Here is a 57,113-nt window from a genome sequence, read left to right as displayed (position 1 = left end):
GATGGCGTTGATGGCCTGCCGGGAAACCCGGCACCGGTCGGCCAGGTCGGCCTGGCTCCAGCGGCGGGCCGCACGCAGTTCGCGTAGTCGGTTCTTCATGCGCGCCGTCACCGGTGCAGGCGGGTGCGCAGATCCGCGATCAGCAGCCAGATCGCCACGCCGCCGATGAGGATCAACTGCGCGAGCTGGTGGAGCTGGACGATGCCCGCGGCATCGAGCAGGGTGGCCACCTGCAGCCCCACGAGGACCGCGGCGAACGCGACGGCCATGCTCTCCAGCTGAACCCTGCGCAGGTACTCGTCCGCGCGCCGGAACGCCCGCAGCAGCACCCAGGCGATCGCGAGGGTGAACACGGTGGTGGTCGCGATCCACCAGGCCTTCTGGGCGGTGCTCTGATCGGGGTTGCTGCCCAGTGCCAGGGCCACCACCCCCAAAGTGGACACGGGTATGCCGTCGATGAGCACAGCGCGGCGGGCCGCGCGCGTCACCTGATCCTGTTGCATCTCTTTTGCCATGCCATGAATGTAAAGCGTACCTTCCATTAGGTCAAGCGACCCTGACTCAACGGAAGGCACGCCTTACATCTCGGCGACTTGGAACCACACCGTTCTGTCGGCGTCGTCGTGGTGGGAGCCCCAGGCGGTGGCGATCGTGTTGACCAGCCACAGGCCCCGGCCGCCGTCGCTGTCCGCCTCGGCCATCCGCGCCACGGGCGCACTGGTGGCCGAACCGGCGTCGGTCACCTCCACGTGGACCGTCCGCGAGGCCACGGCGACGCGCACCGTGACCCGCCCGCCCACCGCGCTCCCGGAGTCGGAGTGGGCCACCGCGTTGGTCACCACCTCACTGAGCAGGAGCAGGACGTCGTCCAGGGCCGTCGCGGCGACCGTCGCGGTCAGCAGCCCACGCACCCACCCCCGGGCGGCCGGCACGGAGGCGATGTCGCCGGGAAACTCCCCGCACCACGCCTCCGCCCCCGGCACCTCACCCCCATGCCGGACCACCTGCTCGTCCGACCTCACGAGCCCACCCCCGACCAGCCCACGCCGGCCCTGCGGACGGCCCCGGCCCACACGCATTTCCCACGTGCGCCCCCTACCGCCGGGCCATCGCTCGTGGCTTTCGGGGACGCGTGGGTGGAGTGAGCGGAGTCACCCCTTCGGTCACTGATCACTCGTCTTGTCCTTCGCTCGCAGGCGCCGATTCGCTTTGCCTTCCGCCCTGCCGGATAAACAAGGCGTGTGCTTAGATTGCCTGCGCGACCAGCGATTGAATGGCCGGATCAGCGCCCCAGAAGATGACCGGCGATGACAGTCACCGGTATAGGCAGACCTCGGACCGGCATTTGCCATCCGAGGCAAATAGCCCGATTTTCTCCATTTCGGGAGGACCGCGATGAGCGTCGAGCAATTCCCGGACCCCGGGTCTCCTCGAATGGTCTTCGGAGCCGAGATGCGTCGTCTACGTGAGACCGCGCAACTGTCTCAGGCCGCCGTGGCCACCCGCCTCGGATGCACACAAACCCAGGTGAGCCGCCTGGAGGCCGCCACGAGGACGCCGTCCAAATCCGACGCGGAGCGGCTGGACCGGCTCTTCGGCGAGGGCGGCACCTACTTCGCGGCGCTGCGCCGTCGCATCGTCGCCCGCCCCAGTGGCCCGATCTGGTTCGAGGGCTGGGCCGAGGAGATCGAGCCCACCGCCCTCGTCCTGCGCTCCTGGGACCCGCTACTGATCCCCGGACTCCTCCAAACGGAGGCCTACGCCCGGCAGCTCTTCAGCAGAGGTCCGAGATCCGTCGCCGAGGACGTGGAAAGGCGGGTCGAAGCCCGCATGCGGCGCCGGAGGGTACTGGACAGGGAAGACCCTCCCCTGGTCCTCGTCCTCTTCGATGCCGGTGTGCTACGCCGCAAGGTCGGCGGGCCGGAGGTGATGCACGAGCAACTCGGCTATCTGCTCGAAGTCGCCGAACGGCCTTGTGTGACCATTCAAGTCGTCGACCCGGACTGTCTGGCAGGACTGGCCGGAGCCTTCATGATCGCGGAGCTTCCTAACGGCCAGCCAGACGTGATTCATGCGGACTCTCCGGTCCAGGGACAGATAACAAGCCAACACGAATTCGTCGTTTCCATCCGAAACCGATATGAAGCCGTAAGGGCGTGGGCCTATCCTGAGCACGTATCCCTGCGAATGATCGAGGAAGTGAGACGGGAATGGACTTGAGTGCCGCCGCGTGGCGGAAGTCGTCGCGTTCCTCCGACAACGGCGGGCAGTGCGTCGAGGTCGCCGACAATCTGCCCGGCGTGGTCGCGGTGCGCGACAGCAAGGTTCCCGACGGCCCCGAACTCCTCGTCGGTCCCTCCGGGTGGCGGGCCTTCGTCGGCGGCGTCAAGGCAAGAAGCTTCACCACTCTGACCTGACGCATCGCAGGGGCTCTCGCGACACCCCTGGAGGCGGGTGGGTCAGGTGGACGTCCGCTCGGGGACGGGCTCGCCGGGTTCCGGCAGGTCGGTCTCCGGGTCCTGGGGCGGGTCGGTGAGCTGTTCGCGGAGGTAGTTCCACACCACGGCGATCAGGGCGGCGACCGGTACGGCGAGCAGGCTGCCCACGATGCCCGCCAGGCTGCCGCCCAGCGTCACCGCCAGCAGGACCACCGCCGCGTGCAGGCCGAGACCACGGCTCTGCACCATGGGCTGGAACACGTTCCCCTCGAGCTGCTGCACGACGACGATGATGGCGAGCACGATCAGCGCGTCCGTCCAACCGTTGGACACCAGCGCGATGAGGACCGCCACGAAACCGGCGAACAGGGCGCCGACGATGGGGATGAACGCCGAGACGAAGGTCAGGACGGCCAGGGGAAGAACCAGCGGCACGCCCACGATCCACAGGCCGAGACCGATGAAGACGGCGTCGAGCAGGCCCACGAAGGCCTGGGAGCGTACGAACGAGCCGAGGGTGTCCCAACTGCGGGCGGCCACGATCGGCACGTCCGTGGCGAGGCGGCCGGGTAGCTGGCGGGCCAGCCAGGGCAGGAACCGCGGGCCGTCCTTGAGGAAGAAGAACATGAGGAAGAGCGCCAGGACCGTGGTCACCAGGCCGTTGACCACGGTGCCCACGCCGGTGAGGGTGGCGGTGACGATGCTGCCGACGCTGGACTGGACGCGCTTGACCGCGCTGTCGAACGCGGTGCTGACCTGGTCCGCGCCGATGTTCAGCGGCGGCCCGGCGGCCCAGTCGCGCAGCTTCTGAATGCCGTCGCCCACGCCGGTGGACAGCTCGCCGGACTGGGACGCCACCGGGACGGCGATCAGCACCACGGTCCCGGCGGCGACCAGGAGGAAGAGCACGGTCACCGCCGACGCGGCCAATGCGGGTGGCCAGCCGTGCCGGCGCAGGAAACGGGCCAGGGGCCAGGTCAGTGTGGTGAGCAGCAGGGCGATCACGAGCGGCCATAGGACGGACCACATCCGGCCGAGAATCCACAGAGCCACCGCCGTCATCAGCACGACGAGCAGCATCTCCAGGGAGATGCGCGCCGAGGTGCGCAGCGCGGTGCGCGTCTTGGTGGCATTGAGCGTGGCAGGCACAAGGACACCCTAGACATTGCCCATGCCTTACGCGGACAGGGCGACCTTCGAGCGGACGGTCTTGACCGTTGGGATGGGGGGACGGACACTCTGGCCGGCGCGGGACCGGAGTGTTCTCCGGGGTCGCCGCCGGCCTGTCTCCGAACCAAGGCGAAGGGTGGGCGTTGAGCCCCACGTCATCCGTGCCCCCACCGGATGTTCGCGCCGCCGTGATGCGTCATGCCGCCGGGCCGCGGTCTCCGCCGGCGGCGCTCGCCGTACTCGCCCCCATGAAGCTTTCAACGCGAGCTTCGAACGCTGGCCCCTCATCGCCCGGCGGAGCGTGTCCCACGGCGCTCTCGCCGGCAGGAGTAGGAGAGACCGTGCGACACACACAGGTGAAGGCGGCGCTGGCCGCGCTGGCGGTGGCGGCCACGCTGCTGCCGACGGCCGCCAACGCGGCGAGCCCTTCCGAGACGACGGCCGCAGGCAGTCCGACGACGGCCGCAGGCAGTGCGGCGGCGGCCGTTCTGGCGACATCCGCGGGCAGGCATGCGGCGGCCGTGCTGGCCAGGGCGCACACCGCCGGCCGGGTACAGGTCGCCGGCGACGCCGTGCGGTACAGCTGGCCGGGCGTCTACTTCGAGGGCCGCTTCGTCGGCACCGGAGTCGGGATCGCCCTGAACGACACCGTGAACGACTACGACGTCCAGATCGACGGCGCCACCGTCGCCACGCTGGTGACCCCCGGCCGCACCACGTACTGGGTCAAAAATCTGCGCTACGGCGTGCATGACGTGCGGCTCGTCAAGCGCACCGAGAGCCAGTCGGGCATCGGCGAGTTCGGCGGTTTCGTCGCCGCCCCCGGCGGCGTCGTCCTGCCCAGGCCCCCGGATCGCCGTCGGCAGATCGAGTTCATCGGCGACTCCTACACCGCCGGCTACGGCAACCTCTCCCCCACCCGCGAATGCCCCGCTCCTGGGCAGCTCGACAGGAACACCAACGCCGACCTGAGCTTCGGCGCCCTCACCGCGCGCGGTCTCGGCGCCGACTACCAGCTCAACGCCTTCTCCGGGCGCGGGATGGTGCGCAACTACAACGGCATCGAGCCGGGCACCGACTACCGCACCTACTACGACCGTGCCTTGATCAGCGTGCCCGGCGACGTCTGGAGGAATCCGGGCACCTGGCACCCGCAGCTCATCGTGGTCGGGCTCGGCATCAACGACTTCTCCACCGCCATCAACCCCGGCGAGTCGTGGACGCCGGAATCCCTGGTCGCCGCCTACAAGACCGCCTACCAGGGCTTCATCGACAAGCTGCGCGCCCGCTACGGCAAGCGCGCGGTCATCGTGGTCAGCGCCACCTACGTGTACAACACGACGGCGCTCGCCGACGCGGCGCGACAGGTCGTGCAGGACCGCAACGGGCAGGGCGACGACCGGGTCGTCTACTGGTACTACGACAACGCCGACCTGGACTACGGCGGCTGCGACTGGCACCCGTCGGCCCACGACCACCAGATCATCTCGCAGCGGCTGAACGACTTCATCGCCGCCCTTCACCTGCGCTGGTAGGGGGCGCGGAGCGCAGAGCACGACACGCGCCGGGCGGCCGGGCCGTCCGGCGCGTGCCCGTGCGCCGCGTCTTGTCGCGTCGTCAGGACGAGACCTCACGGACGGAACGAACCGAGCAGGAGGCGAGAACGGGGTGATCGCCGGGCGAGAATGGGCCTGTGGTGTCCCCCGCGCCGTCGCCCGTTCGTCGTGCAAGGGGAGAGCCCCTGACTTCGGAGGTCGCGATGCAGTACGCGCTGATGATCTACACCCCGCCCGGCTACGTGGAGTCGCTGTCGGAGGCGGAGATGGACGCGGTGTACGCGGACTACTTGGCACTGGCCGATGACGACCGGTGCATCGAGCACGCGCAGTTGCAACCGGCCGAGACGGCGACCAGTGTTCGGGTGGCCGACGGCCGGACGCTGATGACCGACGGCCCGTTCGCCGACACCAAGGAGGTGCTCGGCGGCTTCTGCCTGGTCGAGGCGGCCGATCTGGACGAGGTGCTGGAGATGGCGGCCCGCGTCCCGGCCGCCCGGATGGGCGGCGCGGTGGAGATCAGGCCGGTGGTGCGGCGCTGACCGTGCTGGAGCAGGTCTTCCGGGACGAGTGGGGGCGGGTGCTGGCCTCGCTGGTCGGGTTCCTCGGCGACTTCGACAGGGCCGAGGAGGCCGCGCAGGAGGCGTTCGCGATCGCGGCGGAGCGCTGGCCCGCGTCCGGCGTGCCGGACAACCCGGGCGCGTGGCTGACGACGACGGCCCGCAACCGGGCGATCGACCGGATCCGCCGGGAGCACACCCTGGCCGAGAAGATCCACCTGCTGCCGGCAGCCGAGGCCGTCATGATGGACGAGGTCGACGACACCGTGATCAAGGACGAGCGACTGGAGCTGATCTTCACCTGCTGTCACCCGGCGCTGCCGCTGGAGGGGCAGGTGGCGCTCACGCTGCGGGCCCTGGGCGGCCTTTCGACCGCCGAGATCGCCCGCGCGTTCCTGGTCACCGAGGAGACCATGAAGCGGCGCCTGTCGCGCGCCAAGACCAAGATCAAGGCGACCGGGATCCCGTTCGCCGTTCCCGGCGCGCACCTGCTGCCCGACCGCCTCGACGCGGTGCTGGCCGTGGTCTACCTGATCTACAACGAGGGCTACAGCGGCCGGGTCGACCTCGGCGGCGAGGCCATCCGCCTCGGACGAGTGCTCACCGCGCTCATGCCGGACGAGCCGGAGGCGCACGGCCTGCTCGCGCTGATGCTGATCCACCATGCCCGGCGACGGGCCCGGTTCTCCGGCGAGGACCTCGTGCTGCTCGACGATCAGGACAGGTCGCTGTGGGACGCGCGCCAGATCGCGGCGGGACGGGTGGTGCTCGACCGCGCGCTCGCGCTGGGCGGGCGAGGCGCCTACGTCGTGCAGGCCGTGATCGCCTCGCTGCAGGCGCGGGAGCGCATCGACTGGCGGCGGGTCGCCCGGATGTACCGGCGGCTGGCCGACCTCACCGGCTCCCCGGTGGTCGAGCTCAACCGCGCCGCGGCGCTCGCCCAGGCCGGCGACCCCGCCGCGGCGCTGGCCGCCGTCGACCGCCTGGACCTGGACGGCTACCTCTACTTCCACTCGACCCGCGGCGAGCTGCTGCGGCGTCTCGGCCGTGAGGACGAGGCCCGGGCGGCGTACCGCCGAGCGCTCGACCTGGCCACCTCGACCCCCGAGCGGCGGTTCCTCACCGGGCGGCTCGAACAACTCTGACCCGGCCTGTCCCCCGGGTGGGTGGTCGTTCGTCGCCCGAGTATGAGCGACGTTCGTCCGAACCAGAGGAGAAACGACATGTCAGCGACCCGGCCGACCCATGACCTGGGGGTCTTCGCCCGCCTTCATGAGGCCGTCAACAGCGGCGACGCGGAACTCGTCTTCAAGACGATCGACGAGGTCGTCGACCCCGATGTGGTGGTCCGCACCCCGCTGCCGATCGACGCGACGGGGGCGCAGGCACTGAAGGAGGTGTTCGGCAGGCTCCTGCGGGCCTTTCCCGACCTGCACATCGCGGTCGAGGACGTGATCGCCGAAGGAGACAAGATCGTCTACCGGAACACCGTCACCGGCACCCACCAGGGCGAGCACCTGGGCATCCCGCCCACCGGCAGGTCCATCTCCTACAACGAGATCTTCATCTTCCGGCACGCGAACGGCCGCATCACCGAGACCTGGGGCGTCGTCGACGTCCTGTCCCAGATGCGCCAGCTCGGGATCATCTCCGGCGCCTTCTCGTAACCGGGACTCGCGCCCGCGCGGCGAAGGACGCGGGGGCACCGCCGTACCCGGGCGCCGGCGCACCGCACCACGTCCCACCCACCGCCACGGCGCCCCGGGCGCGACCACGTACAGAGCGGAGGCGAAGGAACCCGGGCGGCGAGCGGGGGCGGCCGCCCGGCGCCCGGCAGATCCGTGCCTGCGCCTCCTCACCGAGGCAGCCGGGCGTCACCACCGAGGCAGTCGGGCGTCACCGAAGACGGGCCGAAATCGGCCTGTGGGGTCTTCTCAGTTCGGACGGGGGCTGACGCCCGCCATGGCCAGGCCGAGCAGGCGGTGTGCCTCGGCGGCGGGGTCGGTGTGGTGTTCGGTGGCCAGGGCGATGCCGGTGATCAGGGTGAGCAGGTCGGTGATGGTCACGCCCGGGGCCAGCGCGCCGTCGTTCGCGGCGCGGCGTACCAGTGGGTCACCCGCCTCGGTGAGCTGCGCCGAGGCGCAGTGCTCGTGCGCCACGTCCGGACCGGCCGCCTGGTCGCGGGTCAGCGCGATGGCCAGCCCCCGGATGGTGGCGGCGTCCGCGGTGACGGCGTTCAGCCATTCCAGCAGCGCACCCCGGGTGTCGGGCCCGGTGGTGAGGTCCCGGGCGCGGGCGCAGAGCATGCCGACCCGTTCGCGGAAGACCGCCTCCAGCAGCGCGTGGCGGTTGGGGAAGTGCCGGCGCAGGGTGGCGGATCCGACTCCCGCCGTACGGGCGATCTGCTCCAGGGACGCGTCGGGGCCGTGCGCGGCGATCGCCTCCTCGGCCACGGCGAGCAGGCGCGCGTAGTTGCGCCGGGCATCCGCACGCAGGGCGGGCATGGTCTCTCCTCAGGTTGCTAAGTGGCGGGGCCCGCCGTATTCTACCGAAGCCTTAAACGGCGGGGTCCGCCGTTTATCCATCATGACAGGAGATCCATGTCCATCGAATCCGCACCCGTCCTGGTCACCGGCGCCACCGGACAGCAAGGCGGCGCGACGGCCCGCGCCCTGCTCGCCTCCGGCGTCCCCGTCCGGGCGCTGGTCCGCGACCCCGCCTCCGGCGGGGCCAGGGCGATCGAATCGCTGGGCGCCGAGTTGGTCACCGGCGACCTCTTCGATCGCGAGTCCGTGACCAGGGCGGCGAAAGGCGCCCGGGCCGTCTTCTCGGTGCAGACGCCCGTGACCGAGAAAGGCCTGGACTTCGACGGCGAGCTGACTCAGGCCGGCAACCTGGTCGAAGGCGCCCTGGCCGCAGGTGTGCGGCAGTTCGTGCACACGTCCGTCTCCGGTGCCGGACAACGCGCCGGCGTTCCCGGATGGGCCGAAGGCCGCTGGGCATCGATGGAGCCGGTCATGGCCGCCAAGGCCGGCGCTCAGGACCTGGTGCGCGCGGCGGGCTTCCCGTGCTGGTCGATCATCAAGCCGGGCTTCTTCATGGAGAACTTCCTTCCCTCCACGGCGTACCTGTTGCCCCGCGGTGTCGAGGGAGGACTGGTGACCGTGCTGAAGCCCGGCACCCGGCTCTCCCTCGTCGCGGTGCGCGACATCGGCGCGGCGGCCGCCGCGGCGTTCACCGCACCGGAGCGGTTCCACCAGGTCGAGCTGGAACTGGCGGGCGACTACCTGACGATGACGCAGATCGCCGAGGTCCTCTCCCGCGCGCTCGGCACCGAGATCGCCGCGCCCGACATGACCACGCAGGAGGCGATCGCCGCCGGTATGCCGCCGGCAGGCGTCAGGTCGCACGAATTCATCGACGTGGCCGGCCAGCCGGCCCGCCCGGAATTCGCGCGGGCCTATGCCATCCCGCTCACGACCTTCGAGGACTGGGCACACGAGCACCTTCGGCCCGCCGCCTGACGCCTGCCAGGGTCGGCAGGCTCAGCCGTGGAGGTAGTCGACCAGGTGGGCCTTTTCGGTCTCCAGCTCCTCGATGGCGCTCTTGACGACGTCGCCGATGCTCACGATGCCGGCCAGGAGGCCCTGGCTGACCACGGGGAGGTGGCGGATGCGGTGGTCGGTCATGGTCTTGCGCAGGTCTTCGACGTCGGCGTCCGGCTCACAGGTGCGCACGGGAGTCGTCATGATCGACGACACCGGCTCCTCCAGCACGCCGGGGCCGCGCTGGTGGAGCCCGCGCACCACGTCGCGCTCGGAGACGATGCCGACGATCGTCTCGCCGTCCTCCGACACCACGACGGCGCCGATGTTGTGGCTGGCCAGGGCTGCGAGCAGCTGGGTGACCGTCGCCTGCGGCCGCACGGTCGCCACCGTGCTTCCTTTACTTCGCAGGATCGCGCTGATGAGCATCGACACCACCTCGTCACGGTAAGGAGAGGCCAGGGAGAGTATCAGTGACTTCCCCACCTCGTGCCAACGTTAAGCGTGAGGACGGGCAAAGCCGGTCCGGCGTCCCGGGGGCGGCATGAGTACCATGCCACGCACCACTTCTCTCCAGGGGACCGCGAGATGAGCGATCGACTGAACACCGGCAGCCACGACCTGCCCATATCCGACGCACTGGCCGATTTCATGACCGGCGGCTGGGCCGACACGAGCCGCCCGGACCTGGCGGCGCTGCCGCTCGCGTCCTACACCGCCAAGCGCCGGGCCGCCCTGGTCCAGCGGTTCCCCGGCGAGCGGCTGGTCATCCCGTCCGGGACGCTGAAGGTCCGCAGCAACGATTCCGACCACCGCTTCCGCCCCCACAGCGCCTTCGCGTACCTGACCGGCGGGCAGGAGCCCGACGATGTGCTGGTCATCGCGCCCTCGGGGGCGGCGACGCTGTTCACCCGCCCCCGGTCGCCCCGCTCGGCGGAGGGCGCGGCGGGGCAGGAGTTCTACCGCGACCGCAAGTACGGCGAGTTCTGGGTCGGCGCCCGGCCCACCCTGGCCGAGGCCGAGGCGCTGTACCAGATCGAGTGCGCGCCGATCGACCGCCTGCCCGAGGCCCTCACCGGCACGGCCCGGGTCCTGCGCGAGGTGGACGCCTCCGTCGACGCGCGGGTGGCGCCACACGAGGGGGACGAGGAGCTGACCGCGTTCCTGTCGGAGATGCGGCTGATCAAGGACGACTGGGAGGTCGCCCAGCTGCAGCACGCCGTGGACGCCACGGGCCGTGGTTTCCAGGACGTGGTGCGCGCGCTGCCGCAGGCCCTCGCCCACCCGCGCGGCGAACGGTACGTCGAAGGCGTCTTCGGGCTGCGGGCCCGGCTGGAGGGCAACGCGACCGGATACGACAGCATCGTCGCCTCCGGCGCGCACGCCTGCGTCCTGCACTGGATCCGCAACGACGGCGCCCTGAACCGCGACGAGCTGCTGCTGCTCGACGCCGGCGTCGAGTCCGACGACCTCTACACCGCCGACGTCACCCGCACGCTGCCGCTGTCAGGGCGGTTCAGCCCCGTCCAGCGGCAGGTCTACGAGCTGGTGTACGAGGCCCAGAGCGCGGCCATCGCCGTCCTGCGGCCGGGGGCCCGCTTCCGTGACTTCCACGCCGCCGCGATGCGCGTCATCGCCGAAGGGCTGCGTGAGTGGGGGGTGCTGGACTCGGCCGACGGTGACCTGCACCGCCGCTACACGTTGTGCAGCAGCGGGCACATGCTCGGCCTGGACGTCCACGACTGCGCCAGGGCCCGCTCGTCGGTCTACCTGGACGGCGTGCTGGAGGCCGGTCAGGTGCTCACCGTCGAGCCCGGCCTCTACCTGCAGCCGGACGACCTCACCCTGCCGCCGGAGCTGCGCGGCATCGGCGTGCGCATCGAGGACGACCTGCTGATCACCGAGGACGGCGCCCGGCTGATGTCCTCGGCCCTCCCCCGCCACCCCGACGAGGTCGAGTCCTGGATGGGAGCCCTGCTCGGCTGACCCCGGACGCTCGACAGGCCCGCTCCGCGTCGTCAACGACGGCCGGCAGGCCCGCTCGGCGTCATTCCGGACGGCCGGGCGGGCCGGGTCGGGTCTGCGCCCCCCGGCGTGATCGCCGGGCCGTTAGGGTGGGCGAGTGCGCGATTCGATCGTGATGGCCGGGCGTGCGGACGCCGTGCTGGCCGCTGTGGGCGGCACGCTGACCGACACCGAGCGCGAGCGGGCGTCCCGCTTCGTCCGCGAACGTGACCGGGACGACTTCGTGGCCGCCCACCTGCTGGTCAGGCAGTGCGCCGCCACCCTCCTCGGACGGCCCGCCGAGGAGCTGACCCTGATCCAGTACTGCGACAAGCACGGCCCCGGCCACGGCCGCCCGTCCATCGCCGAGGTGCCCGAGCTGGGCGTCAGCCTGTCGCACACGGCCGGGTACGTGTGCGCGGTCGCGGGGCCGGGCCGGGTCGGCGTGGACGCCGAGCACGTGCCGCGGGGCGACGTGGACCGCGGCCTGGTCGAGTTCACCCTGTCCCCCGCCGAGTTCGCCCTGATCGGTCACGACAAGCGGCGGGTGATCCGCCAGTGGGTGCGCAAGGAAGCCCTCGTCAAGCGAGGCGAGCTGACGATCGACGACTTCCCGCTGACCGACCTTTCCGACATGGACGGCGAGGTCGATCCGTCGGGTTCGTCCGGCTGGCGCGGGCGCCGGCTACTGGAGTGGACGGCCGGCGCCGTCATCGGCTGCGCCGTCACCGACCACCCGGCCGAGCTGCGCCGGATCGACGGCTGAGGGCACCGGCGGCCGCGCCGCGCGGCGCGGGGCGTCGGGCCCCGGCGTGGGGTCGAGGAAGACGTGCGTGACACCCCGAAAACGATCTCTCAGCCGGTGCTCGATGTCGTCGGAGACCTGCTCCAGCCGGTCGCCGGTGCACTCGTCGACGAAATCGATCTTCGCGGCGACCAGCACGTCGTCCGGGCCGAGCATCATGGTCAGCAGTTCGACGACCTCGTTGACCTCGGCCCGTCCGGTGATCTCCTCGAGGATCGCGCGCTGGACGCGCGGGGGGGCCGCCTGGCCGATCAGCAGCGAGGCGTTCGCCTTGATCAGGTACAGCGCGACGCCGAGCAGCAGCAGGCCGATCACGATCGAGGCCAGTCCGTCCCACACCGCCGACCCGGTGAGCTGGAAGCCCAGCAGGCCGAGGGCGGCCACGCCGATGCCGACCAGCGCCGCGGAGTCCTCGAACACGACCGCCTTGACCGCCGTGTCGGTGGTGTGCACCACGTACCGCTGCGGGCTCACGTTCAGCCGGTCGGCCTCCCTCCGCACCTGGTGGACGGCGCGGAAGAACGAGACGCCCTCCAGCACGAACGCGATCACCAGCACGATGTAGGACACCTTGAGGTCGCCCAGGTCCTCGCCGTCCCTGATCGTCTGCACGCCGTGGGTGATCGAGAACCCGGCGCCGATCAGCAGCGTCGCGCCCGCCGCCATCAACGCCCAGAAGAACCCGGCCTTGCCGTGCCCGAAGGGATGCCGGGAGTCGGCCGGGTGCCCGCTGCGCCGGACCGCGACCAGCAGCAGCACCTCGGTCACCGTGTCGGCGGCCGAGTGCGCGGCCTCCGACAGCATGGCCGACGAGCCGCTGATCAGGCCGGCCACCATCTTGGCCACCGCGATCGCGAGGTTGATGCCCGCGGCCACCGCGACCGTGAGGAAACTCTCCTGGCCGGAATCCGGCTCCGTCACCTTCTCGCTCATCTCGCCGCTCCTTCCCCCCGTCTGGGCCGGGATACATCGTTCCAGTCGGAAAATTTCCTAAATAAGGGACGATCCGGGGATCCGACCGAGGTCAACCGCCTCATGAACGCTCCCGGAGAGATAGATTCACAACCATGAGCACGGCGGAATCCGACGACCTGGACACCAATTGGCTGAGCGGCGGGGAGCAGCGAGCGTGGCGCGCCCACCTGGCGGCCCACAAGCTTCTCGAGCATCGGCTCGACCGCGAGCTTCAGGCGTCCGGACTGTCGCTGAACGACTACGAGATCCTGGTGAACCTGTCAGAGAGCCCGGGTCATCGCATGCGCATGAGCGACCTGGCCGAGGCCACCATCCAATCTCGCAGCCGCCTGTCCCACCAGATCGCGCGCATGGAGGCCGCCTCCCTGGTCAGCAGGGAGAGCTGCCCGGACGACCGGCGGGGAACCTTCGCGGTGCTCACCGAGCAGGGGTGGGAGACGATGCAGCGGGTGGCGCCCATGCACGTCGCCAACGTCCGCTACCACTTCATCGACCGCCTCACGCCTGAGCTGGTGCAGGCGCTGGAGGTCGCCTACACCCCCGTGGTCAAGCACCTGCTGCGCCTGCGCGCCGAAGAACGCGCCTAGCTTCTCAGGGGCCGTCCTGTCCGGCCTGGCCGGGCGGGTGCGGGTCGTCCGACCCCAAACCGATACCTGGGAAAGTCGTGGATGCGCCGCCCGCGGTGGCTAGCATCCCGGCTGTGTCGAATAGGTCGCTCGCTTCCCGGTCCCGCCTCGCCGCATCCCCCGGCGACGGTCCCTCCCGGCTCGCCCCCGCGCGCACGGGCCCCTCGCCGCGTACCGCCTCCCGCGACGGCGCACCGCCGCCGCGGCGGGCGCCGGTGCTGGTGACGTGGCTGATCGCCTCGCTGTTGCTGGCCCTCGCCTGCACCTCCGCCTGCACGTCCTCGCCGGGCGGCGACGCGCTGCCGGCCGGACGCGACCTGCTCGACAAGGCCGCGGCGGCGATGCGCGAGGTCAAGACCGTCGCCTTCACGATCACGACCGAGGGCAAGCCGCCGGTCCCCGTCAAGAACGCCGACGGCTCCCTGACCCGTGAGGGCGACGCCAAGGGCACCCTGCAGATCGACGTCCTGGGCAACCTGCAGGAGCTCAACTTCGTCCTGACCGGCGACACCGTCTACTTCAAGGGCCCCACCGGCGGCTACCAGACGATGACCCGCAAGCAGTTGGCCGGCATCTACGACCCCTCGGCCATCCTCAACCCCGACACCGGGGTGGCCCGGTTGCTGTCCACCGCCACCGACCCCAAGACCGAGGCCGCCGAGAAGGTCGGCGGCGTTGACGCCTACCGGGTGGCGGTGACGCTGTCGCAGCAGGTCATCATCACGCTGGTGCCGGGGGTCAACCAGGGTGTCACGGGGCAGGTGTGGGTGGCCAAGGACACCGGCCGCCTGCTCAAGGCGAGCCTGCCGCTCGGCAGCGGCGCCAACGCCGGCACGGTCCTGGTCGCCCTCGACGACTACGACGCCCCGGTGACCATCGCCACCCCGAGCGCCAGATCCACCCCGAGCACGAGCCCATGAGCCACCCTGAGCGCGAGCCCATGAGCCACGCCGAGCGCGAGCCCTTGAGTCATTCCGCCGAACCGGTCCCCGCTTTCTCTCCGGCGCCCCGCGCGGAGCCCGGCTCGGCGGCCGCGCCCGCCGGCCCGGTCGCGGTCCGGCGGGTGGCCCTGGGCGTCGGCGGAACGGCCGTCCTGCTGGCCGCGCTGGACGCCTACGTCGTGGTGACCGTCCTGATCGACGTCGCCCGCGACCTCGGCGTGCCCGTCAACCACCTCGAACGGGCCACCCCGATCGTCACCGGCTTCCTGCTCGGCTATGTGGCCGCCATGCCGCTGCTCGGCCAGCTCTCCGACCGGTACGGGCGACGGCCGCTGATCCACGCCTGCCTGGCCGGGTTCGCGGCCGGCTCCGCGGTCACCGCGCTCGCCGCGTCGGTCCCGCTGCTCACGGCCGGCCGCACGCTCCAGGGCATCGCGGGCGGCGCGCTGCTGCCGATCACGATGGCGCTCGTCGGCGACCTGTGGGACGAGCACGCCCGACCGGTCGCCCTGGGGGCCGTGGGCGCGGCGCAGGAGCTGGGCAGCGTCCTGGGCCCCCTGTACGGGGCGGGGGTGGCCGCGCTGGTGGGCTGGCGGGGCATCTTCTGGGTCAACATCCCGCTCGCCCTGATCGCGGCGGTGGCCGTCCACCGGGCGGTGCCGCCGCCCGCGCCGCGCGGCGGGCCCCGGACGCGCGTCGACGTGGTGGGCGGGCTGCTGCTGGCCCTCGCGCTGGGCCTGCTCGTGGCCGGGCTGTACAACCCCGAGCCCGACAGGGCGGTCCTGCCCTCCTGGGGCGTGCCGGCGATCGCGGCGGGCGTGGTCGCCGTCGCGGGGTTCGTCGCGTGGGAGCTGCGCGCGCCGGTTCGGCTGCTGGACATGGCCGGCGTGCGGCGCGCCCCGTTCTGGGCGTCGCTTGGGGTCAGCTTCCTCACCGGGGCGGCGCTGCTGGTCACCCTGGTGGACGTGCAGCTCGCCGCCCAGACCCTGCTGGGCGAGGACACCGTCGGGGGTGCGCTGGTGCTCTCGCGGTTCCTGGTCGCCCTCGCGCTCGCCGCGCTGGCGGGCGGGGTGCTGGCCCGCCGGTTCGGCGAGCGGGCGGTCGCCGTGGCAGGGCTGGTCGTGGCCGCCGCCGGGTACTTCCTGATCTCCCGCTGGCCGCTGGACCCCGCGGCCGCCTCCTACCCGTTCGGCCTGTCGCGCGTGGACGTCGACCTGGCCGTGGCGGGCCTGGGGCTGGGCACGGTGATCGCGCCGGTGTCCTCGGCCGTGCTGCGGGCGACCCCCGCCGGACGCCACGGGGTCGCCTCGGCGGCGGTCGTGGTGACCCGCATGATGGGCATGCTGCTGGGCGTCGCCGCGCTGTCGGCCTGGGGGTTCCACCGCTTCCAGTCGCTGACGGCCCATCTGGACACGCCGCTGCCGTTCGGCGTGGAATCCGCGGAGTACGCCCGGCGGCTGGCCGAGTACAGCGCGAAGGTCGTCCAGGCGCTGCACACGGAGTACACCGAGATCTTCCTGCTGACCGCCGCCCTGTGCGCGGTGGGCGCCGTGACGGCCCTCGCCCTCCCCCGCCGCCGGCCGTGAGCCGGGCCGGCGGGGAGAGGCGAGCGGCTACTTCTTCTTGGCGGCGCCGCGCTTGTCGCGGATGCGCATGCTGACCTCCACCGGGGAGCCGGCGAAGCCGAACTCCTCGCGGATGCGGCGCTCGATGAAGCGGCGGTAGGTCTCCTCCAGGAAGCCCGAGGTGAACAGCACGAACTTCGGCGGCTCGGTCGACGCCTGCGTGGCGAACAGGATCTTGGGCTGCTTGCCGCCGCGCACCGGCGGCGGGGTGGCCGCGACCAGGTCCGACAGGAAGGTGTTGAGCCGGGCCGTCGGCACGCGCGTGCTCCAGGACTCAAGCGCCCGCTCGATCGCCGGGACCAGCCGGTCGACGTGCCGCCCGGTCTTGGCGGAGATGTTGACCCGCAGCGCCCACGGGACGCGGACGAGCTGGCGGTCGATCTCCTTCTCCAGGTAGTGGCGGCGGTCCTCGTCGACCAGGTCCCACTTGTTGAACGCGACGACCATGCAGCGGCCCGACTCGATGACCATGCTGATGATGCGCAGGTCCTGCTCGGTGAGCACCTCGGAGGCGTCGATGAGCACGACGGCGACCTCCGACCGCTCCAGGGCGGCCTTGGTGCGCATGCCCGCGTAGAAGTCGGCGCCCTGCAGCTCGCGCTCGCGGCGCCTGATGCCCGCGGTGTCGACGAAGCGCCAGGTCTTGCCGCCCAGCTCGACCAGCTCGTCGACCGGGTCGCGGGTGGTGCCCGCCATCGGGTCGACCAGCACCCGCTCCTCGCCGGCCAGCTTGTTCAGCAGCGAGGACTTGCCGACGTTCGGCTTGCCGACCAGCGCGACCCTGCGGGGCCCGCGCTCGGCGCCGAACCGCTGCGGCGGGGCCTCGGGCATGATCTGCAGCAGGACGTCCAGCAGGTCGCCGCTGGAACGGCCGTGCAGGGCCGACACCGGCTGCGGCTCGCCGAGGCCGAGCGACCACAGGGCCGTCGCCTCCAGCTCCATGCGCTGGTCGTCCACCTTGTTGGCGGCCAGCACGAGCGGCTTGCCCGAACGGCGCAGCACCGCGGCGACGGTCTCGTCGGCGTCGGTCACCCCGACCGTGGCGTCCACCACGAACAGGATCACATCGGCCAGCTCGACCGCGATCTGCGCCTGCTCGGCGATGCGCAGCGCCATGCCGGTGGCGTCGGGATCCCACCCGCCGGTGTCCACCAGGGTGAAGCGGCGGCCCCGCCAGGTGCCCTCGTAGGTCACCCGGTCGCGGGTCACGCCGGGCACGTCCTCCACGACCGCCTCGCGGCGGCCGATGATGCGGTTGACCAGCGTGGATTTGCCCACGTTCGGACGCCCCACGACGGCGACCACCGGCAGTGGGCCGGCGTCCGGCTCGGCCTCGGCGGGCGCGCCGTCCTGCTCGAATTCCGCGAGGTCGGCCTCGATCCAGCCGGCCTCGTCGTCGTACTCCCCCGTCACGTCACGTCCGTTTCCATCGGGGCCCATCCTTGCCTCGGCGGCCGGCGGGCGCGGCGCCCCGGAGGGCGTCCCGCTCGCGCGTCACCGGATCAGGTGCGCTCTTTCACAAGTCTGAGGACCTCGGAGACGACCTCTTCGAGGTTGAGCTCCGTGGTGTCCAGCTCGACCGCGTCCGCCGCCATCACCAGAGGGTCGGCCTTGCGGGTCGAGTCAAGGGTGTCACGCCGCGCCATCGCGGCCCGCTGGGCCTCCACGGTGGTGCCGGTCAGCTCGGCGGTGCGGCGCCGGGCGCGGGCCTCGGGGCTCGCGGTCAGGTAGATCTTGACGGGCGCGCCGGGGGCCACCACGGTGCCGATGTCGCGTCCCTCGACCACGATGTCGCCCTCGCCGATGATGGCGCGCTGCTCGGCGACCAGCCGGGCGCGCACCTCGGGCACCGCGCTGACCGCGGACACCGCCGCGGTGACCTCGCCGGTGCGGATCTCGGCGGAGACGTCGCGGCCGTCCGCCGTGACGCCCGGGGCGTCCGGGTCGGTGGCGATGACGAGCACCGGCTCGCCGGCCCGGCCGGCGACCGCGGCCGCGTCGGCCACCTCGACGCCGTGCTCGAGCATCCACCAGGTGATCGCGCGGTACATCGCCCCGGTGTCGAGATAGCGCAGCCCGAGCGCGCGCGCCACCCCGCGCGACGCACTCGACTTGCCCGACCCCGAAGGGCCGTCCATGGCGACGACCAGTGCGGTCACGGCATCTCCCTCTGCGTCCCGATTGAGTTGTCCGCAATGAGGGTACCGGGAATCCTCCACCACCCGGGCATCGTCGGCCCAAGCCCCTGACGGGACTAGGGCACGTGCCACCCGTGCGAGCGCAGGGCCTCGGCGAGCACCTCGGCGGACTCGGGCTGGACCGACAGTTCGGCGGCGCCCAGAGGCAGCCCGGGGGCGTGCTCCAGGCGGACGTCCTCGATGTTGACCCCGGCGTCCTGGGCCACCTGGAACAGGCGCGCCAGCTCGCCGGGCCGGTCGCCGACGAGCACCTGCACCACGGCGTACGCCCGCGCGGGCCCGCCGTGCTTGCCGGGGATGCGGCTCCGGCCGGCGTTTCCGCGCCGCAGCAGCTCGGTGACCCGCGCGATGGCCCCGTCGTCGTCCACCGAGACCGCGCGCAGGGCCGCCGCCGCTGCGGCCAGGTCGGTGGCGACGGCCTCCAGGACCTCCGCCACCGGGCGGGCGTTGCCCGACAGGATGACCGTCCACAGGTCCGGATCGCCGCCCGCGACCCGGGTGACGTCCCGCACTCCCGGCCCGGCCAGGCCGAGCGCGGTGTCCGAGGCGCCGACCAGCCGCGCGGCGACGGCGGAGGCGGCCACGTGCGGGGCGTGCGATATGAGCGCGACGGCCTCGTCGTGCGCCACCGGGTCGACCTTGACGGCGTTGCCGCCGCACAGCTCGATGAGCGACAGCACGGCCGCGACGGCGCGCGGCGAGGTCTCGCGCCCGGGGCAGTACGCCCAGGGACGGCCGAGGAACACATCGGCCCGGGCCGCGCCGGGCCCGGACCGCTCGCGGCCGGCCAGCGGGTGGCCGGCCACGTAGGCGCTCATGTCACAGCCGAGCCGGCGCGCCTGCTCGATGGGCAGCGCCTTGACGCTGGCCACGTCGGTGTAGAAGCGGGCGGCCTCGGTCTTCTGCAGGTCGAGCAGCCAGTCGGCCACGAACTGGGGCGGCACGGCGATCACGGCCAGGTCGACGCGGTCGCCGCCCGGCTCCCACTCGTCCCCGGCGCCGAGCTCGCACGCCACGCGCACCGCACCGGGGCTCTGGTCGGTGAGCTTGACGGTGACGCCGTGCTCGCGCAGGGCCAGGGCGACCGACGTGCCGATCAGCCCGGTGCCGACGACCAGGACGCTCTCGATGCCGCGCGGCCGCTCGTTCACTGGGCGATGTCCACTCTCAGCGCGGCGGCGCCGCGCAGGTAGACGTGCTGGATCTGCTGGCGGGGGCGGTCGGTGGCCACGTGGGCCATCAGCCGGACGACCCGGGGCAGCGCCCCGGGCACGTCGATCTCGCTGGCGCAGATCAGCGGCACGTCGTGGAAGCCGAGCTTGCGGGCGGCGAGCGCGGGGAACTCCGCGGTGAGGTCGGGAGTGGCCGTGAAGATCACGCTGATCACCTCGTCGGTGGTCAGCCTGTTGCGCTCCATGACCTCGCTGACCAGCTCGGTCACTCCCTCGAGGATCGCCTCCCGATCGTTGGAATCGATCTGGACGGCGCCCCGGATGGCCCGCACCATGGCTTTCCCCTCTCGCAGGGCGTCCGGTCGTGCTCCGCTTCCCGCCAGGCTACATTCCCACGGTGGCGTAGAGTTCGCCGACCTCCACGAGGGTGAGCGCGCGCAGGGTGCCCGGCTTGAGCCGGCCGAGCTTGACCGGCCCGAACTCGATGCGGGCCAGGTCGATCACGTTGTGACCGGCGAGGTCCAGCATGCGCCGCACGACGTGCTTGCGCCCCTCGTGCAGGACGACCTCGACCAGGGCCTGCTGACCGTGCTCCTGCACGATCTTGAACTCGTCGGCCTTGACCAGGCCGTCCTCCAGCTCGACGCCCGACTTCAGCCGGCGGCCCAGGTCGCGCGGAATGGGCCCGGGCACCTTGGCCCAGTACTTCTTCTGCACGCCGAAGCTCGGGTGGGTCAGCCGGTGGGCCAGCTCGCCGTCGTTGGTGAGGATGATCAGGCCCTCGGTCTCGGTGTCCAGGCGCCCGACGTGGAACAGCCGCTCGGTGCGGTCGGCCACGTAGTCGGCCAGCGACGGACGGCCCTCGGGGTCGGACATGGTGCTGACGACGCCGATCGGCTTGTTGATCGCGAAGTAGACCAGGTCGGGGGCGGTGGGGATGCGCTTGCCGTCGACGTGGATGACCTGCTTGGCCGGGTCGACGCGGGCGCCGAAGCGCCGCACGACCTGGCCGTCCACGGTGACCCGTCCCTCGCCGATCATCTCCTCGCAGGTGCGCCGCGCCGCGACGCCGGCCTGGGCGAGGACCTTCTGCAGCCGGATGCCGTCGGGCACCTCGGTGGTGTCGCGCTCGTCGGTGTAGCCGGCGGGGAAGAAGTCGGGGTCGCGCAGCGGCTGGCGGGCGGTCTTGAACGCGCCGCCGCGCTCGGGACGGGCGGCCTGCCCGCGCCCGGCCGGGGCGCCGGAGCGCGTCGCCTTGCCGCGCGCAGCGGAAGCGCTGTCGCGGCCTGCCCCGCCGCGGCCCGCGGGCGCGGCGCCACGGCCGAAGCGGTCCTGCGCCCGGCCGCCCTCGGGGCGGCCGTAGCGGCCACGGGTGCCGGCGGACGAGCCGCCGAGCGAGCCGCCGATGGTCTGCACCTCGTCGCGCCGGCCCTCACGCCGGTCGTCGCGCCGGTCGTCGCGCCCGTACCGGCCGCCGGAGCCGCCGGCGAAGCGGCCCTCGTCGCGGACGGGCCGGTCGCGGCCGGTCTCGTCCCTGCCGTAGCGCTCGCGGGATCCACCGCGCCCGACGCGCGGAGCCGCGCGGTCGTCGTCGCGGAAGGAACCCCGGCGGTCGTCGCCGAAGGAACCGCGCCGCTCGTCACTGCGGAAGGGGGGACGGCGATCATCGCCGCGCGGGGCACCGCCCCGGTCCCCACCGAAGGAACCCCGGCGGTCATCACCACGGGACGGACCGCCCCGGTCGTCACGGAACGAGCCCCGGCGGTCGTCGCCGAAGGAGCCGCGCCGCTCGTCACTGCGGAACGGGGGACGGCGATCATCGCCGCGGGACGAACCGCCCCGGTCGCCACCGAAGGAACCCCGGCGGTCGTCACCGGAAGAGCCACGCCGCTCGTCACTCCGGAACGGGGGACGGCGATCATCGCCGCGCGAGGCACCGCCCCGGTCCCCACCGAAGGAACCCCGGCGGTCATCACCACGGGACGGACCGCCCCGGTCGCCACGGAAGGAGCCCCGGCGGTCATCACCACGGGACGGACCGCCCCGGTCGCCGCGGAACGAGCCCCGGCGGTCGTCGCCGAAGGAGCCACGCCGCTCGTCGCCCCGGAACGGGGCACGGCGGTCGTCGCCGGACGCCCCGCCTCGGTCGTCGCCCGGCCTGCCGTATCGCGCGCGAGAGCCGCTCTGGCCGCCTCCTCGCGGGCCGGGCCCGCTCCGGAAGCCGCCGGAGCCGCCACGGGCTCCGGCCCCTCCACGGGAGCCTGAGGCGCCGCCGGGGGCGCCACCGCGTCCTCGACCGCGTCCATCACCGGACGGGGTACCACGCCTGTTGTTCACTTCTGATGCTCCTCTAGGTTTTCCACGTCGTCGGGGAGGAACGGGGCGAGCGCGGGCAGCTCGTCGAGGCTCCGCAGCCCCAGCCTCTCCAGGAAGTACGAGCTCGTGCGGTAGAGCACCGCCTGGCTCTCGGGATCGGTGCCGGCCTCCTCGACCAGCCCGCGCGCCGCCAGCGTGCGCATGACGCCGTCGCTGTTGACCCCTCGTACGGCGGCGACCCTCGCCCGGCTCACCGGCTGGCGGTAGGCCACGACCGCGAGGGTCTCCAGGGCGGCCTGCGTCAGACGGGCCTGCTGCCCGTCGCGGACGAAGCGCTCCACCACCGCGGCGCACCCGGCCCGCGTGTAGAGACGCCAGCCTCCGGCGACCTCCCGCAGGTCGAAACCCCGCCCGTCGGCGGTGTATTCCGCCGACAGCTCGCGCAGGGCCTCGGCGACCTCGCGCGAGGGGCGCTCGAGCACCTGGGCCAGGGTGACCTCGGCGACCGGTTCGTCGACGACGAGCAGGATGGCCTCCAGGCCGGCCCGCAGGCCCGGCTCGGCGGTCTCGCCGGCGGGGACGGGCGCATCGCCGGGCGGGCGCCCGGCGTCAGGACTCATCGGCTGCATCTTCGCTCTCTCGGCCTTCGGGGTGCGGCCGGCCGCCGGCGTCGTCGCCGTCCTGCCGGTCGCGGTCGCCCGCTGGGCCCTCGTCGTAGTCGTCGACCACCGCGACGTCTCCGTCGTCGGCGCCCGTCCAGGTCACGTGCAGATCTCCGAGCGGCTCTATCTGCTCGAAGGAGACCGCGGCCTCCCGGTAGAGCTCAAGGACGGCCAGGAAGCGCGCGATGACCTCGAAGGTGCCCGCGCAGTCGGCGGTCAGGGCCCGGAACGTCGCGGTGCGCACGCGCCGGAGCCGCTGCACCAGGATAGCCGCTTGCTCGCGGACGTTGGCGACCGGTTGGTAGATGTGGGCGGTGGACACCGACGGCGCGGCCTTCGGCGTGAACACCCTCGCCGCGATCTTGGCCAGCCGCTCGGGGCCGATGCCGAGCACCAGTTCGGGCAGCAGCCCCGCGAACTGCGGCTCCATGGGCACCGACCGGGGGAAGCGCAGGGCCTCCTCGGCCATCCGGCCGGCGAAGACCTTCGCGACCTCCTTGTAGGCGCGGTACTGCAGCAGGCGGGCGAACAGCAGGTCGCGGGCCTCCAGCAGCGCCAGGTCCTCCTCGTCCTCCACCTCGCCCGTGGGGAGCAGGCGGGCGGCCTTGAGGTCCAGGAGAGTGGCGGCGACGAGCAGGAAGTGGCTGGCCAGGTCCAGGTCCCACTCGGGGCCGCGGGAGCGGATGTGCGCGATGAACTCGTCGGTCACCTGGTGCAGGGACACCTCGGTGATGTCGAGCTTGTGCTTGGAGATCAGCGCGAGCAGCACGTCGAAGGGACCTTCGAAGACCTCCAGGTGCACCTGGAAGGCGTCCGGCCTGGCCTGGGCCGTCTCGGGCTCTGGGGTCACCGGCCCATTGTCCCGCACGGCGGCCGCCGCCGCGCGGGACCGCCCTCACGGCCGGCGGTGCGGACCGGTCGGCGGTGCGGGCGGATCAGCCCTCCTGTGACCAGCGGGCCAGGACCTCGCGGGCCAGCTCGCGGTAGGCGGTGGCGCCCATGGAGGCGGAGTCGAACTGGGTGATCGGCTCGCCGGCGAGGGTGGCGTCGGGGAACCGGACGGTGCGGTTGATCACCGTGTGGAAGACCTTGTCGCCGAAGCCCTGCATGATCGTCTGGAGCACCTCGCGCGCGTGCAGCGTACGCGGGTCGTACATGGTGGCCAGGATGCCGTCGATCTCGAGGTTCTTGTTCAGGCGCTCCTGCACCTTGGTGATCGACTCCATCAGCAGGGCGACGCCCCGCAGCGCGAAGAACTCGCACTCGAGCGGCACCATGACGCTGTGCGCGCAGGTCAGCGCGTTGACCGCCAGCAGGCCGAGCGAGGGCTGGCAGTCGATCAGGCAGATGTCGTAGTGCGGGAGCAGCGGCTCCAGCGAGCGGCCGAGGGCGTACTCGCGGGCCACCTCGTTGACCAGCCGGATCTCGGCGCCGGACAGGAAGATGTTGCTGGGCAGCAGGTCCATGTTCTCGACGCTGGTGGCCAGCAGGACGTCCTCGGCGGTGACGTCCTGCTCTTCCATGATCAGGTCGTATATGGTCGCCTCGAGCGGGCGCGGGTCGATGCCCAGACCGACCGAGAGCGCGCCCTGCGGGTCGAAGTCGACGAGCAGGACCTTCTGCCCGCACTCGGCGAGCGAGGCCCCGAGGTTGATCGTCGTGGTGGTCTTGCCGACGCCGCCCTTCTGGTTGACCATGGCCACGACCCTCGCGGGGCCGTGCGTGGTCGGGGGCACCGGATCTGGGAAGACGGGACGCGGCCGGCCGGTGGGACCAAGGATCCCGTCGCTCCTGGTGTCACCCCATCCACCCTCGGGGGCACCGGGAATCTCCCGGATTGAAGCGTCTGTGGTCGCAGTCACCAGTTGAACCTCCCTGACGGCCCCGAACCGGACCGTCCGGACGGACACTATGGGGTGGGCACGTAAGCGGCAAGGCGACGCGCCCGAGAGCTATGAAGTTGGACGATCGGCCCCGTCTTGGACCGCCGCGTAGGCCGCCCGGAGCCGGTCGACCCCGACGAGGGTGTAGACCTGGGTGGTCGCGACCGAGGCGTGGCCGAGCAGTTCCTGGACAACCCTAACGTCCGCTCCTCCGTCGAGGAGGTGAGTTGCGAACGAATGGCGCAACATGTGCGGCGAGACACCGGTCAGTCCGGCCCGCTCGGCGGCCGACCGCAGCACCTCCCAGGCCCCCTGGCGGGTGAGCCGGCCTCCGCGGGCGTTGAGGAACAGCGCCGCGCCGCCGCCCCCCTGCGCCCAGATCAGCGGCCGTGCCCGCGCCAGGTAGGCGCCGAGGGCCTCGCGGGCGAACCGGCCGATCGGCACCACGCGGGCGCGCCCGCCCTTGCCCCGCAGCCGCACCCGCTCGGGCTCCACGTCCTCCACGGTCATCCCCACGGCCTCGGAGATGCGCGCCCCCGTGCCGTACAGCACCTCCAGCAGGGCCCGGTTGCGGTGGGTCAGCGGCGCGTCCTTCGGCCCGGCGGCGGCGATGAGCCGCTCGACCTCGGCCACCCCGATCGCCTTGGGCAGGTGACGCAGCCGGCTCGGCGGGTGCACCTCGCGCGCGGGGTCGTGCGCCGTCATCCCCTCGCGCGCGGCGAACCGGTGCAGCCCGCGCACGGCGGAGACGGCCCTGGCGGCCGAGCTGGCCACCAGGGCGGGATGACGCTCGTCGCCCTCGCGCAGGGCCGTCAGGAACGCCTCGACGTCCGCCTCGGCCACCTGGGCCAGGGACGGGCACCCGCGCGAGCGCAGGTGCTCCAGATAGCGCCGGAGGTCACGCCGGTAGGAGGCGAGGGTGTTGACCGCCAAGCCCCGCTCCACCGCGAGGTGGGCGAGGTAGGCGGCGGACACGGCCTCGGCGTCGGCGTGTGCGCTCAGGACGGGACCTCCTGTCAGGCCTCCTCGGCGTCGGCGGGACGCAGGGTGGTGAAGCCGTCCGGCAATGCGGCGTACGCGGCGAGAATACCCGCGACGGCGGGACCATTGTGGATCATTCCGCTCAGCGTCTTATGCACGGCTTCGAGCAGCGGAACCCATACGACGGGCATGTCCACCTCCTCGTGCCGGCGCTCGAACGCCATCTCCTCCTCGGGGATCGCCTCCAGATCGCGGGCCAGGAAGACGCGGATGCGCTCGTCGGACATGCCCGGCGAGGTGAAGGTGTCCAGCAGCGTGTGCCAGGTCTTGGCCCGGTAGCCGGACTCCTCGGCCAGCTCGCGCGCCGCGCACTCGACCGGCGGCTCGCCCTTGACGTCCCGGATGCCGGCGGGCAGCTCCCACAGCAGCTTGCGCACCGGATGGCGGTACTGCCGCAGCAACAGCACCCGGTCGTCCTCGTCGAGCGCGACGACGGCGACCGAACCGGGGTGCACGACGTAGTCGCGCTCGGCGACCTCGTCGCCGGGCATGCTGACCGTGTCGGTGCGCACCGTGATCACCCGCGCCGTGAGGTGGACGCGCTCGCCCCGCACCTCCCAGGATGCGGGCACGTCCTGGACGTCCTCGCTGCTCAGGTCGCGGGCGGGCGGGCGGCCCGGGGCGGCGCTCACGCGCCCCGCCCGGCCTTGGCGGCGGCCTCGCGCACGTCGGCGTAGGTCAGCGCCGCGTCGATCAGGCCGCGGAACAGCGGGTGCGCGCGGGTCGGGCGGGACCGGAACTCCGGGTGCGCCTGGGTGCCGACGAAGAACGGGTGCGTGTCGGCGTCCAGCTCGGCGTACTCGACGAGCCTGCCGTCCGGGGACAGCCCGGAGAACACCATGCCGACCTTCTCCAGCGGTTCGCGGTAGGCGTTGCCGACCTCATAGCGGTGGCGGTGGCGCTCGCTCACCGTTCCGGTGCCGTACAGCCCCCGCACGATCGACCCCTCGGCGAGCCGGGCGGGGTACAGGCCGAGCCGCATGGTGCCGCCCATGTCGCGCTCGCCCGCCACCACGTCCTCCTGGTCGGCCATGGTGCTGATCACCGGGTCGGCGGTCTCGGGGTCGAACTCGGTGCTGTCGGCGCCCTCGATGCCGGCCAGGTTGCGGGCGGCCTCGATGACCATGCACTGCATGCCCAGGCAGATGCCGAGCAGCGGGACCTGCCGCTCGCGGGCGTGCCGCACCGCGCCGAGCTTGCCCTCGATGCCGCGCACGCCGAAGCCGCCGGGGATGAGCAAGCCGTCCACGCCGTCGAGCTCGCGCTCGGCGCCCTCGGGGGTCTCGCAGTCGTCGCTCTTGACCCAGCGGATGTTGACCCGCGCGTCGCAGGCGAACCCTCCGGCGCGCAGCGCCTCGGTGACCGACAGGTAGGCGTCGGGCAGGTCGATGTACTTGCCCACCAGCGCGATCGTGACCTCCTTGGCCGGGCGGTGCACCCGGCGCAGGAGCTGGTCCCACTCGTGCCAGTCGACGTCGCGGAACGGCAGGCCGAGGCGGCGGATCACATAGGCGTCCAGGCCCTCGGAGTGCAGGACCTTCGGGATGTCGTAGATGCTCGGCGCGTCCACGGCCGACACCACGGCGTCCTCGTCCACGTCGCACATGAGGCTGATCTTGCGCTTGAGCGAGGTGGTGATGGGCCGGTCGGAGCGGCAGACGATGGCGTCGGGCTGGATGCCGATGCTGCGCAGCGCGGCGACCGAGTGCTGGGTCGGCTTGGTCTTCAGCTCGCCGCTCGGGCCGATGTACGGCAGCAGCGAGACGTGCAGGAAGAAGACGTTGTCCCGGCCGACCTCGTGGCGGACCTGGCGCACGGCCTCGAGGAAGGGCAGCGACTCGATGTCGCCGACGGTGCCGCCGACCTCGGTGATGACCACGTCCACGTCGGGGCCGGCCATGCCGCGGATGCGGTCCTTGATCTCGTTGGTGATGTGCGGGATCACCTGGACGGTGTCGCCGAGGTACTCCCCGCGCCGCTCTTTGGCGATGACGTTGGAGTACACCTGGCCGGTGGTGACGTTGGCCGAGCCGTGCAGCTCGGTGTCCAGGAACCGCTCGTAGTGACCCACGTCCAGGTCGGTCTCGGCGCCGTCGTCGGTGACGAAGACCTCGCCGTGCTGGAAGGGGTTCATGGTGCCGGGGTCGACGTTGAGGTAGGGGTCCAGCTTCTGCATGGTGACCCGCAGGCCGCGGAGCTTCAGCAGGCGCCCCAGGCTCGAGGCTGTCAGCCCTTTGCCGAGACTGGAGGCGACGCCTCCGGTGACGAACAGATGCTTGGTGTTTGCGGCGCTGCGCAAGGAGGGTCTCCCGTGGTCCGTTCTGATCGTGGCCGTCCGACGGGCGACCTCGTGTCCACGGGCTCTCAGGATATCAAAGGACGCTCGCGAAGTGCCCGAACGGTCCGGGGCGTCCGTTCCCTGCATGCTAACCAAGCGGTAACTTTTCCGGTTATGTCACCCCGTGATGCACTACGCCGGATCATCAACGGCCTCATCCACCGCGCGTGGGCCGCGATCCGCGCGACCGGAGCGGTCACGCCCAAGACCCCGGCCGGGTACCGCTTCCGCCGCCTCGGCGAGGGGGCGTGCCTGTCGTTCCCGCAGGGAGCGATCTTCGGGGAGGCGTGGATCGAGATCGGCGACCACACGCTGGTCGGGGAGCGCGTCTCCATCTCGGCCGGCATGGGCCCGGGGGTCGACCTCGGCCCCCGCTCGATCGTCCGCGTCGGCGGCGGCTGCTCCATCGGGCGGGGCAGCCACATCGTCGGCCACCAGTCGATCGACATCGGCGACGACGTGTTCACGGGACCGTACGTCTACATCACCGACCAGAACCACGTGTACGACGACCCCGAGCTGCCCATCGGCCGCCAGTGGCCGCGCAACAACCCGGTGTCCATCGGGTCCGGCTCCTGGATCGGGGCCGGGGCGGTCATCCTGCCCGGCACCCGCATCGGCAGGCAGTCGGTCGTCGCCGGCGGCGCGGTGGTGCGCGGCGAGTTCCCCGACCACTGCGTCATCGCCGGCGTCCCGGCCCGCGTCGTGCGCCGCTACACCCCCGAAACCGGCTGGCACTCCCCCTCCGAAGGTCCACCGCCCCCCGGTGGCTCTCCTTCTCCGGCCGACCTCGCGGCCCCGGAGATCCTCGCGGCGCCGAACGGTCCCGCGATCCCGGACGACCCCGCAGGCCTGGACGACCCCGCGGACCTCGACGACCCCGCGTTCCCGGACGACTCCGCGATCCTGGACGACTCCGCGGGCCTGGACGACCCGGCACTCATGGACGACCACTCGCCCGTCCCCGGACGGATGCCGGCGCCGATCCCCGCGCCGGTCGCGGCACCCGCGTCCGCGCCGATACCCGAGCCGGTCTCCGAGCGGGCCGCCTCGCTGCCCACCACCTGACCGCCGGCCGCCCGGCACGCATCGTCCGGTAACGGACCTGGACCGGGGCGGTCGCGCGGGTTACCGTCGCGGCATGCGGACGGGAATCAGTGACATGTTCGGGGTCGAGTTCCCTCTGTTCGCCTTCAGCCACTGCCGGGACGTGGTGGCCGCGGTGACCAACGCGGGCGGGTTCGGCGTCCTCGGCGCGGCGGCCCACTCCCCCGAGCAGCTCGACCGCGAGCTGTGCTGGATCGACCGGCAGGTGCGCGGCCAGCCGTACGGCGTGGACGTGCTCGTCCCCGCGCGCATCGACCGGGCGGCGGCCGACCCCGCCGAGCGGCTGCTCGACCACATCCCCGAGGTCCACCGCGACTTCGTCACCCACCTGTTCGCCAAGTACGGCGTGGGCAAGGGCAAGCCCTTCACGCTCGGCTCGGTCGGCGGCCACGCCGACGAGGTCGGGCGCCGGGTCACGCACTCCGGCGCGACCGGTCTGGTCGACGTGGCGCTCCGGCACCCGATCCGCCTGATCGCCAGCGCGCTCGGCCCGCCGCCCCCGGCCATGGTCGCCAAGGCCCGCGCCGCCGGAGTGCCGATCGCCGCGCTGGTCGGCACGGTCGAGCACGCCCGCCGCCAGGTCGCCGAGGGAGCCGACCTGATCGTCGCCCAGGGCACCGAGGCCGGCGGGCACACCGGCGAGGTGTCCACGATGGTGCTCGTCCCCCAGGTCGTGGACGCCGTGGCGCCGATCCCGGTGCTCGCGGCGGGCGGCGTGGCGAACGGCCGGCAGATGGCCGCGGCGATGGCCCTCGGCGCCGAGGGCGTGTGGTGCGGCTCGGTCTGGCTCACCACCGAGGAGGCCGAGACCCCCTCGGTCGTCAAGCGCAAGATGCTCGCCGCCACCTCCCTGGACACCGTGCGGTCGCGGGCGCGCACCGGCAAGCCGGCGCGGCAGCTCGTCTCGGCCTGGACCACCGAATGGGACGAGGCCCCAGAGAGCCCCGGGCCGCTGCCGATGCCCCTGCAGATGCTCCTCGCCGAGGGGGCTCTGGCCCGCATCGGCGACGCGGCCGAGAACGGCGAGCCGGGCGCCCGGGAACTGGCGAACTACTTCGTCGGCCAGGTCGTCGGCCAGCTCGACCAGGTCAAACCGTCCCGCCAGGTCGCCTACGAGATCATCGAGGAGTTCGCCTCGGCCGTCGACCGGCTGCGGCGCATCACCGGCGCCTGATCCCACCGCCGCCCGTTCGAACACTCACACGACTTCGCGGCGCCGTGCTTGACGGCGGGAACGATGGGCATCTGCTCATTCGTCTTCTCCATCGGAAAGCATGGAAAGGTGGAGGTGCGATGCTCGCGGCGCTGACCGGTCTCGGGCTGTCCACGGCCGCGGGGCTCAACGCCTACATCCCGCTGCTGGTGGTCGGCCTGCTGGCCAATTTCACGAACGCCGTACGGCTGCCGCACGACTACGCGTGGCTGACCAACGGGTGGGTGCTGGCCATCATCGGGGTGCTGCTGGTGGCCGAGATGGTGCTCGACAAGGTGCCGGTCGTCGACCACGTCAACGACATGATCCAGACGGCTGTGCGTCCCGCCGCCGGTGGCGTGGCCTTCAGCGCCACACAGGCGGCCTCGCAGCTCGACCACTCCACCTGGATGGCGCACAACCCCTGGGTGAGCTGGGTGCTCGGCATCGGCGTCGCCCTGGCGGTGCACGTGATGAAGGCCACGGCCCGGCCGGTCGTCAACGTCTCCACCGCGGGCGTCGGAGCCCCGGTGGTCAGCACCATGGAGGACGCCGGGTCGCTGGGCATGAGCCTGGTCGCCGTCTTCTTCCCGGTGCTGGTCGTCGTGGGGCTGGTCGTGCTGGCCGTCCCGGCCTGGTGGGCCTTCCGCCTCCTGCGCCGGCGCCGCGCCCGCAAGATGGCGTCCCGCCTCCCGCAACCCTCGTGACCGCCCCGACACCACAGGACCACGCGGCGATCGGGATCCACCGCGGCCGGCTGCGGACCGGCATCGGTTCGCAGGCGGACGTCGAGCTCGATCTTCGCAAGGTCATCCGTTGGCCGGGCGCCGCCGGCGACGTCGAACACCCGGCCGAGGCCCGCGTGAGCGCGGGGCCTCGGCCGCTCGGTGGTCAGTGGACGGTCGTCAGCGGACGGCGCATCAGTGGACGCCGGCCTCCCGCATGTCGCGGACTTCGCGTTTGAGCTCCTTGATCTCGTCGCGGAGGCGGGCGGCGACCTCGAACTGCAGGTCGGCCGCGGCGGTGTGCATCTGCTCGGTCAGCGACTGGACCAGCGACTCCAGCTGGGCCCTCGGCATCTCGCCGGCGATGGCCTTGGCGTGCTGGCCGGTCTGGCGGGCGCTCAGCCCCGGGACCGGCGCCTTGCCGCGGCTCTGCTGGCGGCCGCCGCCGAGGAGCTGCTCGGTGTCCGCGTCCTCCCGGACGAGGGAGTCGAGGATGTCGGCGATCTTCTTGCGCAGCGGCTGCGGGTCGACGCCGTTCGCCTCGTTGTAGGCGACCTGCTTGGCCCGGCGCCGGTTGGTCTCATCGATCGCGCGCTCCATCGAGGGCGTGACCCGGTCGGCGTACATGTGGACCTGGCCGGAGACGTTGCGCGCCGCGCGGCCGATCGTCTGGATCAGGGAGGTCTCGCTGCGCAGGAAGCCCTCCTTGTCGGCGTCGAGGATGGCCACCAGCGACACCTCGGGCAGGTCGAGGCCCTCGCGCAGCAGGTTGATGCCGACCAGGACGTCGAACTCGCCCATGCGCAGCTCTCGGAGCAGCTCGATGCGGCGCAGCGTGTCGACCTCGCTGTGGAGGTAGCGCACGCGGATGCCGAGCTCGAGGAGGTAGTCGGTGAGGTCCTCCGACATCTTCTTGGTCAGGGTGGTGACCAGGACCCGCTCGTCCTTCTCGGCGCGCTCGCGGATCTCGTGGACCAGGTCGTCGATCTGCCCCTTGGTCGGCTTGACGACCACCTCGGGGTCGACCAGGCCCGTGGGGCGGATGACCTGCTCGACGACCTCGCCCTTGCTGCGGCCGAGCTCGTAGGGCCCCGGCGTGGCGGACAGGTAGACGGTCTGCCCGATGCGCTCGAGGAACTCCTCCCACTTGAGCGGGCGGTTGTCCATGGCCGAGGGCAGGCGGAAGCCGTGGTCGACCAGGGTGCGCTTGCGCGAGGCGTCGCCCTCGTACATCGCGCCGATCTGCGGCACGGTCTGGTGGGACTCGTCCAGGACCAGGACGAAGTCCTCGGGGAAGTAGTCGAGCAGGGTGTTGGGCGCGGTGCCCGCCTCGCGGCCGTCGATGTGCCGCGAGTAGTTCTCGATGCCGGAGCAGGTGCCGACCTGGCGCATCATCTCGATGTCGTAGGTGGTGCGCATGCGCAGCCGCTGGGCCTCCAGCAGCTTGCCCTGCTTCTCCATGGTGGCCAGGGTCGCGGCCAGCTCGGCCTCGATGTCGCCGATCGCGCGCTCCATGCGCTCGGGGCCGGCGACGTAGTGGGAGGCGGGGAAGATGTAGAGCTCCTCGTCCTCGGTGATGACCTCTCCGGTGAGCGGGTGGAGCGTCGCCAGCTTCTCGATCTCGTCGCCGAACATCTCGATGCGGACGGCGAGCTCCTCGTACTGCGGGATCACCTCGACGGTGTCGCCGCGCACGCGGAAGGTGCCCCGGGTGAAGGACAGGTCGTTGCGGGCGTACTGCATGTCGACCAGGCGGCGCAGGAGCTGGTCGCGCTCGATCTGCTGGCCGACCTTGAGCCGGACCATGCGGTCGACGTACTCCTGCGGGGTGCCGAGGCCGTAGATGCACGACACCGAGGCCACCACGACGGTGTCGCGGCGGGTCAGCAGCGAGTTGGTCGCCGAGTGCCGCAGCCGGTCGACCTCGTCGTTGATCGAGGAGTCCTTCTCGATGTAGGTGTCGGTCTGCGGGACGTACGCCTCGGGCTGGTAGTAGTCGTAGTAGGAGACGAAGTACTCGACCGCGTTGCCGGGCAGCATCTCGCGAAGCTCGTTGGCGAACTGGGCGGCGAGCGTCTTGTTCGGCTGCATCACCAGAGCGGGGCGCTGGAGCCGCTCGATGAGCCAGGCCACGGTGGCGGTCTTGCCGGTGCCCGTGGCGCCCAGCAGGACGTTGTCCTTCTCCCCGGCCTTGACCCGCCGCTCGAGCTCGGCGATCGCCGTCGGCTGGTCGCCCGAGGGGGTCATGTCGGTGACGACCTGGAAGGGCGCCACCCTGCGCTGCAAATCTGTTACCGGCCTCACATCTCCATAACCTACGCGCCGCCACCGACAATTCCGCCGCCGCGACGGCGGCCGGCCGCGATCGGCGTCGCCAAGCCCGGCACTGGCCTCCGGTTTACCCTCCCGTTACCATGACCACGGGGCTTACTGATCGTCGAGGCGGGGCGGGCGCCATGGAGCGCATGGGCAGGTTCGTTGCTTGGGTCGGCAAGAACGCCGACGGCGTCATCGCCCTGGTGCTGGCGGTCTTCATCGCCTTCCTCGGCCTGACCGCGAGCGACGAGATCATGGGCCAGCCCAAGAGCGAGCTGATCAGCGGGGTGACCCTGCTCGTGCTGGGCCTGCTCACCGCGGCGATCCTGCGCGACCGGTGGCGGCAGGAGCCCATGGAGGAGACGATCAAGGAGAACTTCCGCACGACCTCCGGCGCGCTGGCCGACCTTCCCGCGCGCCTCGACCGGCTCACCCACCTCGAGGCGGTCGTCCACAGCGCCAAGCGCGTGCTCGACGACCTGCAGGTGGTGCAGGTGCTCAACGGCGCCGACGAGATCGCCGAGGCACACGCCGAGGCGCGGCGCTCCACCGACCGCTGGTACTTCAAGGGCGGCACGGGCACCTACGTGCGGGCGGTGACCCTCCCCGAGCTGGTCGTGGCCGCCCGCCGCGAGCGCAAGGCCCTGCTCGTGCGCCTGGAGATCATCGACCCCACCCACCTCGGCGTCTGCGAGGCGTACGTGCGCTTCCGCCGGTCGGTGTCCGACGCGCCCGACGGCACCGGCGAGTACTGGACGGTCGACCGCACGCGCAAGGAGTCCTACGCCACCATCCTGGCGGCCTGCTGGTACCGCCAGCGGTTCAGCCTGCTGGACATCCACCTCGGGCTGGCGGCGACCATGACGACGTTCCGGTGGGACCTGTCCGCGAATCATGTGATCATCACGGTGGAGGACCCCAACCGCGCCCTGGTGACCCGGCGCGGCAGCTTCTACTACGACCACTGCGCCACCGAGCTGATCGCGAGTCTCGACCAGGCGAGGCGCGTCCCCCTGGAGTCGGCCAAGGCGACGCAGGTGGGCGAAGAGCCCACCGTCGACGAGGTGCGCAAGCTGTTCGAGGCCCTCGGGCTCGGCCTGCCGAAGGCCTACGGCGACCGCGACGTGGTCGAGATCATCCGCAAGGCCATCCGCGCGAAGAACCCCTACTCGGCATGAGGCCCGCGTGAGGTACGACGACCTGTACGAGGAGCTGGCGTCGGGCGCGGCGCCCCGCGCCCTCCCCGGCCGGGTGCTGCGCCTGCTGCGGGACATCGCGGCCGGCCGGTCGGCGATCAGGGCGGTGCGCCATCCGCTCGGGTTCCTGTGCCTGCCGGTCGAGCGCAGCGGCGAGCACGGCGTGTGCGTCCACATCTGGTCGGCCGACGTGCCGAGCGTCGCCACCACCACCTCCGGCGTCCACTGCCACAGCTGGGACCTGATCAGCTATGTCCTGTTCGGGCAGGTGCGCAACGAGCTGGCCACGGTGGCCGACCTCGCCGCCGGAGCCTCCCACCGGGTGTTCGAGGTGGTCAGCGCGGGCGATGTGGACAGCATCCGCCCCACCGGGCGCACCGTCTCCTACGCGCCGGGGGCGTCGTCGCTCTACGGCGCCGGCGAGGTCTACACCCTGCGCGCCGGGGTGTTCCACCGCAGCGTGATCCCCGAGGGCACCGACACCGCCACGATCGCGCTGGGCAACGGGCGTCCGGGCATGGCCGATCTGTCCCTCGGGCCGCTCGGCACGCGCCCCCACCGGGTGGTCCGGCGCCGCTGCGACGATGAGGAGACCGCGCGGGCCGCCCGGCTGGCCGCGGAGCACCTGGCGCGAGCATAGGAGGGTCCCGATGGATCTCGAACACGCCCGGCGGGTGGCCGTGGAGGCCGCGGAGGCCGCGGGGACGCTGCTGCGGGAACGGGCCTCGGGCACGTTCGCGATCCGCGCCAAGAACGGCGGCGACCTGGTCACCGACCTGGACGTCGCCGCCGAGAAGCTCCTGCTGGAGCGCATCCAGGCCGCCTTCCCCGCGCATCGCGTGGTGGCCGAGGAGTCCGGCGCGTCCGGGGACGCGGGCGCCGACTGGACGTGGTTCGTCGACCCGCTCGACGGCACCAACAACCTGGCGATCGGCCTGCCGCTGTACGTGGTCGGGCTCGCGCTGTGCCATCAGGGGCTGCCGCGGCTCGGCGTCGTCCACGACCCCGTCGGCGGGCAGACCTGGTCGGCGGTGCGGGGGCAGGGCGCGCTCGGCCCCCGCGGGCCGGTGCGCCGCCCACAGCGCCCGGCGGGGACGCACGGGCCGGTGCTGGCCTGGACCCAGGGGCACGAGGTCGTCCGCGACGACCCGGCCATGCGGTCGCTGAAGGCGGCGCTCGACCTGCGGGCGCGCAGAGTGCTGCAACTGTGGGCCCCGCTGCTGGGCTGGGTGATGCTCGCGCGGGGCGACATCGACGCGGTGGTGGGCTACCGCGCCGAGGCGGTCGACCTGCCCGGCGGCCTGCTGATCGCGCAGGAGGCGGGCCTGTGCGTGCGGGGGTTCGACGGCAGGCCCTTCGACGGGCGCACCGACCTGCCCGCACACCGCCGCAACTTCGTCGCCGCCGGCCCCGAGCTGATGGACGACCTGCTCGAGCTGGTCAGCGCCGCTACCTGAATCGTCCGCAGCGCTCCGGCCTGCAGGCCGGGCGTGAAGCGGACTCGCCCGTGTAGCGCGCGGCAGGGAAAGCCGCCTCGTTCGTCGTCCAGACCTGCGATGTCCCGCTCCCGGAGTCGGCCGCCGAGGTGGGGATCGATCTGGGGCTGTCCCACTTCGCCGTCACCTCCGACGGCCGCAAGGTGGACAACCCGCGTTTCCTGCGCCGGGCCGAGCGGCGCAGGCGCAAGGCACAGCGGGAACTGTCCCGTAGGGAAAAAGGCTCAGCCAACCGCCACAAGGCCAGGGCCAAACTCGCCAAGGCACACGCCAGGGCGGCCGACGCGCGCCGCGACTGGGCGCACAAGCTCTCCACCCGGATCATCCGCGACAACCAAGCGGTGTACGTGGAGAACCTTGCCGTGTCCGGCCTCGGCCGTACCCGCCTTGCCAAGTCTTCACGATGCGGGCTGGTCGCAGTTCGTGAGCATGCTGGAGTACAAGGCGGCCCGGTACGGCCGCCACTTCGCCAAGATCGACCGGTGGTTCCCCTCCTCCAAGCTCTGCTCCCAATGCCGAGCCAGAGGCGCCGCATGACGCGCTCCCCGGCGTTCAGGCCGGGGAGCGCGTCAAGCGGTGAGCAGCAGCGCCGTGATCGTGGCGGCGATGCCGGCGGCGCACAGGCCGACCCCGGTGAGCACGAACTTGAGCAGGGGCACCTTCACGGCGCGGCGGCGGCACCACTCGAACCACAGCAGCGTCGCCAGCGACCCCCACGGGGTGATCACCGGCCCGACGTTGGTGCCGATGAGCAGCGAGAGCAGCTGGTCGTGGTTGGCCGGGGGGATCACCCGCTCGCCGGCGTAGTAGGCGGGCAGGTTGTTGACCAGGTTGGACAGCCCCGCGCCGGCCGCGGCGGCGCGGTAGTCGCCCGCGGTGTCGCCCGTGCCACCGATGATCGCGCGCATGAGGTCGTCGAGCCCGTACCGGCTCAGCGTGGGCACCACGAGGAACAGCCCGGTCACGAAGACCAGCAGCTGCCAGGGGAACAGCCCCCAGGTCAGCTTGGAGCGGTCGCGCCATGCGAAGGCCGCGATCACCAGGACGGCCGCCACCGCCGCGGCCGCGCCGATCTGGACGCCGGCGAGGATGGCCGCGATGAACAGCAGGCAGGCGCCGCCCGCGACGAAGAACAGCACCCGGTCGCCCACCGGGGCCGGGGACGGCGGCTGGTACCGGTCGGCGCCCCGCTCGCCGCGCCGCCAGTAGAAGACCCACAGGAACAGCATGGTCACGGCGATGGAGGCGACCTGCGGCGCCCACATGCGCACGGCGAAGTCGCGGGTGGACAGCCCGACCCGGTCCATGGCGAGCAGGTTGGTCAGGTTGGAGACCGGCAGCAGCAGGCTCGCGGTGTTGGCCAGCCAGATGGTGGTCATCGCCAGGGGCAGGGTGGCGATGCGCGCGCGGGGCGCCAGGGCCAGCATGACCGGCGTGAGCAGCACCGCGGTCGTGTCCAGGTTCAGAAATATCGTGACAAAGGACGCGAAAGCCGTGCAGAGTAGGAAAAGAGCGGCATAGTTGCCGCGTCCGATGATCGCGAGCCGGCCGGCGAGGACGTCGAAGACGTCGGCCTCCTTGGCCAGCTCGGCCAGCACGATGACCGCGGCCAGGAAGAGCAGCAGCGGCCCGATGCGCCGCACGTTGGCGAGGGCCTCCTCCGCGGGCAGCAACCCGGTGGCCACGCATGCCAGGCCCACGGCGAGCACTCCGAGCCGGACCCAGTCCAGCACCGCCAGCCGCCGTATCACGCTGGCCATGATCGCATACCCATGAGAGATCGAAATCCTCCAAAGCCCCGGCGCAGCAGAGGATAATGGCTCCCCTGACGGCACGGCGCCCCGGGGCGGCCCTGACGAGCGGTTCCGATGAGCGGTTCCGATGAGCGGTTCTGATGAGCGGTTCTGAGGAGCGGTTCTGAGGAGCCGTACTGCCGGGCGGGACTGACGGGCGACGCGGCCGGGCCGTCGCGGCGAGCCGGCAGGCACGCCGGGGCGAGTGCGGCGCGAGCGCGGGAAAGGGCGTCGAGCACAGGGCGGTCACGCCGGGGGTCACGCCGGGTGGCGCAGGCGAGCGATGGGAGTCCGCATGGACGGTGGCGACGGCGCGCGGATCGACATCTTCGTCAGCTACTCCCCCGCCGACGAGCGGTGGGCGGGCTGGATCGCCTGGCAACTGGAGACCGCCGGATACCGCACCATGCTCCAGGCGTGGGACTTCGTCCCGGGCACCAACTTCGTCGACTTCATGGACCGGGGCGTCAGCCAGGCCAAGCTGATGGTGGCGGTGCTGTCCAACAACTACCTCGGGTCCCGCTTCGGACGGCAGGAGTGGCTCACCGCCTTCCGCGCCGACCCCGACAATCCCGGCAACCGGCTGGTGACGATCCGCATCGAGGAGTGCCCGCTCGAAGGGCTGCTGTCGACGATCACGTGGGTCGACCTGGTCGGCGTGACCGATTCCGGGCAGGCCAGGTCGCTGCTGCTCGACCGCATCCGGCACACGCTGGCGGGCCGGGCCAAGCCCGCCGAGCAGCCCGGCTTCCCCGGCGGACCGGCCAAGACCATCCCCGGCACCCTGGTGCGGGACGCGGCCGGCGGGCGTCCCGCCCACCAGGGCGCCATCGGCGTTCCCCACCCGGCGGCCGGCGCCGCGATCGGCGTGCCGCTTCCGGGCCCGGACGCCGTGAGCCGCGTCCCGGGCGAGGGCGGGGAGACGCCGGGCGCGCGGCACCGGCGCAGGACGCCCGTGACCCCGCCCGCGTTCCCGGCGGCGGCGCCCGTCCGGCGCGAACGCCAGGCGGTCACGGTGCTGCACGTCGCCGGACCGCGCTTCGGGCGCGGGCTCGCCGAGGCGGACGAGCCGCTCGGCGCCGGCGAGCTTCAGTCCAGCGTGTGGGCCGATCTGACGCGCCTGGCCGACGCCGGGGTCCCCCGTCCCGACCTGCTGCTGGTCACCGGCGACATCACCGAGTCGGGCAGCGTCCGCGAGTACGGCGAGGCGCTCGCGTTCCTGACCGGGCTGCGCGTGCTCCTCGGCCTCGAACAGCGCAGGCTGGTCATCGTGCCCGGCCCCCGTGACGTCACCAAGGCGGCGAGCCGGGCGTACTTCGCCACCTGCGAGGCAGACGACGTGGCGCCCGAGCCGCCCTACTGGCCCAAGTGGCGGCACTACTCCGGCCTGTTCAAGGACCTCTACCAGGGGCTGGCCGACCCCGAGTTCGACAGCGCCCAGCCCTGGAGCCTGTTCGCCGACCCCGAGCTGAAGGTCGTGGTCGCCGGGCTCAACTCCACCATGGCCATGAGCCACCGCGAGGAGGACGCCTACGGCCACATCGGGCAGGCCCAGGCCGCCTGGTTCGCCGAGCGCCTGCGGCCGTTCGAGGAGACCGGCTGGCTGCGCGTCGGGGCCGTCGGCCATCCCCTCTCCGCCCTGCGCGACCGGGGCACGCTCGAACGGCTGCTCGGCACCCGGCTCAACCTGCTGCTGCACGGCGGCGGCCCCGACGAGGTCGGCCACATCGGCGAGCTGCCCTGCGTGCCGTCCCTCGCGCCGGGGCGCCACCAGATCATCGAGATCACCCCCGACGGCATCCGCCGCTGGGCGCGCGACCGCGAGGAGATCACCCCGCCGGACGAGATCACCTACGACCGGCGCTCCGTGCACGGCACCTTCCCACCGGTGAGCGCCGTCGAGCAGGCCGCTTTGGACCCCTTGCAGGCCCCTCCGGACTCCGGCGCCGAGCCCGAGCGCGAGGCGAGCCCGTCGAGCCTGCTGCTGGACCGCGTCGCCGAGGTGTGCGAGACGCGCAGCGACCGGGCCAAGATCCGCAAGGTGCCGGGGGAGCCGCCGCACCTGCTGGTCACCGTCGCCGAGGACGGCTTCGTCCGCCAGCAGCTCATCGGCGCTCACGCGGGCCCGGTCTCCGCGGAGGATGTGTCGGCCTTCCTGCGCCAGGTGCACGCCGCCGGCCTGGAGCACGGCTCCGAGCTGGTGTACCAGGGGCCCGGCCCCTCGCGCGCCGTCCGCGACGACGCCCTGCGGCGCGGCGTGCGGCTGCGCAGCTTCACCGAGTTCCAGGGGCTGCTGGACCTGTCCGACCACGTCGCCGACCAGACGGCGCGGCTGGTGAGCGACCGGCGTTATCCCCCCGGCCTGTACGTCGCGCAGCGCTACCGCGAGGTCGACCGCACCGGCCAGGGCGTCCGCGACGATCTCACCGGCGAGCTGATGCGGCTGCTGGCCGCCGACCACGGCCGGTTCGTGCTGCTGCTCGGCGACTTCGGGCGCGGCAAGACCTTCGCCCTGCGGGAGGTCGCGCGCAGGATCCCCGCCGAGCTGCCCCACCTGACGCCGATCCTCATCGAGCTGCGCGCGCTGGACAAGGCGCATTCGGTGGACGGCCTGGTGGCCGCGCACCTGGCCAACCACGGCGAGGAGCTCATCGACCTCAAGGCCTTCCACTACATGCTGCGCCAGGGCCGCATCGTGCTGCTGTTCGACGGGTTCGACGAGCTGGTCACCCGGGTCACCTACGAGCGCGCGGCCGACCACCTCGACACGCTGCTTCAGGCCGCCGAGGACAAGGCCAAGATCGTGGTGGCCAGCCGCACCCAGCACTTCAAGTCGCACGCCCAGGTGCTGACCGCGCTGGGCGAGCGGGTCGGCACGCTGCCGCACCGGCGGGTGCTCAGCGTCGAGGAGTTCACCCCCGCGCAGGTGCGCGCCTATCTCGCCAACCGGTACGGCGGGGACGAGCGGGCCGCCGCCGACCGCATGAGCCTGCTGACCGGCATCTCCGACCTGCTCGACCTCGCGCAGAACCCCCGCATGCTGAGCTTCATCGCCGACCTGCCCGACGAGCGGCTGCGCGCGGTGGCCCAGGCGGGCGAGGCCATCAGCGCCGCCGGCCTGTACTCGGAGATCCTGGACAACTGGCTGCTGTTCGAGGAGCGGCGCACGCACGTGCCCGGCGCGCCGGGCGGGCTGAGCGCCGAGGAGCTGCGGCGGGCGGCGACCACGCTGGCGCTGCGCCTGTGGGAGAACGGCGAGTCCTACCTGCGGCCGTCCGAGCTCGCCGAGGTCGCCGAGACGCTCGCCGAGCCGGCCGGCGGCCGCCTGCCGGCCGGCCAGACCGCGCACGCGATGGGCACCGGCAGCCTGCTCGTCCGCACCGACGAGGGGCTGTTCGGCTTCATCCACTCCTCGGTGATGGAATGGATGGTGGCCTGCCACATCGCGCGCACGCTCGGCGAGCACCTCGCGCTGCGCCCGCTGTCGGCGCTGATGGTCGACTTCCTGTGCGACCTGGCCGACACCGGCCGGCTCCAGGCGTGGGCGGCCCGCACGCTCGCCGACCCCGCGGCCGACGACACCGCGCGCGCCAACGCCATCAAGATCACCACCAGACTGCGCACGCCCGCCAGGACCGACCTGCGGAGCGCGCGGCTGCACGGCGAAGACCTGTCCTACCGCGACTTCGCGGGGGTGGACCTGAGCGGCGCCGACCTGACCGACGCCCAGCTCGTGGGCGCCAACCTGACCCGCGCGATCCTGCGCGACGCCCGCCTCAACGGCGCGCGGCTCGACGAGGCCGTCCTCGCGGGCGCCGACCTGCGGGGCGCCGACCTGACCCGCGCCCGGCTCCCCCGGGCCGACCTGCGCGACGTCGCCACCGACGGCGGCCGCTGGGACCGCGCGGCGCTGATCGACGTCACAGCCTCCCCCACGTTGGCGGCCGCCCCCGCCCTGCGCGGCGCCGCCATCGCCCCGGGCCACCCCGTGACGCCCGAGCTGGCGCCCCCGCTCGTCGGCGTGCCCTACGGCTACCACTTCCAGAGCAGCCGGCTGCCGGAGCCGGTGGCCTACAGCCCCGACGGCGGGCTGCTGGCCTTCGGCAGCGAGGACGGCGGGGTGCTGGTGTGCGACAGCGTCAGCGGATCACCGCTGCGCACACTGCACGGTCACCGGGGGCGGGTGTACAAGGTGGCGTACGGGCCGGGGATGCTCGTCACGGGCGCCGCGGACGGCACCATCCGCATCTGGGACCCCTCCACGGGGGCCGAGCGCCTGGTCATCACCGGGCACGCGGAAGGGGTCTGGCCGGTCGTGCTCAGCCCGTCCGGCGAGCTGGTGGCCGCGGGCGGCGCCGACGGCGTGATGAACGTGTGGTCGGCGGCCACCGGTGAGCCGGTGGCCTCGCTCCCCGGGCACACCACCCCCATCTACACCGGGGTCTTCCTGCCCGGCAGGCTCGTGACCGGCGACGCGGGGGGCGCCATCCGCGTCTGGGACCTCGCCACCGGGCGTCTCAGCCACCGGCTCACCGGCCACCAGGGCACGGTCTACCGTCTCGCGCTCAGCCCGGACGGCCGCCTGCTGGCCGCGGGCGACCACACCGGAGCGGTCAAGATCTGGGATCCGGCGAGCGGCGATCTGCTGCACGATCTGCGCGGCCACACCGGCCGAGTCTATGCCCTGGACTTCCACCCCTCCGGGGACCTGCTGGTCTCCGGTGACACCTCCGGCGCCGTCCGCCTGTGGAATCCGCGCAGCGGGCGGCCGGAGGGCGCGCTGCCGAGCCACTCCGGCGCGGTCTACCAGGTGCTCTTCGGCCCCGGCGGTGACACGCTCGCCACAGGCGACAGCAACGGTGTGGTGCGCATGTGGGAGCCGGACACCGGCCGCCAGCGCGCCGAGCTCGCGGGCCACCGCGGGTCGGTGTGGCCGTTCGTCTTCCGCCCGGACGGCCGGCAGCTCGCCACCGCGAGCAACGACGGCACCGCGCGCCTGTGGGACCCCGAGACCGGCCAGTGCCGCCAGACACTGCGCGGCCACGGGCGCCGCATCACCGCCGCGCGGTTCAGCGCCGACGGCACCATGCTGGCCACCTGCGGCAACGACGGGTACGTCCGGCTGTGGGACCCGCGCACCGGACGCCGGCTGCGCGAGCTGACCGGCGCCGCCGACCGGCTCATCTCGGCGATCTTCAGCCCGGCCGGTCCGCTGCTCGCCACCGCGAGCAACGACGGCGGCGTCTACCTGTGGAACGTGGCGGCGGGCACCTTCGAGCGCGAGCTCAACGTGGAGACCGACCACGTCTGGGCCGAGGCGTTCAGCCCGGACGGCGAGATCCTCGCCACCGCCAACGACGACGACAGCGTCCGGCTGTGGTACCGCACCTCGGGACGGGAGGTCGGCAACCTCGCCGAGCACCGCGGGCGGGTGCGCTCGATCGCGTTCAGCCCGGACGGCGCCACCGTCGCCACCGGATGCGACGACCGCGTGGTGAGGTTGTGGGATGTGCATTCCGGCGCGCGGCTGGCCGCCCTCGAAGGGCACACCGACCGGGTGTACGCGGTGCGGTTCGACCCCACGGGAAGGCTGCTGGCCAGCGCGGGCAACGACGGCACCGCCCGCGTCTGGCGACTCGGCGCCGAGGGCGGCGCCTGGGCGGCCGACCCGCTGCACACGCTGAGACGGCACACCGGGCGCCTCTGGACGGTGGACTTCAGCCCGGACGGCACCCGGCTCGCCACCGCGGGCGACGACCTGGTCGTGCGGCTGTGGGACGCCGCGTCGGGACGCCATCTGCACACCCTGGTCGGCCACACCCGCCGCGTCTGGTCGGTGGCGTTCTCCCCCGCGGGCGACGTGCTCGCCAGCGCGGGCGACGACGGCGTGGTGATCCTGTGGGACCTGACCGCGGAGGTGCCGACCCAGCGGGCCACGCTCCTCGGGCTGCCGGAGGGGTGGGCGGCGATCAGCCCGGACGGCCGGTACAAGATCGAGGGAGAGGTCACCGGGCAGTTCTGGTACGTCATCGGCATGTGCCGGTTCGACCTGGGCGAGCTGGACCCGTACCTGCCCGCCGTCCGGCAGATCGCCCTGGACGCCCCCTTCTGACCCTGGCACCGGGTCCCTGAAGAGGCGGAGCCGTCTTGGTCAGGCGTCGGCGGTGCGGTGTCGCTGGATGCGGGCCCAGACCTCCTCGACCCGGGCGTCGAGGTCGTCGAGGTCGCCCTCGTTCGGGACGACGATGTCGGCGATCTTGAGCCGGTCCTCCCGGGTGGCCTGCGCCTTGATGCGGGCGACGGCGTCCTGTTCGGCCATGCCGCGCAGGCCGGTGAGCCGGGCCAGCCGCGTCCGGTCGGAGGCGTCCACCACGACGACCAGGTCGTACATCGGCGCCAGGTTGTTCTCGGCGAGCAGCGGCACGTCGTAGACCACGACGGCGTCGGCGGGCGCGGCGCGCTGCAACTCGGCCACCCGCTCGCCGACCCTCGGATGAACGATCTCGTTGAGCCGCGCGAGCTTGCCGGAGTCGGCGAACACGATCTGCCCGAGCTTCTCGCGGTCGAGCGAGCCGTCCTCGCGCAGGACCTGCGAGCCGAAGGCCGCCTCGATGAGCGCGAGCCCGCTGGTGCCGGGCTCGACCACCTCACGCGCGATCTTGTCGGCGTCGATGACCACGGCGCCCCGCGCGGCCAGGCGCCGGGCGACCTCGCTCTTGCCCGACCCGATGCCGCCCGTGAGCCCGACCTTCACCATGAACGCAAAGCGTAGCCAACGCTAGGCGGGCTTGCGCATATGGACCATGGTCAGGTGCTCGTGGACACGCTCGCGCCGGGTCTCGCGGTAGCCGAGACGGCGGTACAGGCGCAGGTTACCCTCCGACAGATGGCCGGTGAACAGGTCGAACGCCTCGACCTGGGGGCTCAGCTCGCCCTCCACGGCCTTCATCAGCGCGGTGCCGAGCCCCTGCCCCTGCCGGTCCGGGGCCACCACGAGCCGGCCGATGAGGCCGCTGCGCTCGCCGAGCCGGCCGCGTACCGAGCCGACGATGCGGCCGGACTCGACGGCCTTGAGCACCGTCGCCGACGCGATCGCCCCGCGCAGGCCCTCCAGCGACTCCACCAGCGGCGCGATGAACGGGTCTCCGTACAGCTGGGCCTCGACCACATAGGCGGCCCGCTGGAGGGTGAGGATCTCCCCGGCGTCCTCGGGCCGGGCCCGCTCGATCGGCGTCACCCGCCCACTGTAGGGGCCGCGCCCGGACGACCACACCTCGGCGGCGCGGAAAGGGCGACAGGCCGGGTTCGTGGGGAATCGCCCCCCGGGGAGCACGTCCGGGCTCCGGTGCAGCACACAGGGCCGCACAGGGCCGCACAGCACAGGGCCGCACAGGGAGGCACAGGGAGGCAAGGCGGCGCGCAGGGCCGCGCAGGGAGGGACAGGAAGGTTTAGGCGGCACGCAGGGCCGCGCAGGCAGGCACAGGGGCCGCGCAGGGGCCGCGCAGGGGCCGCGCAGGGGCCGCGCCGGGGCCGCGCCGGGCCGCACAGCGCCCGCGCGGGGGTCCTGGGACGCGAAAAGGGCCCCACCGGAGTGGGGCCCTTTCCTCGCAATCAGCGGTCGTTCAGAGCGTCAGCTCTGGCCGCCCGCCAGCTTCTCCCGCAGAGCCGCCAGGGCCTCGTCGGAGGCCAGGGCGCCCGCGGCCGGAGCCGAGCCACTGCTGGAAGAGGACGAGGGAGGCGTCTCACCGGAGTAGGACGACGGCCCCGCGGCCTCGGCCTCGTCGGCGCGAGCCTTCTCGACCTGCGTCTTGTGGGCCTCGAAGCGGGTCTGGGCCTCGGCGTACTGCCGCTCCCACTCCTCGCGCTGCTTCTCGTAGCCCTCGAGCCACTCGCCGGTCTCGGGGTCGAAACCGTCGGGGTAGATGTAGTTGCCCTGGTCGTCGTAGGTCGCCGCCATGCCGTACAGCGTGGGGTCGAACTCGACGTCAGCGCCCATCGCGCCCTCGTTGGCCTGCTTGAGCGACAGCGAGATGCGCCGACGGTCGAGGTCGATGTCGATGATCTTCACGAAGATCTCGTCGCCGACCTGGACGACCTGCTCGGGGATCTCGACGTGGCGCTCGGCCAGCTCGGAGATGTGGACCAGGCCCTCGATGCCCTCCTCGACCCGGACGAACGCGCCGAACGGCACCAGCTTGGTGACCCGGCCGGGAACGACCTGGCCGATCTGGTGGGTGCGGGCGAACTGCTGCCAGGGGTCTTCCTGCGTCGCCTTGAGCGAGAGGGAGACGCGCTCGCGCTCCATGTCGACGTCGAGAACCTCGACGGTGACCTCCTGGCCGACCTCGACCACCTCGGAGGGGTGGTCGATGTGCTTCCAGGACAGCTCGGAGACGTGGACCAGACCGTCGACGCCGCCGAGGTCCACGAATGCGCCGAAGTTGACGATCGAGGAGACGACGCCCTTGCGGACCTGACCCTTCTGCAGGGTGTTGAGGAAGGTCTGGCGGACCTCCGACTGGGTCTGCTCGAGCCAGGCACGGCGGGAAAGAACCACGTTGTTGCGGTTCTTGTCCAGCTCTATGATCTTGGCCTCGAGCTCACGGCCGACATACGGCTGCAGATCGCGGACCCGGCGCATCTCGACCAGGGAGGCCGGCAGGAAGCCGCGCAGCCCGATGTCGAGGATCAGACCGCCCTTGACGACCTCGATGACCGTGCCGGTGACGATGCCGTCCTCGTCCTTGATCTTCTCGATCGTGCCCCAGGCGCGCTCGTACTGCGCGCGCTTCTTGGAGAGGATCAGCCGGCCTTCCTTGTCCTCCTTCTGGAGGACCAGGGCCTCGACGTGCTCTCCGACCTCGACGACCTCGGCCGGGTCGACATCGTGCTTGATCGAGAGCTCGCGCGAGGGGATGACACCCTCGGTCTTGTAGCCGATGTCGAGCAAGACCTCGTCTCGATCGACCTTGACGACGGTGCCTTCGACGATGTCGCCGTCGTTGAAGTACTTGATGGTCTCGTCGATCGCGGCGAGGAAGGCCTCCTCGGAACCGATGTCGTTGACCGCTACCTGCGGGGTGCTCGAGGTGGCCTCAGTGCTGCTCGTCATGTGTGGAATTGCTCCGAACGCGGACAGATGTCGATGTGGCGGACGCGCGGCAGGCCCTCTTTTTCGCTCAAGCCGAGGATGGTCGGGATGACCCGTGGTCGACATGACCGAGCGCGAGCCCGCTCCGTCCGAGGCGCACGCGAGCCCACAGCGCAGCGATCAGCATATGAGAGTACGCGGGCGTGGTCAATCCGGCGCTCACCCGCACAACCCCGCAAGCCCCTAGTAAACGATCTTCACCCTGTCGAGCTTTGCCAGGATCTTACTCCCCAGTCGACGTGGCATGGAGACGTGCGTCGGGTCCCCGTCGGAGGTGTATCGCCTATCAGGATGCTTGTCGAGCCACCCCAGCCAGTACTCCGAGCACCACTTGCGACATTCCCCTTTTTTACCGTTTGACTGGATTCGCGGGATGTCGTACCGGTCGTAGGCCTTCGCGTAGGGCGAAATCGCCGGCTCCGCCCCGGCCAGGAAGACGGCCTGGAAATGGAAGGAGGTGCCCTTCCACTTCCCCGAGCGGGCCGTCGCCCGCTTCTTGGGGTTGCTGCCGTAGGGCAGGGCGAAGGTGGAGGAGGCGGGCGCGCCGAGCCCGGTCAGCAACCGCTCCTCGCGGGCGATCACCTCGGTCACCTTCTTGCCGGACAGCCGGTGCAGATCGGGATGGCCGAAGGTGTGGTTGGCCACCTCGAAGCCGCGGTCGACCAGCCAGCGCACCGCCGCCGCCTGGCGATCATGGGAGACCAGTCCGAAGGGGTGGTCGTTCACCCAGAAGGTCGCCACCGGCCGGAAGCCCGGATGCCGGGCGGCGACGTCGTAGATGATGCGCACGACGGTGTCCTTCTTCGGCGTGCCGGAGGAGTCCAGGGCGAAGTGCGAGGGGTGGCCGTCGTCGAAGGTCAGCACGACCGGGTGGGCGCCGGCCGGCAGGTCGATCAGCCCGGCCGCGAACTCCGCCGCCGTGATCGGCACGTAGCCGTCCGCGGCCAGCCGCTCCAGCTCCTTGCGCAACTGGGCGGGGGTGCGGTCGATGGAGGCCCGGCGCTTCTTCAGGATGCGGTGGTACATGATCACCGGTATCGCGCCGAGCTCGTTGGCCTTGACCTTCCGGGCGGACTCCACGGTCGCCGCCGCCACCGGCGCGGGGCTGGCCGGGGCCGCGGAGGCGGACGGCGAGGGGGCCGCGCGCCTCGGCTCGGGCGACCCGCCACTGAACGGCAGGACGAGCAGCGCCACCACGGCGACGATCATCACCCCGACGTTCACGATGCCGATGACGGTGGTCAGGCCGGGCGAGCTCCGCACGGTGTTCTCCTGGATCGGGCGGCTGGTCGGCATTCACCCTAGGACAGACCAATCGACCTCGTGGCGATCCAGCACACACGCCGGGCATGTGTTGAAATTTGCTTGTGAACTGGAGTCTGCGGGCCTGCGGCCGCCATGGGCACGTCACCTACGCCCCCATCGAGGAGGCGCTGCGCGGGCGCCTGCGGGCCGACACCGCTCTCGGGGAGGCGTGGCGCTGCCTTCGGTGCGGCGACTTCACCCTCGGCGAGCCGCACGGCTCCGGGCCCGCCGCGGACGCGCCCATCGTGCTGCGCGGCAAGGCGCTGCGCGACGCCACGATCCTGCGGCTGCTCGCCGTCTTCCGGTGGGCCAAGGGCCTGCTGGTGCTCGGGGCGGCGTTCGGCATCTGGCGGTTCCGCGCCCACCAGAACGCGATCGGCCTGGCCTTCGACGAGGACCTGCCCCTGCTCCAGCCGCTGGCCGACAAGCTGGGCTGGAACCTGGAGGAGTCGGGCGTCGTGCACACGCTGCGCACCGTGCTGGCCGCGGAGACCCGCACACTGACGTGGATCGGACTCGGCCTGCTGGTCTTCGGGGCGCTGCTGATGACCGAGGGCGTCGGGCTGTGGCTGCTCAAGCGCTGGGGCGAGTACTTCGCGGTGGTGGCGACGTCGCTGTTCGTCCCGGTCGAGGTCTACGAGCTCGTCGAGAAGGTCACCTGGCTGAGGGTCGTCATCCTGCTGGTCAACCTGGCGGCCGTGCTGTACATCCTGCTGTCCAAGCGGCTGTTCGGCCTGCGCGGCGGCCGCGCCGCCCACGAGGCCGAACGACACGAGACGAGCCTGCTCGAAGTAGAGACCGCCACCCTCGAAGCCACCCTCTCAGGCCACCGCCACCCCGCCCAGACCACAGGCCACTGACACGCGCGCTGTGCGCGAGGGTCCGCCGGGTCGGGCGCCGTAAATGGCGCCGCCATCACCGCGCCACGACCCGCCGACCCGGCGCCGATACCCACCAGCACCCACCGCGATAAGGCGCACCAGGCGCAGGCAGGTCCACGGCGACCGGCGTGCCGCCACACCGCAGGCCATCACCACACGCCCTCAGCACGACGGCAAGGATCGACCAGACCCGGCCAAGGTCCACACCCCGCCACGACCGGCGCGCCGCCACGCGGCACGCCATCACCACACGCGCCCGGTCCGATGACAGGGGGGCGGCCGGCGGGTGGCGTCAGTGGCCGGCGTCTTGCCAGGTGCGGCCGGTGCCGACCGAGACGTCCAGTGGGACGCGCAGGTGGTAGGCGTCGCACATCTGGCCGACGACCAGCTCGCGCAGCGGCTCCATCTCGCCCGGAGCCACCTCGAACACCAGCTCGTCGTGGACCTGCAGCAGCATGCGCGACCGCAGCCCCTGCTCGCGCAGGGCCCGCTGCACGTTCAGCATGGCCACCTTGATGATGTCGGCGGCCGACCCCTGGATCGGGGCGTTGAGCGCCATGCGCTCGGCCATCTCACGGCGCTGGCGGTTGTCGCTGGTCAGGTCGGGCAGGTAGCGGCGGCGGCCGAGGATGGTCTCGGTGTAGCCGTCGTGACGGGCCTGGGCGACGATCGCGCCGAGGTAGTCGCGCACGCCGCCGAACTCCTCGAAGTACTCCTCCTTGAGCGCGCGGGCCTCGGCGACCGGGATGGTGAGCTGGCCGGCGAGCCCGAAGTCGGACAGGCCGTAGGCCAGGCCGTAGTTCATCGCCTTGATGCGGGCGCGCAGCTCGCCGTCGACCTGCTCGGGCGGGATGTCGAACACCCGGGCGGCGGTCGCCTGGTGGAAGTCGTGCCCGGACTCGAAGGCGGCGATGAGCGCCTCGTCCTGCGACAGGTGGGCCATGATGCGCAGCTCGATCTGGCTGTAGTCGGCCGTCAGCAGGCTTTCGTACCCCTCGCCGACCACGAAGCCCTGGCGGATGCGGCGGCCCTCGGCGGTGCGGATGGGGATGTTCTGCAGGTTGGGCTTCTCAGACGACAGGCGCCCGGTGGCCGCGATGATCTGGTTGTAGTAGGTGTGGATGCGCCCGTCGTCGCCGACCTCCTTGATCAGGCCCTCGACGGTGGTGCGCAGCTTGGTCTGGTCGCGGTGGCGCAGCAGGATCGTCGGCAGCTCGTTGTCGGTCTGGGTGGCCAGGGCGGCCAGCGCGTCGGCGTCGGTGGTGTAGCCGGTCTTGATCTTCTTGGTCTTGGGCAGCCCGAGCTTGACGAACAGGATCTCCTGGAGCTGCTTGGGCGAGCCCAGGTTGAACTGCTCGCCGACGACCCGGTGGGCCTCCTCGACGGCCTGCTTGACCGCAGCGCCGAACTCGGCCTCCAGCCCGGTGAAGTAGTCGCGGTCGGCGGCGATGCCGGCCCGCTCGAGCTCGGCGAGCACCCGCACCAGCGGCAGCTCGACCTCCTGCATCAGGCGGGTGCCGCCCCGGGGCGCGAGGTGGGCCTCCAGGGCCTCGGCGAGGTCGCGCACGGCCTGCGCGCGGACGGCGAGCTCCTCCCCCGCGTTGTCGGCGGGGTCGTCGAACAGCGCCGCCTGGCCGCCGGTGTCGGCCTCGGCGCGCAGCTCGCGGTGGAGGTAGCGCAGCACCAGGTCGTCCAGCGGGAACGAGCGCTGCCCGGGCATCGCCAGGTAGGCGGCCAGAGCGGTGTCGCAGGTGAGACCGCGCAGGTCGAGCCCGTGCGCCCACAGGGCCAGCAGCGGGCCCTTGGCGTCGTGCAGGGCCTTGGGCCGCGACTCGTCGGCCAGCCACCGGCCCAGCGCGTTCTCGTCGGCCTGGGTGAGGGCGCTCAGGTCGAGATAGGCGGCGCGCTGCCGCCCCTCGCCGTCGGTGGGCACGGCGATGGCCAGCCCCTCGATGGTGCCCGTGCCGCTGCCGTAGGCGCCCTTGACCGCCAGCCCCGCGCGCCCCTCGGGCATGGCGGCCAGCCACGCCTCGACCTCGTCGGGGCCGAGGGCCGCCACCTCGACCTCGAAGCCGGACTCGGCCTCGGGCTCGGGGGTGCCGATGCTCTGGTAGAGCCGGTCGCGCAGGACGCGGAACTGCAGCGTGTCGAACAGCTTGTGGATCTCGTCGCGATCCCAGGTGCCCATCTTGAGGTCGGCCACGTCGACGTCCAGCGGGACGTCGCGGCGCAGCTCGGTGAGCTGGCGGTTGTGGATGACCTGCCCGAGGTGCTCGCGGAGCTTGTCGCCGACCTTGCCCTTGACCTCGTCGACCCGGTCGACCAGCTCGGTGAGCGAGCCGAACTCCTTGACCCACTTGGCGGCGGTCTTCTCGCCCACGCCGGGGATGTTGGGCAGGTTGTCGCTGGGGTCGCCGCGCAGCGCGGCGAAGTCGGGATACTGCGTGGGGGTGAGGTCGTACTTCTCCACGACGGCGTCGGGGTCGAAGCGGGTCATGTCGCTGATGCCGCGGCGGGTCATCAGCAGCGTGATGCGGTCGTTGACGAGCTGCAGGGCGTCGCGGTCGCCGGTGACGATCAGGACGTTCATGTCGCGCTCGGCGGCCCGGTGGGCGAGGGTCGCGATGAGGTCGTCGGCCTCGTACCCGGCGAGCGAGAGGTGGGGGACGCGCAGCGCGTCGAGCACCTCGAAGATCAGGCTGACCTGGCCGCGGAAGTCCTCCGGCGTCTCCTGCCGGTTGGCCTTGTACTGCTCGTACGCCTCGTGCCGGAAGGTGGGCTCGGACCTGTCGAAGCAGACGACGACGTGGGTCGGACGCTCGTCGCGAAGGACGTTGATCAGCATCGAGGTGAAGCCGTACACCGCCTCGGTGTGCTGGCCCTCGGTCGTCATGAGATTCGCGTCCTTCAGCGCGTAGAACGCGCGGTACGCGAGCGAGTGCCCGTCCAGCAGGAGCAGGCAGGGGCGTGAGGGGGTCGGTTCCTTCTTCGGCACACCCGCAGCCTAGTCTCCATGTACGACAGAACACGGCCGGCAGTGCAAGTGGAGGCCTCCCTTTGACCATGATGAAGCCCGAGGACCAGGCCCGCCTGGACGCGGTGTACGACGGTGACCACAAGGGCGCCTTGATCAGCTCCATGGGCATCGAGTTCCTGGAGGTCAGCGCCGAGCGCGTGGTCGCGCGCATGCCCGTCGAGGGCAACACCCAGCCGTACGGGCTGCTCCACGGCGGGGCCTCCTGCGTGCTGGCCGAGACCATCGGTTCCACCGGCGCCGCCGTGCACGCCGGCCCCGGCCGCCGGGCCGTCGGCGTCGAGATCAACGCCACCCATCACCGGTCGGCCACCTCCGGCCACGTCACCGGGGTCGCCACGCGCCTGCATGGCGGGCGCACCATCGCGACCTACGACATCGAGATCACCGACGAGCAGGGACGCCGGGTCTGCACCTCGCGCCTCACCTGCATGCTCCGTGACGCCACGTGACATTCCTCTCGTATCACGCTGCGATTTGCCACTCTCTTTGCACGGGAGCCTCATAGCTCGCTAGCGTTGTGACGCCAGAGCCCGTGGGTGGTCGAGTAGACAACGTGTGCGGCCGGGGAAGCCCTACATGGCCCCAAAGACCACCCGCGGGCTCCTTGCGTCCCCGAGGGCGCCTGTGGACCTGAAACGGCCCCCGGCGGCCGAGAAGCCGCGCGGGGGCCGGTGCGCCCGTCGTGACGGCCTCAGCGGGCCTGCGCCGAGGTCTCGCCGGCGCCGGACACGTCGTCGTCCGAATGCGTCGGGTCGAGCACCCGCCTGAGGAAGGTGCGCGTGCGCTCGTGCCGCGGAGCGCCGATCACCTGCTCCGGCGGCCCCTCCTCGACGACCACCCCGCCGTCCATGAACACCACGCGGTCGGCGACCTCCCGCGCGAAGCTCATCTCGTGCGTGACCACCAGCATCGTCATGCCGTCGCGGGCGAGCTTGCGCATGACCGACAGCACGTCCCCCACCAGCTCGGGGTCCAGCGCGGAGGTCGGCTCGTCGAACAGCATCAGGTCGGGGTCCATGGCGAGCGCCCGGGCGATCGCCACGCGCTGCTGCTGGCCGCCCGACAGCTGCGGCGGGAAGGCGTCGCACTTGTCGGCGACGCCGACCTTCTCCAGGTTGTCGCGGGCGATGCGCTCGGCGTCGCCCTTGCCCCGCTTGAGCACCCGCCGCTGGGAGATCATGACGTTCTGCAGGACCGACATGTGCGGGAACAGGTTGAACGACTGGAACACCATGCCGAGCCTGCGCCGCGCCGCGTCGATGTCGACGTCGGGGTCGGTCAGCTCGACCCCGCCGACGCGCACCGTGCCCTTGCTGGGTTGCTCCAGCAGGTTGACGCACCTCAGCAGCGTCGACTTGCCCGACCCCGAGGGGCCGATGATGCAGACGACCTGGCCCTGGTCGACCGTGAAGTCGATGCCCTTGAGCACCTCGAGGTCGCCGAAGGACTTGTGCAGGTCCTTGATCTCGACCGCGTGCGCCATCGCCGTCACCGCCCCTTCGCCTGACGCTTCTCAAGGCGTCCCGCCAGGTACCCCAGCGGGATCGTGACCAGCAGGTACGTGAGCCCCACCACCATGATGGGCGTGGCGTTGGCCGTCGTCGACGCCAGGTCGTTGCCGAACTTGGTCAGCTCGACGTACTGGCTGGTCACCCCGAGGAACAGCACCAGCGAGGAGTCCTTGAGCAGCGCCACGAACTGGTTGGTCGTCGGCGGGATGACGATGCGGATCGCCTGCGGGATGACCACCGAGACCATCGCCCGCGCGTGGGACATCCCGAGCGAGCGCGCGGCCTCCATCTGCCCCTTGGGCACGGCCTGCAGGCCGGCCCGCAGGGTCTCGGCCATGTAGGCCGCGCTGACGATCGTCAGGCCCAGGATGCCCTGGCCGTACGTGCCGCCCGGGACCTCGAAGCCGGGGAAGGCGGACGGCAGGAAGAACACGAGCAAGAAGATCAGCAGGGCGGGGAGACCGCGGAAGATCTCGATGTAGATGACCGCGATCCACCGATACGGGCGCACCGAGGACAGCCGCATGAGCGCGAGCAGGAGCCCGCCCAGCGAGCCGAAGACGAAGCCGCCGACGGTGTAGATGATCGTGTTCTTGAGCGCGACCGTGAACAGCTCGGGGAAGGCCTGCGCCGCCACATCGAACCTGGCGAAGTTCTCGGCGAGGTTCTTCCAGTTGGTCAGGAGCACGACCGCGACGAGCGCGAGGATCAGGATGACGTACTGGACGCCGCGGCTGATCCGCTGTCTCTTCCGGGGGCTGAGCCGCGACCCGCCGGGCGCTGGCCCGGCGGGTCCGGCCGGCTCGGCCGTGATGGGCTGGTCGGTCATGGAATCAGGAGGCTCCGAGCTCGCCGGGCTTCTTGCCGAACCACTTGACGAAGATCTGCTCGTAGGTGCCGTCGGACTTGGCCTTGGCGATCTCCTCATTGACCACCTTGGCGAGGGCGTCGTTGCCCTTCTTCATGCCGATGCCGTACTGCTCGCCGGTGTCGAGGCTGGCGATCAGCTCGAACTTGTCGGCGATCTCGGGCTTCTTCAGCCAGGTGAGCACGACGGGAAGGTCCTGGACGATCACGTCGGCCTGGCCGGACTGCAGGCCGAGCAGTTCCTTGGGCGAGTCGGCGAACTCGGTCGGGTCGAAGCCCTTGCCCTTGACGTAGTCCAGGCCGGTGGTGGAGGCCTGCGCGCCGAGCTTGAGGTTCTTGGCCTTGACGTCCTCCAGCGACTTGGCGCCCGTGCCCTTCTTGGCCAGCAGGGCCTGGGTGGCGTCGAAGTAGGGGTCGGAGAACAACAGGTTCTTCTGACGCTCGGGAGTGATCGTCATGCCGGCGGCGGCGACGTCGCACTTGCCGGCGTTCAGAGCCGCGCCACTCTTGATCACCGCGAAGTCGATGTCCACGATGTCCTGGGTCACGCCGAGCTTCTTGGCCGCCAGGTCGACGATGTCGACGTCGAAGCCGACCGTCTTGTCGCCCTGCTTGTACTGGAACGGCTCATAGGGCAGGTTCGTGCACGTGGTGAGCTTGCCCGGGTTGATCAGCTTGATCCCCGAGGCGGCCGGGGCACTGCCGGCCGGCGCGTTGGAGGCGGTGGCACCGGTGTCCGATCCGCCGCCGCAGGCGGAGAGAAGGCACGCGGCGCCCACGACGAGCGCCCCGATTGATGTCATACGGCGACGCCTGGACCAAAAGACCACAACGTCCTCCTCTTTAGCTGTATGTCGGAGTTAAGTTAAGTTACCGTAACCCTGGCCATGGTCCCGCACCTGGTCACCAGGGGTATTACCGGAAAGAAACGATCGCACAACACATCACCGCGCCTGGCGCTCCGGGATCATCGGAGGGTTAGTGTTCGATCGTGCGGACGCCTCTCCTCCTGGTGGGCTTCACGCTCATCGCATCCATGTCCCTGTCCCTGACCGGCTGCTCCAGCGCTTCCGGCGACCCTGGCAAGCCGACGCCGACGCCGTCCGCGACGTACGCCGTCCCCGCCGAGACCGCGCGGCCGGACGAGACGGTCATCAAGGCCCCGGTCGTGACGGACGGCCTGATGCGCTTCCACGTCCTGGCGTTCCGCGACGGCATGCCCAGCCTGGTGGGCAGTCACGCCGAGTGGCCGGCCAAGGGGCAGTACGTCCGCATCCGCGTCCTCGTCGAGAGCATCGACCGCAGCAACCAGCAGTTCGACGCCCGCCAGCAGCTGGCGATCGCCTCCGACGGCCGCTCCTTCCACATCGACCTGGCCGCCCAGACCACCAAGCGCCAGCCCTTCGAACTGGTGGTCGGCAGTTTCGTGCGCATGGAGTTCGACCTGTGGTTCGACGTGCCCAAGGACGCCAAGATCACCAAGATGCGGTTGTTCGGCGAGCCTCCGCTCGGCGTCATCGGCAAGTCCAAGGGCGTCGAGGTGACGATCCGCTGAGCCTGGGCGCGTCACCGAGCCTGGACGCGTCGCTGCACGCGGACGCGTCACCGGGCCGGGACCCGCGACGGCCCGGCCGGAGGCGTCCGGCCGGGCCGCTCAGAACGTCGCGACTCTCGCGCGGCACCCGTCAGTGGGCGCCGAGCTCGCCGCCGAGGTACGCCTCGCGGACCTGCGGGTCGTCCAGCAGCTCTGAGGCGGCGGCCGACTTCACCACCCGCCCGGTCTCCAGGACGTACGCACGGTGGGCGAGCTGCAGCGCCTGCTGGGCGTTCTGCTCGACCAGCAGCACGGTGGTGCCCCGGTTGTTGATCTCCCTGATGATCGAGAAGATCTGGGCGACCAGCATCGGCGCCAAGCCCATCGACGGCTCGTCCAGCAGCAGGACCTTCGGCTTGCTCATCAGCGCGCGGCCGATGGCGACCATCTGCTGCTCGCCGCCGGACATCGTGCCGCCCGCCTGGTTCTTGCGCTCGGCCAGCCGCGGGAACAGCTCGAAGACCTCGTCGAGATCCTTGGTGAGGTCGCCGCTGCGGGTGTAGGCGCCCATCAGCAGGTTCTCGGTGACGGTCATGCCGGGGAACACCCCGCGGCCCTCCGGGGACTGCCCGATGCCGGCCAGCACCCGCTTGTGCCCGGGAAGCTTGCTGATGTCCTTGCCGTCGAAGGTGACCGTGCCCGACGACAGGGGCCGCAGGCCCGAGATGGTCTTGAGGGTCGTCGTCTTGCCGGCGCCGTTGGCGCCGATGAGCGTGACGATCTCACCCTCGGCGACCTCGAGCGAGATGCCCTTGATCGCCTCGATCTTTCCGTAGTGGACGTGCATGTCCTTGATTTCAAGAAGCATCTGCGGGAGCCCCCAAGTACGCCTCGATGACCCGCGGGTCGTTCTGCACCTCGGCGGGGAGGCCGTCGGCGATCTTCTGCCCGAAGTCCAGCACCGCGATGCGGTCGCTGATGCCCATGACCAGCGCCATGTCGTGCTCGATCAGCAGCACCGTGTGGCCGGCGTCGCGGATCTTGCGGATCAGGCCCTGCAGGGACTCCTTCTCGGCGGGGTTCATGCCCGCCGCGGGCTCGTCCAGGAGCAGCAGCTTGGGCTTGGTCGCGAGGGCCCGCGCGATC

At 71.8% G+C, this 57,113-nt stretch carries 52 protein-coding genes and 1 pseudogene (2 of these 53 cut by a window edge); 23 read left to right on the top strand and 30 right to left on the bottom strand.

Annotated features, from left to right (window positions below; all coding sequences use genetic code 11):
• From ABZU32_RS08430 to ABZU32_RS08420, 3 genes are all read right to left on the bottom strand, one after another.
• Nucleotides 1-99, bottom strand: partial view of a helix-turn-helix transcriptional regulator gene (locus ABZU32_RS08430; protein WP_354918942.1) — the 5' portion only. Its footprint begins 120 nt before the window's first position; the window shows 99 of its 219 coding nt (coding positions 1-99); it begins with the start codon at nt 97-99; its stop codon lies beyond the left edge, outside the window.
• A gap of 8 nt (nt 100-107) precedes the next feature.
• The gene (locus ABZU32_RS08425; RefSeq protein ID WP_354918940.1) at nt 108-515 is read right to left on the bottom strand and encodes a hypothetical protein; all 408 of its coding nucleotides are present in this window, start codon (nt 513-515) and stop codon (nt 108-110) included.
• A 63-nt stretch (nt 516-578) separates the two neighbouring features.
• Entirely contained in the window at nt 579-1,022 is a 444-nt protein-coding gene (locus tag ABZU32_RS08420) for an ATP-binding protein (RefSeq protein WP_354918938.1), read from the bottom strand.
• 373 nt (nt 1,023-1,395) lie between these two features.
• Here ABZU32_RS08420 and ABZU32_RS08415 point away from each other — a divergent pair, with 373 nt between their 5' ends.
• Together ABZU32_RS08415 and ABZU32_RS08410 are read left to right on the top strand one after the other, a co-directional pair.
• Nucleotides 1,396-2,220 carry a helix-turn-helix transcriptional regulator gene (locus ABZU32_RS08415; protein ID WP_354918935.1) on the top strand — a complete coding sequence of 275 codons (825 nt, stop codon included), beginning with the start codon at nt 1,396-1,398 and terminating at the stop codon, nt 2,218-2,220.
• Nucleotides 2,211-2,417, top strand: a complete 207-nt coding sequence (locus ABZU32_RS08410) for a DUF397 domain-containing protein (RefSeq protein ID WP_354918931.1) — start codon at nt 2,211-2,213, stop codon at nt 2,415-2,417. The genes ABZU32_RS08415 and ABZU32_RS08410 overlap by 10 nt, the downstream gene beginning before the upstream one ends.
• Before the next feature lie 42 nt (nt 2,418-2,459).
• On the opposite strand, the gene ABZU32_RS08405 is transcribed toward ABZU32_RS08410, so the two are convergent.
• Nucleotides 2,460-3,587: an AI-2E family transporter gene (locus ABZU32_RS08405; RefSeq protein ID WP_354918928.1), complete on the bottom strand. Its 1,128-nt coding sequence runs from the start codon at nt 3,585-3,587 to the stop codon at nt 2,460-2,462.
• A gap of 362 nt (nt 3,588-3,949) precedes the next feature.
• Between ABZU32_RS08405 and ABZU32_RS08400 the strand changes: the two genes are divergently transcribed.
• The 4 genes from ABZU32_RS08400 to ABZU32_RS08385 all read left to right on the top strand — a co-directional run bounded on the left by ABZU32_RS08400 (nt 3,950) and on the right by ABZU32_RS08385 (nt 7,391).
• A complete protein-coding gene (locus tag ABZU32_RS08400) occupies nt 3,950-5,143 on the top strand; it encodes an SGNH/GDSL hydrolase family protein (RefSeq protein WP_354918926.1) in 1,194 nt (397 codons plus the stop codon).
• A 224-nt stretch (nt 5,144-5,367) separates the two neighbouring features.
• Nucleotides 5,368-5,706 carry a YciI family protein gene (locus tag ABZU32_RS08395; RefSeq protein WP_354846167.1) on the top strand — a complete coding sequence of 113 codons (339 nt, stop codon included), beginning with the start codon at nt 5,368-5,370 and terminating at the stop codon, nt 5,704-5,706.
• 2 nt (nt 5,707-5,708) lie between these two features.
• A complete protein-coding gene (locus ABZU32_RS08390; protein WP_354918923.1) occupies nt 5,709-6,869 on the top strand; it encodes a sigma-70 family RNA polymerase sigma factor in 1,161 nt (386 codons plus the stop codon).
• A 78-nt stretch (nt 6,870-6,947) separates the two neighbouring features.
• Nucleotides 6,948-7,391 carry an ester cyclase gene (locus ABZU32_RS08385; protein ID WP_354918920.1) on the top strand — a complete coding sequence of 148 codons (444 nt, stop codon included), beginning with the start codon at nt 6,948-6,950 and terminating at the stop codon, nt 7,389-7,391.
• Nucleotides 7,392-7,658: 267 nt separating this feature from the next.
• Here the strand turns inward: ABZU32_RS08385 and ABZU32_RS08380 are convergent, their stop codons facing one another.
• The gene (locus ABZU32_RS08380; RefSeq protein ID WP_354918917.1) at nt 7,659-8,228 is read right to left on the bottom strand and encodes a helix-turn-helix domain-containing protein; all 570 of its coding nucleotides are present in this window, start codon (nt 8,226-8,228) and stop codon (nt 7,659-7,661) included.
• Nucleotides 8,229-8,249: 21 nt separating this feature from the next.
• Between ABZU32_RS08380 and ABZU32_RS08375 the strand changes: the two genes are divergently transcribed.
• Nucleotides 8,250-9,248, top strand: coding sequence for an NmrA/HSCARG family protein (locus ABZU32_RS08375; protein WP_354918915.1), 999 nt, complete (start codon nt 8,250-8,252; stop codon nt 9,246-9,248).
• Between the two features lie 21 nt (nt 9,249-9,269).
• On the opposite strand, the gene ABZU32_RS08370 is transcribed toward ABZU32_RS08375, so the two are convergent.
• The gene (locus ABZU32_RS08370) at nt 9,270-9,698 is read right to left on the bottom strand and encodes a CBS domain-containing protein (RefSeq protein ID WP_354919309.1); all 429 of its coding nucleotides are present in this window, start codon (nt 9,696-9,698) and stop codon (nt 9,270-9,272) included.
• Between the two features lie 159 nt (nt 9,699-9,857).
• Here ABZU32_RS08370 and ABZU32_RS08365 point away from each other — a divergent pair, with 159 nt between their 5' ends.
• On the top strand, nt 9,858-11,255 hold the full coding sequence (locus tag ABZU32_RS08365) for an aminopeptidase P family protein (RefSeq protein ID WP_354918912.1): 1,398 nt from the start codon (nt 9,858-9,860) through the stop codon (nt 11,253-11,255).
• Between the two features lie 136 nt (nt 11,256-11,391).
• The gene (locus ABZU32_RS08360) at nt 11,392-12,039 is read left to right on the top strand and encodes a phosphopantetheinyl transferase-like protein (RefSeq protein WP_354846155.1); all 648 of its coding nucleotides are present in this window, start codon (nt 11,392-11,394) and stop codon (nt 12,037-12,039) included.
• On the opposite strand, the gene ABZU32_RS08355 is transcribed toward ABZU32_RS08360, so the two are convergent.
• Nucleotides 11,959-13,011, bottom strand: coding sequence for a cation diffusion facilitator family transporter (locus ABZU32_RS08355; RefSeq protein WP_354918909.1), 1,053 nt, complete (start codon nt 13,009-13,011; stop codon nt 11,959-11,961). The two genes, ABZU32_RS08360 and ABZU32_RS08355, sit on opposite strands and share 81 nt — an antisense overlap.
• A gap of 134 nt (nt 13,012-13,145) precedes the next feature.
• Between ABZU32_RS08355 and ABZU32_RS08350 the strand changes: the two genes are divergently transcribed.
• The 3 genes from ABZU32_RS08350 to ABZU32_RS08340 all read left to right on the top strand — a co-directional run bounded on the left by ABZU32_RS08350 (nt 13,146) and on the right by ABZU32_RS08340 (nt 16,206).
• A complete protein-coding gene (locus ABZU32_RS08350; protein ID WP_354846150.1) occupies nt 13,146-13,640 on the top strand; it encodes a MarR family transcriptional regulator in 495 nt (164 codons plus the stop codon).
• Between the two features lie 113 nt (nt 13,641-13,753).
• Nucleotides 13,754-14,599, top strand: a complete 846-nt coding sequence (locus tag ABZU32_RS08345; RefSeq protein ID WP_354918906.1) for an LppX_LprAFG lipoprotein — start codon at nt 13,754-13,756, stop codon at nt 14,597-14,599.
• Entirely contained in the window at nt 14,596-16,206 is a 1,611-nt protein-coding gene (locus ABZU32_RS08340) for an MFS transporter (RefSeq protein WP_354918903.1), read from the top strand. Before ABZU32_RS08345 ends, ABZU32_RS08340 begins: the two co-directional genes overlap by 4 nt.
• Before the next feature lie 27 nt (nt 16,207-16,233).
• Here ABZU32_RS08340 and der read toward each other — a convergent pair whose 3' ends face one another.
• From der to ABZU32_RS08285, 11 genes are all read right to left on the bottom strand, one after another.
• Nucleotides 16,234-17,658, bottom strand: a complete 1,425-nt coding sequence (gene der, locus ABZU32_RS08335; protein WP_354918900.1) for a ribosome biogenesis GTPase Der — start codon at nt 17,656-17,658, stop codon at nt 16,234-16,236.
• An 89-nt stretch (nt 17,659-17,747) separates the two neighbouring features.
• Nucleotides 17,748-18,383 carry a (d)CMP kinase gene (cmk, locus tag ABZU32_RS08330; RefSeq protein ID WP_354846503.1) on the bottom strand — a complete coding sequence of 212 codons (636 nt, stop codon included), beginning with the start codon at nt 18,381-18,383 and terminating at the stop codon, nt 17,748-17,750.
• A gap of 116 nt (nt 18,384-18,499) precedes the next feature.
• Entirely contained in the window at nt 18,500-19,594 is a 1,095-nt protein-coding gene (locus tag ABZU32_RS08325) for a prephenate dehydrogenase (protein WP_354918897.1), read from the bottom strand.
• Nucleotides 19,591-19,950 (bottom strand): chorismate mutase, encoded by a 360-nt coding sequence (aroH, locus tag ABZU32_RS08320; protein WP_354846136.1) that lies wholly within the window; start codon nt 19,948-19,950, stop codon nt 19,591-19,593. The genes ABZU32_RS08325 and aroH overlap by 4 nt, the downstream gene beginning before the upstream one ends.
• 49 nt (nt 19,951-19,999) lie before the next feature.
• A complete protein-coding gene (locus ABZU32_RS08315) occupies nt 20,000-21,031 on the bottom strand; it encodes a pseudouridine synthase (protein WP_354918894.1) in 1,032 nt (343 codons plus the stop codon).
• A gap of 917 nt (nt 21,032-21,948) precedes the next feature.
• Entirely contained in the window at nt 21,949-22,551 is a 603-nt protein-coding gene (gene scpB, locus ABZU32_RS08310; protein WP_354846131.1) for an SMC-Scp complex subunit ScpB, read from the bottom strand.
• Entirely contained in the window at nt 22,541-23,443 is a 903-nt protein-coding gene (locus ABZU32_RS08305; RefSeq protein WP_354918891.1) for a segregation/condensation protein A, read from the bottom strand. The genes scpB and ABZU32_RS08305 overlap by 11 nt, the downstream gene beginning before the upstream one ends.
• 85 nt (nt 23,444-23,528) lie before the next feature.
• Entirely contained in the window at nt 23,529-24,374 is an 846-nt protein-coding gene (locus ABZU32_RS08300; RefSeq protein WP_354919307.1) for an AAA family ATPase, read from the bottom strand.
• A gap of 171 nt (nt 24,375-24,545) precedes the next feature.
• Nucleotides 24,546-25,451 carry a site-specific tyrosine recombinase XerD gene (locus ABZU32_RS08295; protein ID WP_354918888.1) on the bottom strand — a complete coding sequence of 302 codons (906 nt, stop codon included), beginning with the start codon at nt 25,449-25,451 and terminating at the stop codon, nt 24,546-24,548.
• Between the two features lie 41 nt (nt 25,452-25,492).
• Nucleotides 25,493-26,089 carry an NUDIX hydrolase gene (locus ABZU32_RS08290; protein ID WP_354919304.1) on the bottom strand — a complete coding sequence of 199 codons (597 nt, stop codon included), beginning with the start codon at nt 26,087-26,089 and terminating at the stop codon, nt 25,493-25,495.
• Nucleotides 26,090-26,145: 56 nt separating this feature from the next.
• The gene (locus ABZU32_RS08285; RefSeq protein WP_354918885.1) at nt 26,146-27,816 is read right to left on the bottom strand and encodes a CTP synthase; all 1,671 of its coding nucleotides are present in this window, start codon (nt 27,814-27,816) and stop codon (nt 26,146-26,148) included.
• 153 nt (nt 27,817-27,969) lie between these two features.
• Between ABZU32_RS08285 and ABZU32_RS08280 the strand changes: the two genes are divergently transcribed.
• The 3 genes from ABZU32_RS08280 (at nt 27,970) to ABZU32_RS08270 (ending at nt 30,861) form a co-directional block, all read left to right on the top strand.
• Nucleotides 27,970-28,923 carry an acyltransferase gene (locus ABZU32_RS08280; protein ID WP_354918883.1) on the top strand — a complete coding sequence of 318 codons (954 nt, stop codon included), beginning with the start codon at nt 27,970-27,972 and terminating at the stop codon, nt 28,921-28,923.
• Nucleotides 28,924-28,996: 73 nt separating this feature from the next.
• Nucleotides 28,997-30,136, top strand: coding sequence for a nitronate monooxygenase (locus tag ABZU32_RS08275; protein WP_354918880.1), 1,140 nt, complete (start codon nt 28,997-28,999; stop codon nt 30,134-30,136).
• Nucleotides 30,137-30,255: 119 nt separating this feature from the next.
• Nucleotides 30,256-30,861, top strand: a complete 606-nt coding sequence (locus ABZU32_RS08270) for a DUF4126 domain-containing protein (protein ID WP_354918877.1) — start codon at nt 30,256-30,258, stop codon at nt 30,859-30,861.
• Nucleotides 30,862-31,074: 213 nt separating this feature from the next.
• Here the strand turns inward: ABZU32_RS08270 and uvrB are convergent, their stop codons facing one another.
• Complete coding sequence (gene uvrB / locus ABZU32_RS08265) at nt 31,075-33,183, bottom strand: excinuclease ABC subunit UvrB (protein ID WP_354918874.1); 2,109 nt, start codon at nt 33,181-33,183, stop codon at nt 31,075-31,077.
• Between the two features lie 161 nt (nt 33,184-33,344).
• On the opposite strand from uvrB, the gene ABZU32_RS08260 reads away from it, so the two are divergent.
• The 4 genes and pseudogenes from ABZU32_RS08260 to ABZU32_RS08245 form a co-directional block, all read left to right on the top strand.
• Nucleotides 33,345-34,373: a hypothetical protein gene (locus tag ABZU32_RS08260; protein WP_354918871.1), complete on the top strand. Its 1,029-nt coding sequence runs from the start codon at nt 33,345-33,347 to the stop codon at nt 34,371-34,373.
• A 7-nt stretch (nt 34,374-34,380) separates the two neighbouring features.
• A complete protein-coding gene (locus tag ABZU32_RS08255; protein ID WP_354918868.1) occupies nt 34,381-35,031 on the top strand; it encodes a hypothetical protein in 651 nt (216 codons plus the stop codon).
• A 10-nt stretch (nt 35,032-35,041) separates the two neighbouring features.
• Entirely contained in the window at nt 35,042-35,848 is an 807-nt protein-coding gene (locus ABZU32_RS08250; protein WP_354918865.1) for an inositol monophosphatase, read from the top strand.
• Between the two features lie 59 nt (nt 35,849-35,907).
• Nucleotides 35,908-36,424: pseudogene (locus tag ABZU32_RS08245) on the top strand (transposase); the annotation flags it as partial.
• A 32-nt stretch (nt 36,425-36,456) separates the two neighbouring features.
• On the opposite strand, the gene ABZU32_RS08240 reads toward ABZU32_RS08245, so the two are convergent.
• A complete protein-coding gene (locus tag ABZU32_RS08240; protein ID WP_354918863.1) occupies nt 36,457-37,647 on the bottom strand; it encodes an SLC13 family permease in 1,191 nt (396 codons plus the stop codon).
• A gap of 328 nt (nt 37,648-37,975) precedes the next feature.
• Between ABZU32_RS08240 and ABZU32_RS08235 the strand changes: the two genes are divergently transcribed.
• A complete protein-coding gene (locus tag ABZU32_RS08235; protein WP_354918860.1) occupies nt 37,976-43,792 on the top strand; it encodes a TIR domain-containing protein in 5,817 nt (1,938 codons plus the stop codon).
• Nucleotides 43,793-43,831: 39 nt separating this feature from the next.
• Here ABZU32_RS08235 and coaE read toward each other — a convergent pair whose 3' ends face one another.
• The 4 genes from coaE to ABZU32_RS08215 all read right to left on the bottom strand — a co-directional run bounded on the left by coaE (nt 43,832) and on the right by ABZU32_RS08215 (nt 48,128).
• Nucleotides 43,832-44,437, bottom strand: a complete 606-nt coding sequence (gene coaE / locus ABZU32_RS08230; RefSeq protein WP_354918857.1) for a dephospho-CoA kinase — start codon at nt 44,435-44,437, stop codon at nt 43,832-43,834.
• A 21-nt stretch (nt 44,438-44,458) separates the two neighbouring features.
• Complete coding sequence (locus ABZU32_RS08225; protein ID WP_354918854.1) at nt 44,459-44,917, bottom strand: GNAT family N-acetyltransferase; 459 nt, start codon at nt 44,915-44,917, stop codon at nt 44,459-44,461.
• A 394-nt stretch (nt 44,918-45,311) separates the two neighbouring features.
• Nucleotides 45,312-46,793, bottom strand: coding sequence for a 30S ribosomal protein S1 (gene rpsA / locus ABZU32_RS08220; RefSeq protein ID WP_354846091.1), 1,482 nt, complete (start codon nt 46,791-46,793; stop codon nt 45,312-45,314).
• 222 nt (nt 46,794-47,015) lie between these two features.
• Entirely contained in the window at nt 47,016-48,128 is a 1,113-nt protein-coding gene (locus tag ABZU32_RS08215) for a polysaccharide deacetylase family protein (protein ID WP_354918851.1), read from the bottom strand.
• 71 nt (nt 48,129-48,199) lie between these two features.
• Between ABZU32_RS08215 and ABZU32_RS08210 the strand changes: the two genes are divergently transcribed.
• Nucleotides 48,200-48,997, top strand: a complete 798-nt coding sequence (locus ABZU32_RS08210; protein WP_354918848.1) for a DUF2127 domain-containing protein — start codon at nt 48,200-48,202, stop codon at nt 48,995-48,997.
• A gap of 313 nt (nt 48,998-49,310) precedes the next feature.
• Here ABZU32_RS08210 and polA read toward each other — a convergent pair whose 3' ends face one another.
• Nucleotides 49,311-52,013: a DNA polymerase I gene (polA, locus tag ABZU32_RS08205; protein ID WP_354918845.1), complete on the bottom strand. Its 2,703-nt coding sequence runs from the start codon at nt 52,011-52,013 to the stop codon at nt 49,311-49,313.
• Between the two features lie 71 nt (nt 52,014-52,084).
• Between polA and ABZU32_RS08200 the strand changes: the two genes are divergently transcribed.
• Nucleotides 52,085-52,504, top strand: a complete 420-nt coding sequence (locus ABZU32_RS08200) for a hotdog fold thioesterase (protein WP_354919301.1) — start codon at nt 52,085-52,087, stop codon at nt 52,502-52,504.
• Nucleotides 52,505-52,746: 242 nt separating this feature from the next.
• On the opposite strand, the gene ABZU32_RS08195 is transcribed toward ABZU32_RS08200, so the two are convergent.
• From ABZU32_RS08195 to ABZU32_RS08185, 3 genes are read right to left on the bottom strand one after another with little or no spacing between them, the layout of a single operon-like run.
• Nucleotides 52,747-53,538 (bottom strand): amino acid ABC transporter ATP-binding protein, encoded by a 792-nt coding sequence (locus ABZU32_RS08195; RefSeq protein ID WP_354918842.1) that lies wholly within the window; start codon nt 53,536-53,538, stop codon nt 52,747-52,749.
• 5 nt (nt 53,539-53,543) lie between these two features.
• Nucleotides 53,544-54,395, bottom strand: coding sequence for an amino acid ABC transporter permease (locus ABZU32_RS08190; protein WP_354918839.1), 852 nt, complete (start codon nt 54,393-54,395; stop codon nt 53,544-53,546).
• A gap of 4 nt (nt 54,396-54,399) precedes the next feature.
• The gene (locus tag ABZU32_RS08185) at nt 54,400-55,236 is read right to left on the bottom strand and encodes an ABC transporter substrate-binding protein (RefSeq protein ID WP_354918836.1); all 837 of its coding nucleotides are present in this window, start codon (nt 55,234-55,236) and stop codon (nt 54,400-54,402) included.
• A gap of 188 nt (nt 55,237-55,424) precedes the next feature.
• On the opposite strand from ABZU32_RS08185, the gene ABZU32_RS08180 reads away from it, so the two are divergent.
• Complete coding sequence (locus ABZU32_RS08180) at nt 55,425-55,988, top strand: DUF4352 domain-containing protein (RefSeq protein WP_354918834.1); 564 nt, start codon at nt 55,425-55,427, stop codon at nt 55,986-55,988.
• A 130-nt stretch (nt 55,989-56,118) separates the two neighbouring features.
• Here ABZU32_RS08180 and ABZU32_RS08175 read toward each other — a convergent pair whose 3' ends face one another.
• Nucleotides 56,119-56,835 carry an ABC transporter ATP-binding protein gene (locus tag ABZU32_RS08175; protein WP_354918831.1) on the bottom strand — a complete coding sequence of 239 codons (717 nt, stop codon included), beginning with the start codon at nt 56,833-56,835 and terminating at the stop codon, nt 56,119-56,121.
• Nucleotides 56,825-57,113 carry the final stretch of an ABC transporter ATP-binding protein gene (locus ABZU32_RS08170; protein ID WP_354918828.1) on the bottom strand. It continues 494 nt past the right edge of the window, so only the last 289 of its 783 coding nucleotides appear in the window; its start codon lies off the right edge, out of view; its stop codon occupies nt 56,825-56,827. Before ABZU32_RS08170 ends, ABZU32_RS08175 begins: the two co-directional genes overlap by 11 nt.

It is taken from the genome of Sphaerisporangium sp. NPDC005288, assembly GCF_040607475.1.
GTDB lineage: Bacteria > Actinomycetota > Actinomycetes > Streptosporangiales > Streptosporangiaceae > Sphaerisporangium > Sphaerisporangium rhizosphaerae.
The sequence above is the reverse complement of the archived record's forward strand: the minus strand, read 5'-3'. Positions and strand labels throughout refer to the sequence as shown.

Coding starts and splice junctions, on each gene's coding strand:
- ABZU32_RS08425 (WP_354918940.1), bottom strand. CDS start 515: ATGGCAAAAGAGATGCAACAGGATCAGGTGACGCGCGCGGCCCGCCGC.
- ABZU32_RS08415 (WP_354918935.1), top strand. CDS start 1,396: ATGAGCGTCGAGCAATTCCCGGACCCCGGGTCTCCTCGAATGGTCTTC.
- ABZU32_RS08410 (WP_354918931.1), top strand. CDS start 2,211: ATGGACTTGAGTGCCGCCGCGTGGCGGAAGTCGTCGCGTTCCTCCGAC.
- ABZU32_RS08395 (WP_354846167.1), top strand. CDS start 5,368: ATGCAGTACGCGCTGATGATCTACACCCCGCCCGGCTACGTGGAGTCG.
- ABZU32_RS08385 (WP_354918920.1), top strand. CDS start 6,948: ATGTCAGCGACCCGGCCGACCCATGACCTGGGGGTCTTCGCCCGCCTT.
- ABZU32_RS08380 (WP_354918917.1), bottom strand. CDS start 8,228: ATGCCCGCCCTGCGTGCGGATGCCCGGCGCAACTACGCGCGCCTGCTC.
- ABZU32_RS08370 (WP_354919309.1), bottom strand. CDS start 9,698: ATGCTCATCAGCGCGATCCTGCGAAGTAAAGGAAGCACGGTGGCGACC.
- ABZU32_RS08365 (WP_354918912.1), top strand. CDS start 9,858: ATGAGCGATCGACTGAACACCGGCAGCCACGACCTGCCCATATCCGAC.
- ABZU32_RS08355 (WP_354918909.1), bottom strand. CDS start 13,011: ATGAGCGAGAAGGTGACGGAGCCGGATTCCGGCCAGGAGAGTTTCCTC.
- ABZU32_RS08350 (WP_354846150.1), top strand. CDS start 13,146: ATGAGCACGGCGGAATCCGACGACCTGGACACCAATTGGCTGAGCGGC.
- ABZU32_RS08340 (WP_354918903.1), top strand. CDS start 14,596: ATGAGCCACCCTGAGCGCGAGCCCATGAGCCACGCCGAGCGCGAGCCC.
- cmk (WP_354846503.1), bottom strand. CDS start 18,383: ATGGACGGCCCTTCGGGGTCGGGCAAGTCGAGTGCGTCGCGCGGGGTG.
- aroH (WP_354846136.1), bottom strand. CDS start 19,950: ATGGTGCGGGCCATCCGGGGCGCCGTCCAGATCGATTCCAACGATCGG.
- scpB (WP_354846131.1), bottom strand. CDS start 22,551: ATGAGTCCTGACGCCGGGCGCCCGCCCGGCGATGCGCCCGTCCCCGCC.
- ABZU32_RS08280 (WP_354918883.1), top strand. CDS start 27,970: ATGTCACCCCGTGATGCACTACGCCGGATCATCAACGGCCTCATCCAC.
- ABZU32_RS08275 (WP_354918880.1), top strand. CDS start 28,997: ATGCGGACGGGAATCAGTGACATGTTCGGGGTCGAGTTCCCTCTGTTC.
- ABZU32_RS08270 (WP_354918877.1), top strand. CDS start 30,256: ATGCTCGCGGCGCTGACCGGTCTCGGGCTGTCCACGGCCGCGGGGCTC.
- ABZU32_RS08260 (WP_354918871.1), top strand. CDS start 33,345: ATGGGCAGGTTCGTTGCTTGGGTCGGCAAGAACGCCGACGGCGTCATC.
- ABZU32_RS08250 (WP_354918865.1), top strand. CDS start 35,042: ATGGATCTCGAACACGCCCGGCGGGTGGCCGTGGAGGCCGCGGAGGCC.
- ABZU32_RS08240 (WP_354918863.1), bottom strand. CDS start 37,647: ATGGCCAGCGTGATACGGCGGCTGGCGGTGCTGGACTGGGTCCGGCTC.
- ABZU32_RS08235 (WP_354918860.1), top strand. CDS start 37,976: ATGGACGGTGGCGACGGCGCGCGGATCGACATCTTCGTCAGCTACTCC.
- coaE (WP_354918857.1), bottom strand. CDS start 44,437: ATGGTGAAGGTCGGGCTCACGGGCGGCATCGGGTCGGGCAAGAGCGAG.
- rpsA (WP_354846091.1), bottom strand. CDS start 46,793: ATGACGAGCAGCACTGAGGCCACCTCGAGCACCCCGCAGGTAGCGGTC.
- ABZU32_RS08215 (WP_354918851.1), bottom strand. CDS start 48,128: ATGCCGACCAGCCGCCCGATCCAGGAGAACACCGTGCGGAGCTCGCCC.
- ABZU32_RS08200 (WP_354919301.1), top strand. CDS start 52,085: ATGAAGCCCGAGGACCAGGCCCGCCTGGACGCGGTGTACGACGGTGAC.
- ABZU32_RS08195 (WP_354918842.1), bottom strand. CDS start 53,538: ATGGCGCACGCGGTCGAGATCAAGGACCTGCACAAGTCCTTCGGCGAC.
- ABZU32_RS08190 (WP_354918839.1), bottom strand. CDS start 54,395: ATGACCGACCAGCCCATCACGGCCGAGCCGGCCGGACCCGCCGGGCCA.
- ABZU32_RS08185 (WP_354918836.1), bottom strand. CDS start 55,236: ATGACATCAATCGGGGCGCTCGTCGTGGGCGCCGCGTGCCTTCTCTCC.
- ABZU32_RS08175 (WP_354918831.1), bottom strand. CDS start 56,835: ATGCTTCTTGAAATCAAGGACATGCACGTCCACTACGGAAAGATCGAG.